Source organism: Rhizobium sp. 01N424 (genome assembly GCF_056399485.1).
This window is the reverse complement of sequence record NZ_JBFTRK010000003.1, coordinates 283,247-338,445: the sequence shown is the minus strand read 5'-3', so window position 1 is coordinate 338,445 and position 55,199 is coordinate 283,247. Positions and strand designations below refer to the sequence as shown.

Genomic DNA, 55,199 nt, shown 5'->3' with positions numbered 1-55,199 from the left:
TGAAGTCCTGCGCCAGCATGATCGCCGCAAGGCCGAATCCGAGATAGAATCCGCCGACCGACCGCTGTTCCGCGTAGCCGTCCCGCCGCTCGCCGCGCGGCGCAAGCCCGAAAAGCTTCATCGCATAACCGGGCGCGAACATCATGACGAAACCGGCAGCCGCCGTGAATGCCGCGCAGCAGAATGCCAGCTGCTCGCCAAAGGTTTCCGGAAAATAGAACTCCATGAATCAACCCCAAATCATGCCGCGTTTGGCAGTCCTTATGGCATGATTGCAGGCGGTGGAAAACGGCCAGCAGACGCTGTTTTTAAAGGAAGCTCTGCGGATCGATGTCGAGCTGGACCTGAATGGAGCCACGCTCTTTCGGCGCCTGCGACAGCATGGTCTTCAGAAACGCCTGCATATCGGAATTACGGCGCCCGTGGACGAGCAGCCGGAAACGATGGCGGCCGCGGACGATGGCAAGCGGCGCCTCGGCCGGCCCCAGCACGGAAATGCCCGAGACCTGCGGCGCGGAACCGCGGATACCGCGCGCATGAGCTTCCGCATCCTGGCGTGTCTCAGCCGAAACGATGATCGAGGCGAGACGGCCGAACGGCGGCAGAATCGCGCGCTCGCGCTCGGTGATTTCGCGCTCGTAGAAGGCACCCGCATCGCCCGAGACGATAGCCTGCATGACGGGATGCTGGGGTTGATAGGTCTGCAGCAGACCGTGGCTCTTCAAGCCCGTTCGCCCGGCGCGGCCGGTGACCTGCGACAGCAGCTGGAAGGTTCGCTCCGCCGCGCGCGGATCGCCATTCGCCAACCCGAGATCGGCATCGACAATGCCAACCAGCGTCATAAGCGGAAAGTTATGACCCTTGGCGACGAGCTGCGTGCCGATGACGATATCGGCCTCACCCTTGGCGATCGCATCGAGCTCCAGGCGCAGCCGCTTCACGCCGCCGGTGATATCGGACGACAGCACGATCGTGCGTGCCTCCGGGAAATGCCGCTCGACTTCCTCGGCGATCCGCTCCACGCCTGGGCCGCAGGCAACGAGATGATCGAGCGTGCCGCATTCCGGGCATGCCTCAGGCGTGCGCTCGGTATGGCCGCATTGATGGCATTGCAGCTGGCTGCGGAACCGGTGCTCGACGAGCCAGCTCGAACATTGCGGGCATTGGAAGCGGTGACCACAGACACGGCAGAGCGTCAGCGGCGCATAGCCACGGCGGTTGAGAAAGAGCAGCGCCTGCTCCTTCTTCTCCACCGTCTTGCGGATCGCCCGGATCAGCACCGGTGACAGGAAACCGCCGCGCTCCGGCGCATGACGCCGCATATCAACGAGATGCAGATCCGGCATCGCCGCATCGCCGAAGCGCGTCGGCAGATGGATCGTCGTGTAGCGGCCGCTCTGGCCGTTCACCTGGCTTTCCACCGATGGCGTAGCCGAAACCAGCACGACCGGAAAATCGCCGATACGGCCGCGCACCACGGCCATGTCGCGCGCATTGTAATAAACCCTGTCTTCCTGCTTGTAGGCCGGGTCATGCTCCTCATCGACGATGATGAGACCGAGATCCTCGAAGGGCAGGAACAGCGCCGAGCGCGCACCGGCAACAACGCGCACCTCGCCGGTCACCGCCTGCCGCCAGACCTTTTCGCGCATGCGCGGCGCGAGGTCCGAATGCCATTCGGCGGGCTTGGCCCCAAAGCGATCCTGAAAACGTTCAAGGAAGCTCGCCGTCAGCGCGATCTCCGGCAGCAGGATCAGAACCTGCTTGCCACGCCTGAGCGTCTCGGCGATCGCCTCGAAATAGACTTCGGTCTTGCCGGACCCCGTTACACCGTCGATCAGCGACACCGCGAATGCGCCGTTGCGCACCTCGGCCAGAATGTCGTCGGCCGCTTCCTTCTGCGGACCGGCGAGCCGCGAGGCGGCAAAGTCAGGATCCGGCTTTGCGACGACCGGCGGCGGCGGCAGGAAGATGGTTTCGAAAATACCCTGTCTGATCAGGCCATCCACGACACTGGTAGAAACACCCGCGGCATGGGCGAGCCCTGTCCGCGTCCAAGAAACGCCGTCAGAAGCGGTATCGAGCACGCGGGCACGCGCCGGCGTCATCCGCTCCGGTTCGCCGCCGACGAAGCGCAAGCCTTCCACCATCGGCTCCGGTTCGAAAGCATTGGGCGCACGCAATGCCATGCGCGCCACGAGACCGGGAGGCGAGAGCGTATAGGCGGCGACCCAATCGATGAAATCGCGCATCTCCTTGGTCAGCGGCGGGCAATCGAAGACATGGGTGATCGGCCGCAGCTTCTTCGGATCGACCCCGTCCTCGCCGCCATCCCAGACGACGCCGATCACCTGACGCGGCCCGAGCGGCACCTGGACGACAGAACCGGGCTCGACCGCCATACCCTCAGGCACGGCGTAGGAGTAAGGCCGTGGTGCAGGCAACGGAACGAGCACCGGAACCGTGCGGGTTGCCGGTGGTGTCTCGAACAATGCGCCAAAGAGATCGGACGAATCTGTGCTCATCGCGGCAGACCATGCCCGCAACGCAACAGAAAGGAAACCCGCTGAAAACGGCTAGTCGTCTTCGTCATCGTCACCAGCAATCGTGCCCGTCAGCCGCATGCCTTCGATCCAGGTGGCGCCGTTCTCACGGATCACCTTGCGCGGACGAACGCCGCATCGCTCACGCACCGCTTCCGCCAGCTTTTCGGAATGCGTCACAATCCAGACCTGACTGCTCTTCGAAGCCTCGGCAATCATGTCGGCAAGCGGCAATAGCATATCGGGATGCAGGCTCGCCTCGGGTTCGTTGAGCGCGATCAATGGCGGCAGGCGATAGGAAAGAAGTGCAGCCGCAAGACCGAGAAAACGAATTTGTCCATCCGACAGCTCGCGGGGCTGAAACACCCGATGCGGAAAATCGGGCAGAATAAGCCCGAACTCTGCCGTCTCTCCCGGATTGGGAACAACGAGCTTCGCCCCACCGAGCGCAGATGCCAGAATACGGTCGAGTTCCACCGTATCCTGCCTTGTATGGACAAGCGTTGCGAACACAGCGGCCAGATTGGCACCGTCCTCATCCAGCATCGGACCGGTGACGGCGAGGCAGGGATGACGCAGAGGCGACGCCCGATCGGTGCGGAAGCCATGGAAAAAGCGCCAGTTGCTAACAATCCGCCGGAAGGCCGCGACCTCCGGAAAATGCCCGGCGTCACCGAGCAGCGCGATCGCCGTTTCCGAGGTCAGCGCTTCATCCGGATAGTTCTCCATCCGGCCGTCGCCGCCGCGCACCGAAATCGCCGGACCATCACGTTTCATCATCACCACCGCCCGGCGCCCGGTCTCGACCGAAAGCTCCTCGGCCTTCACCTGTGGCTCAAGCGCAAATCCCGCGGCAGCGCTCGGAGGCCGGAGCCCGGCTTCGACATGGTAGCGGAACGTGATCGCCCGCTCCTCATCGACGATCTCGACTTCGAGCCGGATGCGCGCCGGCCCCTCGGATTTGCGCCGCGTCCCCGACCAGAGTACTGAGAGCATGCCCCCTTCCGCCGCAAGCTCGTGTGCCAATCGTCCCCGCACCGCCGCCTGTACCAGCTGCAGCGCACGGTAGAGATTGGATTTACCCGCACCGTTTTCGCCAAGGAACAGCGTCGTATCCGCCAGATCCATGCGGATCGAACGCAGCGAACGGTAATTCTGGGCAAACATCGAGCGAAGGCGCATGACACCGCTTTAGCGCAAAGCAGCACCAAAAAGAATGGGTGGGACGCGGCTCCAGCCTGGCTTGGCCGATCTTAGCAATTCCATAATGTCCCTCGGTCAAGATCGGCAGCGAACACCAAAATCAAGGCCGCCGCCGTGAACGAACTTCTGATTATTGCCGATCCGCGGCTGATGGCCGAACGCAGCGCCTGGCTTATGAGCCTCGCGGGCGAACGCCGCCTTTCGGCTCATACGCTCGACGCATACGAACGCGACAGCCGCCAGTTTCTGACCTTCCTCACCGGCCATCTCGGTGGCCCCACGACGCTGAAGGATATCGAGGCGTTGCGCCCTGCCGATTTCCGCGCCTTCCTGGCCGCCCGCCGCAAGGTAGGATCGGGCGCCCGCTCGCTCGGCCGCAATCTCGCCGGCCTGCGCTCGCTGCTTCGCTATCTCGAAAAGAAGGGCCTGGTGAACGCTGCCGGTGCCAGCGCGGTGCGCTCACCCAAACAGCCGAAATCGCTGCCGAAACCGCTTTCCGACCGTCAGGCCGTCACCGTCGTCAGCAACGAGGCGCAGATGCATGACGAGCCCTGGATTGCCGCCCGCGACGCCGCGGTCATGACACTGCTTTACGGCTGCGGCCTGCGCATCTCCGAAGCGCTCGATCTGACACCTGGAGATTTCCACGCCGGCGCAACGTCACTGCGCATCACCGGTAAAGGCAACAAGACACGCCTGGTCCCCCTGCTTGCCATCGTCGGGGAGGCGATCGGTAGATACCGCGCGCTTTGCCCGTTTCATCTTGAGGCAACCGAACCTCTCTTCCGCGGCGCCCGCGGCGGCAAGCTGCAGCCGGCGATCATCCAGCGCACGATGCAGACGATGCGCAGCGCCTTCGGCCTGCCGGAGACGGCAACGCCGCATGCGCTGCGTCACTCCTTCGCGACACATCTCTTGGCAGGCGGCGGCGATCTGCGCACCATCCAGGAGCTTCTCGGCCACGCCAGCCTTTCCACCACCCAGGTCTATACCGGCGTCGATTCGGCCCGGTTGCTCGAAGTTTATGATCGCGCCCATCCAAGGGCGTAATCATTCGTTAACGCATTCCCTTAAAGGAATATGCGCGAAGGCGGCGTAGAGCATGAGACTGATCAAGCACCGCGAGCGGAACCACCAATCATGACGATTTCCATCGGCCACCGCAGACTTCAGATCGCGCAGCCGGGCAATATCCTGCTCTGGCTGATTGCGGCCTTCCACATGCTGCTGGCCGCAGCGCTGCTCGCCGTTCTCTTCTCTGTTTCGCCCGCCGCCGCCGATGACAGCTGCTCCGGCAAGGACCTGATGGCCGAGCTGAAGCAAAGTGACCCCGCCCGCTACGCCGAAGTCGTGAAGGAAGCCGACGCCGTTCCGAACGGCAAGGGCATCTTCTGGAAGATCGAGAAGCCGGGCCTGAAGCCCTCCTGGCTGCTCGGCAGCATGCACGTCACCGATCCCCGCGTGCTGAGCCTTCCTGCCTACGCCCAGGCAGCGCATGACAGCGCCGATACGATCGTCATCGAATCCGACGAAATCCTCGACGAGAAGAAGGCCGCCGCCGCCCTCCTCGCTCGCCCTGATCTCACCATGTTCACCGATGGCACCACGATCGACAAGCTTCTGTCGCCCGAAGACTATGCCCGCCTCGACGCCGGCCTGAAGCAGCGCGGCATTCCGCTTTCAGCCGTCTCGCGCATGCGCCCGTGGATGATCGCCAGCGCTGTGGCGCTCCCCGCCTGCGAAATTGCCCGCAAGGCCAAGGGCGTGCAGTTTCTCGACCAGAAGATTGCCGCCGACGCCATCAAGCAGGGCAAGCAGGTCAAGGGCCTCGAAACCCTTGCCGAACAGCTGCAGGCGATGGCCGAGCTGCCGATGGAATTCCACCTGAAATCGCTGATCGAAACGCTGGAACTCGGCCCGAAGATGAACGACGTCGTCGAAACCATGACCGACCTCTATCTCTCGGGCGACGTCGGCATGACCATTCCGATGCTGAAGACCGTCTCCCCCGAAGAGGGTGGCGACGGCGACTACGCCGCCTTCGAACAGCGCATCATCCTCGACCGCAACAAGGTGATGGCCGACCGCGCCGCACCAATCCTCGCCAACGGCAACGTCTTCATGGCCGTCGGCGCCCTGCACCTGCCGGGCGATCAGGGCGTGATTGAGCTGCTGCGTAAGCAGGGCTTTACGGTTACTGCGGTGAATTGAAGACCTAGGTCTTCGCGCGACCCACAAACTCCCTCATCCCTGTGCTTGTCACAGGGATCCAGGCGGCCCAAGTCCTTGGGCCGAAGAGAGTCCTTTCACCGCGCAGACGCGCGGTGGCTAGATTCCTGTGACAAGCACAGGGATGAGGGAGTTTATGGGTCGCGCGAACAAAAAAGCCGCGGCCCTTTCAGACCGCGGCTTCGTGCTAACCAGTCACCAATCTTACATATGGATCGGCTTGAAGAACGCCGCCAGAGCCGCTTCCTTCACAGCTTCCGACATGGTTGGATGCGCATGGCAGGTGCGGCCGAGGTCTTCGGCAGAGCCGCCGAATTCCATCAGAACGGCGATCTCGTGGATCATTTCGCCGGCGCCGAAGCCGACGATATGGCCGCCGAGGACGCGGTCGGTTTCCTTGTCGGACAGGATCTTCACGAAGCCGTCGGTCGCCAGCATCGCGCGGGCGCGGCCGTTGGCGGTGAACGGGAACTTGCCGGTCTTGTAGGCGATGCCTGCGGCCTTCAGCTCTTCCTCGGTCTTGCCGACGGAAGCCACTTCCGGCTGGGTGTAGACGACGCTCGGAATAACATCGTAGTTCACATGGCCGTGCTGGCCAGCGAGGATTTCGGCGAGTGCAACGCCCTCGTCTTCAGCTTTGTGCGCCAGCATCGGACCCTTCACCACGTCGCCGATCGCGTAGATGCCGTCGACATTGGTCTTGAAGTGGCCGTCGATTTCGACGCGGCCGCGGTTGTCGAGCTTGACGCCGGCTTCTTCGAGGCCGAGTCCGGCCGTGTAGGGAATGCGGCCGGTCGAGATCAGCACCACGTCGGCTTCAACGGTCTGCGCATCGCCACCCTTGACCGGCTCGAACGTGACCTTCGCGCCCTTGCCACCCTTCTCGACGCCGGTAACCTTGGCGCTGAGATTGATCTCGATGCCCTGCTTGCCGAGCATGCGCTGGAACTGCTTGGAAACGTCGCCGTCCATCGCGCCCAGGATCTTGTCGAGATATTCAATGACGGTGACCTTTGCGCCGAGACGCGACCAGACCGAGCCGAGCTCGAGGCCGATGACACCGCCGCCGACGACGATCATGGTCTCCGGAACCTTCTCAAGCGCGATCGCACCCGTCGAGGAGACGATGATCTTCTCGTCGATATCGACCTTCACGCCCGGAATGCCGGCGACGTCGGAGCCGGTGGCGATGACGATGTTCTTGCCTTCGAGTTCCTGCACCTTGCCGTCTTCGGCGGTGACGGAAACCTTGCCGGCCGACACAATCTTGCCGGTGCCCTGGAAGGCATCGATCTTGTTCTTCTTGAACAGGAAGGCGACGCCATCGACATTCGACTTCACCGTCGCATCCTTGTGCGCCAGCATCTTCTCAAGATTGAGCTTCGGCGCGGCAACCTCGATGCCGAGCGCGTCCATGCCGTGGGCGGCCTGATGGAACATCTCGGAGGCGTGCAGCAGCGCCTTGGAGGGGATGCAGCCGACATTCAGGCAAGTGCCGCCATAGGTCGCGCGCTTTTCGACGACCGCAACCTTCAGGCCGAGCTGAGCCGCCTTGATTGCCGCGACATAACCGCCAGGGCCGGTTCCGATAACGATCACATCGTAAGCCATTGTTCTTTTCCTTTTATTCGTTCGTTGGTCAGGAAATGGAAGCCTATCGCCCGCCGCTCACATTCATGATGGCGCCGGTCACATAGGATGAATTCGAAGACAGGAGATAAAGCACGGCATCCGCGACTTCCGCGGCCGTTCCCGGACGCTGCATCGGGATGGAAGAGGCCATGTCCCGGGCGCGGTCGGGCAGACCGCCGGATGCATGGATATCGGTATCGATGATACCGGGCCTGATGGCGTTGACCCGGACGCCCTCGGTCGCAACTTCGCGCGCTAGGCCGATGGTGAACGTATCGATCGCTGCCTTCGACGCGGCGTAGTCGACATATTGCGACGGCGAGCCAATGATCACCGCCATCGACGAAATATTGACGATCGAGCCACCCTTGCCGCCATGGCGGGTCGACATCCGGCGCACCGCTTCCGCAGCGCACAGGATGGAACCGGTGATGTTGATACGCATCATGCGTTCGATGCGCTCGACGCTCATCTCATCGACGCGCTGCGGCTGATCGACGATGCCGGCATTGTTGACCATGCCATCGAGACGGCCGAAATGCCGGTCAACGGCCTGAAACATCGCGGCGATATCGGCTGCATTGCCAACGTCACCCTGGATGGCGATGGCATCGCCGCCCTTGCTTTTGATCTCGCCGACAACGCTTTCGGCAGCTGCCGCATTGGAAGCGTAGTTGACGGCAACGCGCCATCCCTGGCTCGCCGCGAGCCTGCAGACCGCAGCGCCGATGCCGCGGCTTCCGCCGGTGACGAGAAGAACGGGAGCATCGCTCACTTCACGCACTCCTTGAACGAAAACACGTCCCAGGGCGCGACGGCCTGCTTGCCCTCGCCGAGGATCGATGAGTCGCGCAGCGCCGGACCAATCGCAGGCAGCACGATGCTGGCAACGGCATTCGACTTTTCGCCGGGAAGGTTGTCAATTGCACCCTTGTCGTCGACGCCATAGACCGGACCCTGCCAGATGGTGCAGGCGTCGAGATCGGCCCCTGTCGCATCGCCTTCAGGGCAATTGAACATCACCATGCCGATCGTCCGGGCCGGGTCTTCGGAAGGCATGACATAGCCGTCAAGCACTGCCTTGCTGTCCTTCACCGTCATCTTGAATTGATTGCTGGCAGCAGCCGCATCGGAATTCAGCGGCGAGAATTTCAGCTGATAGGTGCCGTCACGATCCGCATAGACGGCGTTCGACAGCGGGCAATCTGCCGCCGCAGCAAAGCCGGGCAGGATCAGGACAGACGCTGCAACGAGTGCTGCAAGGCTCGATCTCTTGCTCATTGCGCCACCGGCTCCTTCCGCCCATCGGAATTTTCGATCACATAGAAGTCCGTCAACATCACCAGCGGATGACCGTCTTCGGCGAGACCCCAGAAGACCGGATAAAAACCATCACCCCAGCCGCTCCAGAAGATCGCCACATTGCCGGGCTTGCCTGCGACAGGCGAATGAAGCGCAAAGCGGCCGCCATTGGCATTCAGCTCAGGGGCGATGACGTCGTAGTAATTCACATCTTCGTCCGGCTTTGCCGCCTGTTCCGCTTCCGCCCGCTCCTCAAGAAGCTTCAGCGTATCGGCATCCATGTAGGAACCAAGACCCGCATCGACAGGATAGCCGAGGATCTCGTCGTCCTTCAGCGCCGCCGGATCCTGGCCGGGGATCGCCGCCATCTCCCAGCGCGCAGGCTTGCCTTCGCCGAAGCGCATGCTGGCCGCAGCGACGCGGCCGAAGGCTTGGTAGAGGGTTACGGGGTAGTTGCCGGGAGGGACTGTCCGGATGAAGGCCGGGCGGTCGGGCTGCGCCAGAGGATCGGCGGCAATGATGTGGCCCGACGTCAGCTGCACGTCGCCCATCTTGACGACGGCGATCTTGCGTTCGGCAAGTGCGGCGTCATCCAGCGAAACCAGATCGAAATTGCTGCTCGCCTTGGCGATATCCCAGGCGGCAGCGAAAGCCGGAACCGGAAGATGCACTGCGGCTGCGCCCAAGAGCGCGAATGCCGCCTGCCTGATCCGGTTCCGCATCGGATTTGCTCCGCTTAGAGATCGAGAACCAGACGTTCCGGATCTTCCAGGCTTTCCTTGACGCGAACGAGGAAGGTGACTGCTTCCTTGCCGTCAACGATACGGTGATCGTAGGAGAGCGCGAGATACATCATCGGACGGATGACGATCTGGCCGCCGACGACCACGGGACGGTCCTGGATCTTGTGCATGCCGAGGATACCCGACTGCGGCGCATTCAGGATCGGCGAAGACATCAGCGAACCGTAGACGCCACCGTTGGTGATCGTGAATGTGCCACCCTGCATGTCAGCCATCGACAGCGAACCATCGCGGGCAGCCTTGGCAAGACGGCCGAGGTCCTTTTCGATTTCGGCAATCGACATCTGGTCAGCGTCACGGATGACCGGAACGACAAGACCCTTGTCCGTGCCGACAGCCATGCCGACGTGGCAGAAGTTCTTGTAGATGATGTCGGTGCCGTCGATCTCGGCGTTGACGGCCGGGAGTTCCTTCAGCGCGTGGGTCACGGCCTTGGTGAAGAAGCCCATGAAGCCGAGCTTCACGCCATGCTTCTTTTCGAAGACGTCCTTGTACTTGGCGCGCAGGTCCATGACGGCCTTCATGTCCACCTCGTTATAGGTGGTCAGCATCGCAGCCGTGTTCTGGGCATCCTTGAGGCGTTTGGCAATCGTCTGGCGCAGACGCGTCATCTTCACGCGCTCTTCGCGGCCGGCATCCTGAACGGTCGACGGAGCACGTGCAGCCACCGGAGCGGCGGCCGGTGCAGCAGCAGCCGGAGCGGAAATGCCCTTGGCGACGGCAGCGATCACATCGCCCTTCAGAACCTGGCCGCGCTTGCCGGAACCATCGACCTGCTCGGCAGCGATGTTGTTTTCAGCAAGCATCTTGGCAGCAGCCGGTGCCGGCGGCATGGAGGATGGTGCGGCAGCGGCAGCCGGGGCTGCGGCAGCAACCGGCTCGGCAACCTTAGCCGGTGCGGCGGCGGCGGGAGCAGCAGCCGGGGCAGCGGCAGCTGCACCTGCGGCGATCTGGCCGAGCAGCGCGCCGAGGCCGACGGTCTCGCCGGCCTGGGCAACGATTTCGGACAGCGTGCCGGAGGCAGGCGCCGGGACTTCTATGGTCACCTTGTCGGTTTCAAGCTCGAGGATCGGCTCGTCCGCCTTGATGGCGTCGCCGACCTTCTTGAACCAGGTGCCGACTGTCGCCTCGCTGACGGATTCACCGAGAGTTGGAACGCGGATTTCTGTGGCCATGATTTTGGTTTCCGTTGATCAGTTTGTTTCGATCGTTGTTCGTTCGTTGGATCAGCCGCCCAACGCATCCTCAAGGAATGCGGCGAGCTGCGACAGGTGCTTGGACATCAGGCCCGTTGCCGGCGAAGCGGCGGCCGGGCGGCCCGTGTAGCGGACGCGCTGATACTTCGCATCGATATGGGCGAGAACCCATTCCAGATACGGGTCGATGAACGACCATGCACCCATGTTCTTCGGCTCTTCCTGGCACCAGACCATCTCGGCGTTCCGGAAGCGGCTAAGCTCGTTGATGAGCGCCTTGGCCGGGAACGGATAGAGCTGTTCGACGCGCAGCAGGTAGACATCGTCGATGCCACGCTTTTCGCGCTCTTCGAGCAGGTCGTAATAGACCTTGCCGGTGCAGAGCACGACGCGGCGGATCTTGGCATCCTTCTGCAGCTTGATCGGGCCGTCCTTGATGACTTCGGCATCGTCCCAGAGGAGACGGTGGAAGGAGGATTCACCCGCCATTTCGGCCAGCGTCGAAACCGCGCGCTTGTGGCGCAGCAGCGACTTCGGCGTCATCAGCACGAGCGGTTTGCGGAAGTCGCGCTTCAGCTGACGGCGAAGGATGTGGAAGTAGTTGGACGGCGTCGTGACGTTGGCGACCTGCATATTGTCTTCGGCGCAAAGCTGAAGGAAGCGCTCCAGGCGAGCCGAGGAGTGCTCCGGACCCTGACCTTCATAGCCATGCGGCAGAAGGCAGACGAGACCGGACATGCGCAGCCACTTGCGTTCGCCAGACGAGATGAACTGGTCGAAGACGACCTGCGCACCGTTGGCGAAGTCGCCGAACTGGGCTTCCCAGAGGGTCAGCGCATTCGGACGGGCCAGCGAATAACCATATTCGAAGCCGAGGACCGCCTCTTCCGAAAGCATCGAGTTGATGACTTCGTAACGTGCCTGGGTCGGCGACAGGTTGGCGAGCGGGATATAGCGCTCTTCCGTTTCCTGATCGTAGAGAACCGAGTGGCGCTGCGAGAACGTACCGCGTTCGCAATCCTGACCGGAGAGGCGGATCTTGTGACCTTCCGTCACCAGCGAACCGAAAGCCAGCGCTTCGGCCATCGCCCAGTCGATGTTTTCACCCGACTGGACCATGTTGGCGCGGTTTTCCATGAAGCGCTGGATCGTCCGGTGCGCATGGAAGCCCTCAGGAATTTCAGCCAGCTTGCGGCCGATTTCCTTCAGCTGCTTCATCGGAACGGCGGTCTTGCCGCGGCGCTGCTCGTCGGCATTGTCAGCCGTGCGCAGGCCCGACCACTCACCGTCAAGCCAGTCGGCCTTGTTCGGCTTGTAGCTCTGGCCGGCCTCGAACTCCTGCTCGAGATGGGCGCGCCAGTCGGCCTTCATCTTCTCGACTTCGCCTTCGGTCAGAAGGCCTTCGCCGACGAGACGCTCGGCATAGATCTGCAGCACGGTCTTGTGACCGCGGATGACCTTGTACATCTTCGGCTGCGTGAAGGACGGCTCGTCACCTTCGTTGTGGCCGTAGCGGCGGTAGCAGAACATGTCGAGGACGACAGGCTTGTGGAACTTCATGCGAAATTCCATGGCGATCTTGGCTGCGTAGACAACCGCTTCCGGATCGTCGCCGTTGACGTGCAGGATCGGCGCTTCGATCATCTTGGCGACGTCGGACGGATAGGGCGATGAACGCGAGAAGGCCGGGTTCGTGGTGAAGCCGATCTGGTTGTTGATGATGACGTGCATCGTACCGGCAACGCGGTGACCGCGCAGGCCGGACAGGCCGAGGATTTCGGCAATGACGCCCTGGCCGGCGAAGGCCGCGTCACCATGGATCAGCAGCGGCAGAACCTTGGCACGCTCGGTCAACGGAATGGTGTCGCCGTCCCAGACGGTGGCGCCCATATCCTGCTTGGCGCGGGCCTTGCCCATGACGACGGGGTCGACGATTTCGAGATGCGACGGGTTTGCCGTCAGCGAAACGTGGACCTTGTTGCCGTCGAATTCGCGGTCGGAGGAAGCACCGAGATGGTACTTCACGTCGCCCGAACCTTCGACTTCGTCAGGTGCGTAAGAACCGCCCTTGAACTCGTGGAAGATGGCGCGGTGCGGCTTGCCCATGACCTGGGAGAGCACGTTCAGGCGGCCGCGGTGGGCCATGCCGAACACGGCTTCCTTGAGGCCGAGATTACCGCCGCGCTTCAGGATCTGCTCGAGTGCCGGGATCAGTGATTCACCGCCGTCGAGACCGAAACGCTTGGTGCCCTTGAACTTGACGTCGAGGAACTGCTCGTAGCCTTCGGCTTCGATGACCTTTTGCAGGATCGCCTTCTTGCCCTCGGGGGTGAAAGCCACACCCTTGTCCGGACCTTCGATGCGCTCCTGGATCCAGGACTTTTCTTCCGGGTTCGAGATATGCATGAACTCGACGCCGAGCGTCGAGCAATAGGTGCGCTCGAGGATCTCGATCATCTCGCGCAAAGTCGCGTATTCGAGGCCGAGAACATTGTCGATGAAGATCTTGCGGTCGTAGTCAGCGGCGGTGAAGCCGTAATTCTCGGGCGAAAGCTCGTGATAGTCTTCGACCGGTGCAGCAATGCCGAGCGGATCGAGCTTGGCGTGCAGATGGCCGCGCATGCGGTAGGCACGGATCATCATGATGGCGCGGACGGAGTCGCGCGTCGCCTGGATGATATCAGCGCCGTCGCTCGGCTTGCCGGATGCTTCGGCCTTCGCCTTGACCTTGGTCTCGATGACCTTCTCGACGATGCCCCAGTCACCGTCGAGCGCCGAGACGAGATCGCCGCCGGCCGGGATCGGCCAGTGCTTCTTGCGCCAGGATGCACCCTTGGCTGCCTTCTTCACGTCGCTCGGATCATCGTCCAGCGCCTTGAAAAAGGCCTGCCACTGTTCGTCGACCGACGACGGATCTTCTTCATAACGGGCGTAGAGCTGCTCGATATAGGCAGCGTTGGCGCCATCCAGAAACGAAGTGATCTGAAACTGCTCGTTGGCTTCTTGCCGTGCCATGGTGTTACGCGGGCGCTTCTGCCCGCCTCCTGACTAAGATGAATTTGCCGGCCATCTCGCCGGCTGCCGCATTTCCAATTTACCGCCTGTCCGCGGCACATCTGCATTCGAAAGTCAGCCGGGCGGCGGCGGCAGATGCGATCCGCCGCCCGGGTCTATATGTCGGTTCAGCCCTTGAGGACTTCAACCAGCGTTTTGCCGAGGCGAGCCGGGGAAGGCGACACCTTGATGCCGGCTGCTTCCATCGCAGCGATCTTCGATTCCGCATCGCCCTTGCCGCCGGAAACGACTGCGCCGGCGTGGCCCATGGTGCGGCCCTTCGGAGCGGTACGGCCGGCGATAAAGCCTGCCATCGGCTTCTTGCGGCCCTTCTTGGCTTCGTCGATCAGGAACTGCGCTGCATCTTCTTCAGCAGCGCCGCCGATTTCGCCGATCATGATGATCGAGGTCGTCGCCGGATCGGCCAGGAACATCTCGAGCACGTCGATGAACTCGGTGCCCTTGACCGGGTCGCCGCCGATGCCGACAGCCGTGGTCTGGCCGAGGCCTTCGTTCGACGTCTGGAAGACGGCTTCATAGGTGAGCGTGCCGGAACGCGAGACGATACCGACCGAACCCTTGCGGAAGATCGAGCCCGGCATGATGCCGATCTTGCATTCTTCCGGCGTCAGGATGCCCGGGCAGTTCGGGCCGAGCAGGCGCGACTTGGACTTGTCGAGGCGAGCCTTGACACGGACCATGTCCATGACCGGGATGCCTTCGGTGATGCAGGTGATGAACGGGATCTCGGCGTCGATCGCCTCGATGATCGCGTCTGCTGCGCCTGCCGGCGGAACGTAGATGACCGATGCGTCAGCGCCGGTGCGTTCCTTGGCTTCGGCAACCGAAGCAAAGATCGGCAGGCTTTCGCCCTTCGAGCCGGTCCAGGTTTCGCCACCCTTTTTCGGGTGGATACCGCCGACCATCTGCGTGCCGTAGTAGGCAAGCGCCTGTTCGGTGTGGAAGGTGCCGGTCTTGCCGGTCAGGCCCTGAACGAGAACCTTGGTATTCTTGTTGACGAGAATAGACATGTATAGGTCCTCAAATTAGGCGTTGATCGCCGCGACGATCTTCTTGGCCGCATCGTCAAGATCGTCAGCAGCCGTGATCGCGAGACCGGATTCGTTGAGGATCTTCTTGCCGAGCTCGACATTGGTGCCTTCGAGGCGAACGACGAGCGGAACCTTCAGGCCGACTTCCTGCACGGCAGCGACGACGCCTTCAGCGATGACATCGCACTTCATGATGCCGCCGAAGATGTTGACGAGAATGCCTTCGACCTTGGGGTCGGCAGTGATGATCTTGAACGCAGCCGCGACCTTCTCCTTGCCGGCGCCACCGCCGACGTCGCAGAAGTTTGCCGGCTCTTTGCCGTAAAGCTTGATGATGTCCATCGTCGCCATGGCGAGACCGGCACCATTGACCATGCAGCCGATATTGCCGTCGAGGGCAACATAGGCGAGGTCCCACTTGGAGGCTTCGATTTCCTTGGCGTCTTCTTCCGTCTCGTCGCGCAGCGCCTTGACGTCGTCATGGCGGAACAGCGCGTTGCCGTCGAAGGACATCTTGGCGTCGAGAACGCGCAGGTGGCCGTCCTTCATGACGATCAGCGGGTTGACCTCGAGGAGCGCCATGTCCTTTTCGTTGAACGCCTTGTAGAGCGCGGGGAACAACGACTTGGCATCTTCGGCCGCAGCGCCGTCGAGCTCCAGAGCCGTGGCGATCGCGGCAACATCGGCAGCCGTTACACCGGCTTCCGGGTTGATGGCGATCGTGTGGATCTTCTCAGGCGTGTCGTGGGCAACGGCTTCGATGTCCATGCCGCCTTCGGTCGAAACGACGAAGGCAACCTGACCGACGGAGCGGTCAACGAGCAGCGAGCAATAGAGTTCGCGGGCAATGTCTGCGCCGTCTTCGATGTAGAGACGGTTGACCTGCTTGCCGGCTTCGCCCGTCTGCGCCGTTACCAGTGTGTTGCCGAGCATTTCCTTGGCGTGAGCGACGACCTCTTCGATCGACTTGGCGAGACGAACGCCGCCCTTGGCATCGGGGCCGAGTTCCTTGAACTTGCCCTTGCCGCGGCCGCCAGCATGGATCTGGCTCTTGACGACGTAGAGCGGGCCCGGAAGCGACTTGGCAGCCGCCTCGGCTTCCTCGACCTTGAGGATCGGCACGCCACTTGCGACCGGCGCGCCATAGCCCTTCAAGAGAGCCTTGGCCTGGTATTCATGAATATTCATGGATCTGTTCCTGTTTGAATTGCGTGGGGGTGCGCGGGAATTACTTCAGCGCAGGCGCAATGTTGATGCAGGCTTCGCAAAGACCGGCGACAGCGGCGACCGACTTGTCGAAGGCTTCCTTTTCGGCCTTGTTCAGGTCGATCTCGATGACGCGCTCGACGCCACCGGCACCGATGACCGTGGGAACGCCGACATACATGTCCTTGACACCGTACTGGCCGGTCAGCTGTGCTGCGCAAGGCAGAACGCGCTTCTTGTCCTTGAGGTAGGATTCAGCCATCTCGATCGCCGAAGCGGCCGGAGCGTAATAGGCGGAACCGGTCTTCAGCAGGCCGACGATTTCTGCGCCGCCATCACGGGTGCGCTGGATGATTTCTTCGAGGCGTTCCTTCGTGACCCAACCCATGGTGACGAGGTCGGTGAGCGGAATGCCGCCGACGGTCGAGTAGCGGGCAAGCGGTACCATCGTGTCGCCATGGCCGCCGAGAACGAAGGCGGTGACGTCCTGAACGGAAACGTTGAATTCCTTCGAGAGGAACAGACGGAAGCGCGAGCTGTCCAGAACGCCGGCCATGCCGACGACCTTATTGGCCGGGAGGCCGGAGAACTTCTGCAGGGCCCAGACCAYCGCGTCGAGCGGGTTGGTGATGCAGATGACGAAAGCGTTCGGGGCATACTTCTTGATGCCGGCGCCGACCTGCTCCATGACCTTGAGGTTGATACCGAGAAGATCGTCGCGGCTCATGCCCGGCTTGCGGGCAACGCCTGCGGTGACGATGCAGACATCAGCACCTTCGATCGCGGAGTAATCGCTGGCACCGGTCAGGTTGACGTCGAAGCCTTCGACCGGGGACGACTGGGAAATATCGAGGCCCTTGCCCTGCGGGATACCGTCGGCAATGTCGAACAGAACGATATCGCCGAGTTCCTTGAGACCGGCGAGATGCGCCAGCGTGCCACCAATCATGCCAGAACCAATGAGTGCGATCTTATTACGCGCCATTTCGCTTTTCCTTTGCGAATATAATCGGTCGGGCGGCGCGCCGCGGCGTCGTCCAATGCCGCAATCGCATAGACCCAAAGCCAAAAAATGGCAATCTGTTATTTTTGGTGTAGCATTTTCAATCGTTTAGATGCCAAAATTCTTACGTAAACGTAAATAAATTTGTCACCAAATTGTTACTCGGCGGCGGTCTTTTGATGATGCAGCGCAAGATACTCGGCGCTGCGCATCTCGAAGAGACGCGACGCGGTACGATCGAACTCGAAGCCCTCGGTGCCGCGCCGCTCGGCGAGCAACTGTTCCGGCATGGCCGCCGCCGAGGCATGCAGGCGCACGCCATGGTCATATAGGGTATCGACGAGAATGATGAAGCGTTTGGCCTGATTTCGCTTGTCCGCCGTCAGGATCGGAATGCGATCGACGAAAATGGTATCGAAGCGGCCTGCGATCGCCAGGAAATCGGCAGCGCCGAGCGGTTTGTCGCAGAGATCTGCAAAGCTAAAGCGCGCCATCCGGTCGACGGCGAGCGGCACATGGATCGAGCGCCCCTTCATCGGGATCTCCACCGGCTGCGCCTTGCGCCCATGCAGCATCTGCGTCCACGACGCATCCATGGCCATATCGGTGCGCGCATCGATCGGCGTCAGATAGACCGGCTGGCTGTTCAGCTTCTCCATCCGGTAGTCGGTCGGCGAATCCAGCGTGACGACATCGACATTCTTCTTCAGAAGCTCAACGAAGGGCAGGAAAAGCCCGCGATTGAGACCATCCCTGTAAAGATTGTCGGGCTCGACATTCGAGGTTGCGATCAGCACGCATCCCTTGGCGAACAGCTCCGAGAAGAGCCGCGACAAGATCATCGCATCGGCGATATCGGTGACGGTGAACTCGTCGAAGCAGAGAAGCTCCGCTTCCTCATAGAGCGAGGCAGCGACCGGCGGCATCGGATCGGCCTGCTTGGTCTCGCCGTCCTTGAGCTTCTGGCGATGCGCGGCGATGCGGTTGTGCACATCAGCCATGAATTCGTGAAAATGCGCCCGCCGCTTCTTCTTGCAGGGCGCCATGCCGAAGAACATGTCCATCAGCATCGTCTTGCCGCGGCCGACGCTGCCGTGGATGTAAAGACCCTTGATCCCGGGCTCGGATTTCTTCTTGGAAGCGAACAGCCAGCCGAGCGCACTCGATTTGGCGGCAGGACGGCGTTGCTTCAGCTGCGACAGAACCCTGTCGAGGCTTTTGGCAACATCCATCTGCGCTGTATCGATCTGAAGAGAACCCGAGGCCGTCAGCGACTTCAATTGTTCGCTGACGCTCAGGGCGTAGTCTGGCATTGGCTGCATGAGGGCTGGTCCGCCTATGCGTGACCGGCGGACGCGCCGCCGGCGCGATTACCGGCTGAGAGTGATCGGCTGGCCGCCATTGGTCTGGCCGGAGAAGCTGTTGTCAGCCGTCTTGTAGACACTGCCGATCTGGTTGCCGCTGCGGTCCTTGAGCAGAACCTGCTTGCCGGAAACTTCCCAGGAGCCCATCGCCGTCAGCTCGCCCGTGCAACCGCGCGTGCCGCCACGCGAACCGCTGCCGAGATTGGTCAGCGTCAGGAACATGTCGCAGCCGCCGTTAACGCGCCAGCTGCCAACCATCGATTCCTTGGTAACATCGAGAGCGTTTGCAGCCATGGCGCCCGGTGCTGCCGGAGCTGCCGGGGCCGCGGTCGGTGCCGCGGGGAACTGCAAAGCGCCTCCCGGAGGAGGCAGCTGCCCGCCCTGCACCGACGGTACAGGCTGCGCGGTCAGCGGCGCCGGCTGGCTGCTGTAGCTCGCATTGTCATAGGCCGTACGCTGGCAGCCAGCGAGTGACAGAACAACCGCCACACCTGTCATCGCATATCGCAACTGCATCTTGAGGCTCCCGAATATCCGCCTTGCCGCATCAAAAGTAGTCATCAGACTAATTTTCGAATTAACGTATTTCACTTTGGTTAATCAAGTGAGCACACCCGTAAATTGCCCGTGACAGCATCTGTGCCGGAACGAAGGCAATTCAAGCCGTGCGGCCGCACTTCTGAAGGGAGAATTTGTCAGCACGGTGATCAGGGCAAATTCTCAAGCACTTTCCAGCCTTGCCCGGAGAGTGAAACGGCGCCCGAAGGCGCCGTTCGAAAAGCGATGCCGATCAGACCCGGCGCTCGACCATCATCTTCTTGATCTCGGCAATTGCCTTGGCAGGGTTCAGACCCTTCGGGCACGTCTGCGCGCAGTTCATGATCGTGTGGCAGCGGTAGAGGCGGAAGGGGTCCTCGAGGTTGTCGAGGCGCTCGCCCGTCGCTTCGTCTCTGGAATCGATCAGCCAGCGATAGGCCTGCAGCAGAACAGCCGGACCGAGATAACGGTCGCCGTTCCACCAGTAGCTCGGACAGGAGGTCGAGCAGCAGGCGCAGAGAATGCACTCGTAGAGGCCATCGAGTTTCTGGCGGTCCTCGTGGCTCTGCTTCCATTCCTTTGCCGGCGTCGGTGACACCGTCTTCAGCCAGGGCTCGATCGAGCGGTGCTGGGCATAGAAGTTGGAAAGGTCGGGAACCAGGTCCTTGACGACAGGCATGTGCGGCAGCGGATAGATCTTCACCGTGCCCTTGATATCGTCGAGACCCTTGGTGCAGGCCAGCGTATTCGTGCCGTCGATATTCATCGCGCAGGAACCGCAGATGCCTTCGCGGCAGGAGCGGCGCAGCGTCAGCGTCGGGTCGATCTTGTTCTTGATGTAGAGCAGACCGTCGAGAACCATCGGACCGCAATCGTCGATATCGATATAGAATGTATCGATCGAAGGCGTCTGGCCATCATCCGGGCTCCAGCGATAGACGCGGAATTCGCGGGTATTCTTGGCACCGGCAGGCTTCGGCCACACCTTGCCTTCGCGCATCTGAGAGTTCTTGGGGAGAGCGAGTTCTACCATATCCGGTTCCTCTTAGTACACACGAGCCTTGGGCGCGATCTTCTTGGGATCGATGCCCTCTGCGATCAGCTCGGTGTGAACCGGGCGGTAGTCGAGCTTGACGTCGCCTGCGTCGTTGACCCAGGCAAGCGTGTGCTTGCGCCAGTTGACATCGTCGCGGCCGGCGAATGCGCCTTCGGTGTAATCTTCGCGCGCATGCGAGCCGCGGCTCTCCTTGCGGGCTTCGGCGCCGTAGATCGTCGTGATGGCGTTGGCCATCAGGTTCTGCAGCTCCAGGGTCTCGACGAGGTCAGAGTTCCAGATCATCGAGCGGTCGGTGACCTTGATATCCTTCATCTCGCCCCAGATCGCTGAAATGCGCTGGCAGCCGGATTCCAGCGATTCCTGCGTACGGAACACGGCCGCATCTTCCTGCATAGCACGCTGCATCTTTTCGCGCAGAACGGCCGTCGGCGTGCCGCCGCTGGCGTTCCGCAGCGTGTCGAAGCGATCCATGATCTTGTCGCAGGCAGCAACGTTCAGATGCGGAACCGGCGATGCGCGGTCGATGACCTCGCCTGCGCGGATCGCCGCGGCACGGCCGAAGACCACGAGGTCGATCAGCGAGTTGGAACCGAGACGGTTGGCGCCGTGCACCGAGGCGCAGCCGGCTTCACCGACGGCCATCAGGCCGGGGATGACGCGCTCCGGATTGCTCGAGTCGGCGTTCAGCACTTCGCCCCAATAATTGGTCGGAATGCCGCCCATATTGTAGTGAACAGTCGGCAGAACCGGGATCGGCTCGCGCGTCACATCGACACCGGCGAAGATCTTGGCGCTCTCGGAAATGCCCGGCAGACGCTCGTGAAGAACCGCCGGATCGAGATGGTCGAGATGCAGGAAGATATGGTCCTTGGCCTTGCCGACGCCGCGGCCTTCGCGAATTTCCAGCGTCATGCAGCGCGAGACGACGTCGCGCGAGGCAAGATCCTTCGCCGAAGGAGCGTAGCGTTCCATGAAGCGTTCGCCCTCGGAATTCACGAGGTAACCGCCTTCGCCGCGTGCGCCTTCGGTGATCAGACAGCCCGAACCGTAGATGCCGGTCGGGTGGAACTGCACGAATTCCATGTCCTGCATCGGCAGGCCGGCGCGGATCGCCATGCCGCCACCGTCGCCGGTGCAGGTATGGGCGGACGTTGCCGAGAAGTATGCGCGGCCATAACCGCCGGTCGCCAGAACCACCATCTTGGCGGCAAAACGATGGATCGTGCCGTCATCGAGGTTCCAGGCGACAACGCCGGTGCAGCGGCTGCCATCCTCGGACATGATCAGGTCGAGCGCGAAATACTCGATGAAGAATTCAGCATTGTTGCGCAGCGACTGGCCATAGAGCGTGTGCAGGATGGCGTGGCCGGTACGGTCGGCAACGGCGCAGGTGCGCTGCACCGGCGGGCCCTCACCGAAATTCTGCATGTGGCCGCCGAACGGGCGCTGGTAGATCTTGCCTTCCTCGTTGCGCGAGAACGGCACGCCGTAATGCTCGAGCTCATAGACCGCCTTCGGCGCTTCCATGGTCAGATACTGCATGGCGTCGACGTCGCCGAGCCAGTCGGAGCCCTTGACGGTGTCGTAGAGGTGCCACTGCCAGCTATCAGGCGTCATGTTCTGCAGCGAGGCGGCGATGCCACCCTGCGCCGCGACCGTGTGCGAGCGGGTCGGGAATACTTTGGTGATGCAGGCGGTGCGGAAACCTTGTTCGGCCATGCCGAGCGTGGCGCGAAGACCGGCGCCGCCGGCACCGACGACGATCACATCATAAGAGTGATCGACGTACTTGTAGGCCTTCCCATTCTGAGCGGGTGAAGAGGGTGCCATGATACGGTTATCCTACGAATGCAATTTTCAGAATGGCGAAAAGACAGAGGCCGGCGATGAGGATCGAGAAGAAGGTGTTCAGCATCAGGCTGACGATCTTCAGCCATTCGGTGTGAACATAATCCTCGATGATGACCTGCATGCCGAGCTTCATGTGAATGACGCCCGAGATGATCATCAGACCCATGATGACGGCAACGAACGGGTTCGACAGCGCGTGAACCACGTCCGCATAGGGCTGGCCGGCATGAACCAGCATGAAGATGATGAAGAACAGAAACAGCGGCACGTTGGCGACCGCGGTGAGGCGCTGGCGCCAGAAATGATCGGTGCCTTCCTTGGCGGAGCCGAGGCCACGGACCTTACCGAGCGGGGTACGCATATCCATGAGAGCGACCTTTAACGAATGACGAAGCCGATCACCCAGACCAGCACGGTCAGACAGAGCGATCCGATCAGATTGGCGATGGCGAGCTTGGTCGAGAATTCTTTCCCGAAACCATGGCCGAGATCCCACATGAAGTGGCGGAAACCGCCGAGCATGTGATGGATCAGCGCCCAGGTGTAACCGAGCAGCACGAGCTTGCCGATGATGCTGCCGAGCACCCAGTTGGCCCAGTCGTAATTCGACTGTCCCGTCGCAGCCGCGATCAGCCACCAGGCGATCAGCAGCGTGCCGACATAGAGAGCGCCACCGGTAATGCGGTGGACGATCGACATGATCATGGTGGGGATTGGTTTGTAAATTTGCAAATGCGGCGACAAGGGCCGGTTATTTGTCACATTCGCCATCAGAACCTCGCGGCGTCTTCTCTGCGCTTCCGGAATACGGAGCATATCGAGGCAATCACAGGAATGACAAAATTGTCTGTGTGCGTTGCATCAATGGCGACGTTTAATCACCGAAGCCCCGGACGACAAGCACAATCGCCGTCCGCTTTTAATTTAATCGATTCGCGTTACCGGGAAGTTGCTGCAAAGCAAAACTGGCTTCCGGTACTCAGATTTTATCCTGATTTTTCATCGCTCAAGTGGACATACGGGAAGTTTTGAAGCAAGCTGCCGTTAACGATTTGTTAACGATCGCATTTTGCGAGGAAGACGGCCGATGGTCACGCGTTTTTCGAAAGTCATTCCGCTCATGCTCGGCGCCCTGATGGCGCTGCCTGCCGCCGCCGGCGAACGCTATCCGCACCACGGTCGCGGCATGATCCATTTTGCGGGCGGACAGCAATGGTTCGGCGATCGCGACCGCCGTCACGGCCACAACCGCTTTGTCAGATTGCGACAGTTCTCGCCTGTCTACAACGGCTACACCGTTCAGGGCAGCAACGCCGCCGCACCGGTGAACAACGGTCCGGCCCACAACGGCACCTATGCTGGTTCTTATGCCTATGACGTCGATGGCGGCACCTATATCGGCGCCAGTGGCTACGCGATCTATGCGGCACCCAGAACCGCCACCCTCGCGCCGAAGGCCAAAGTGATCGATGTCGCGATCCAGGATGACCCTTGCGAATACGAGGCGAATGTCTGCGTGATCAGGCCCTGAAGCGCCAGACCGTCGTCTTCTTGATTTCGCTATCCTCGAGCGCCCGGGTGACCGGAACTTCGTAGACGGCGCAGAATTCCAGCCGGTCTTTCGGCAGATAGGCGCGGCCGGGATCGCCGACCAGCACCGTCTTGCCCTCTGTCGCCAGCCGCCCAAACCACGGCAGCAACGCATCGGCAAATCCGCGATCGTAAAACACGTCGCCTGCGAGCACGATATCCGCAGCAACGTCAGAGCCAACAAGGTCCGAGCCTTCGAAGCCGATCGCGACCTGGTTTGCCGCCGCATTAAGTCGCACGGCAGTCCGAGCCCAGGGATCGATATCGGCGGCGGTGACGCCAGCCGCTCCCGCCATCTTCGCGGCGATCGCGACGAGGCCCGAGCCGGTTGCGAAATCAAGCACCTGCGCGCCGCTGACCGTATCAGGATGGTCGAGAATATAGCGCGCCAGCCCCTGCCCGCCGGCCCAGGCGAACGCCCAGAACGGCGGCGGCAGACCGATCTCCGCAAGCTCCTCTTCTGTCTTCAACCATAGCTCATGAGCCTCGCTCGCCAGATGCAGCCGGATCTCCGGCACATGCGGCGGCGCCATGAGGCTGGTATTGGCGCGGATGAAGATTTCCGGATCGGTCTTCAAGAGCGGTCAACGCGGCGGGTTGTCGAGACCGCCCATGCGGCAGACTTCGAGCCATTCTTCGTCGGTCACCGGCTGCACGGACAGGCGCATGGACGTCACCAGCGACATCTTCGACAGCTTCTCGCTCGCCTTCACATCCTTCAGCGTCACCGGCTTCGGCACATCCATGACTGCGCGGATATCGACGCAATCCCATTTGGGATCGCCCTTGGCCGAGGAATCCGGATGCGAGAGAGCGCAGACCTCGACGATTCCGACAATCTCCAGCCCGTCATTGGAATGGTAGAAGAAGCCCTTGTCGCCGATCTGCATGGCGCGCATGTTGTTGCGGGCGAGGTAGTTGCGGACACCCGTCCACTCCGTCCCCTTCTCCCCGGCAGCCTTTTGCTGCTCCCAGGACCAGGCGGCCGGCTCGGACTTGTAAAGCCAGTGCGCCATCTCAAGCCTCCGGATTGTTGAAGACCCAGTTATAGGGCTTCACCTCGACACTCTCGAACAGACCAGCCTTGGCGTAGGGGTCTGCTTCGCCAAGCGCCTTGGCGGCTTCCAGGCTGTCGGCCTTGACGATGACCAGGCTGCCATTCGGCTTGCCATCAGCATCGAGAAACGGACCGGCAATCGCCAGCTTGCCTTCGGCATTCAGCTTGTTCAGATACTCGACATGAACAGGACGCGTTTCCATGCGCACGTTCAGATGGCCTGGCTTGTCCTTGCAAAGAAGGGCGAAAAGCATGTCAGTCTCCTATTCGGTGGTGATCGGACGTGTCATCAATTGTTCGATGGCCTCGGCAATCCCGAGCTTGCCCTCGATGATCGCCGAGACGGCGTCGGTGATCGGCATGTCAACGCCAAGCTCGCCGGCCAGCCGCGCGGCAACGGCAGCGGCGAAAGCGCCCTCGACCAGCTGTCCATACGCTGGATCGGCCTGTTCGCCGCGCCCGAGCGCGATGCCGAAGCGCAGATTGCGCGATTGATGGCTGGTGGCCGTCAAAACCAGATCGCCGAGCCCCGAGAGGCCGCGAACCGTGCCCGCCTGTCCGCCCTTGGCCGCAACCAGCCGCGACATTTCCGCAAGACCGCGGGCAATCAGCGCCGCGCGGGCGGAATCGCCGATACCGCGGCCCTCGACGATGCCGCAGGCAATGGCGAGAACATTCTTCAGCGCCCCCCCGAGCTGGACGCCGGTGCGGTCGTCGGATGCATAAAGTCGGAAGGTGCGGCCTGAGATCGCCTGCGCCAGCCGCTCGGCAACGTCCATATCCGCAGCCGCGATCGCCATCGCCGTCGGCAGGCCCTTGGCGATGTCGGCCGCAAAACCGGGACCAGAGAGCACGGCGACACGATGAGCCGGAAGCTCCCGTTCCAGCATGTCGGTCAGCAACGCACCGGTCGCGCGTTCGATGCCCTTGGCGCAGGTGACGACGACAGCATCCTTAGCCAGATAAGGACCATACTGGCGCGCTGCATCGGCCTGCGCTTGCGAGGGCATGGCGAAGAGGACGATCGACGCATCGCGGATGGCATCAGCTTCTGCGGAAAATTCCAGTGCTTCCGGCAGCGCAATTCCCGGCAGTGCCGCATCGTGCAGCCGCTCGGCCGCCAGATCGGCCATCAGTGCCGGATCCCGGCCGACAAGCGTCACGGCGCTGCGGCCAGTGAGCGCGATGACCGCGGCAAGCGCGGTTCCGAACGCACCGGCACCGATGACAGCAATCCGCTCGCTCATGCCTTGGCTCCGCGTTTTCCGTAATTGACCAATGCCTCGGCATTGGAATCGAGCGGCCAGCGCGACCGCGGCTGGACGTCGAGATCATCAGGCGCCACGCCGATCGCCATGCGCTCCAGTCCGGCCCAGGCGATCATCACGGCATTATCGGTGCAAAGCCGGAGCGGCGGCGCGATGAAGCGGAAGCCATGCGTGCCGCAGAGCGCCTGGAGCGTGCCGCGAACGTCCTGATTGGCCGCGACACCACCGGCAACCACCAGCGCTGGCTGTCCGTCGATATCGGGAAACTCGGTCTTGAAGCGCTGGAGGCCACGCCCGATCCTGTCCTTCAGCGTGCGCGAAATCGCTTTCTGGAAGGAAGCGCAGATATCGGCAATATCCTGCGTCGAGACAGGTGCAATCTCGGTTGCCGCCTGGCGAACCGCGGTCTTCAGGCCGGAAAAGGAAAAGTCGAGGCGGGCCTCGCCGACCAGCGGGCGTGGGAAGGAAAAGCGATCGGGATTGCCCGATTTCGCCGCCTTCTCCACTTCGGGACCGCCAGGATAGGGCAACCCCAAGAGCTTCGCCGTCTTGTCGAAGGCTTCGCCGAGCGCGTCGTCGATCGTCGTGCCCCAGCGCTCGTATTGGCCGATGCCGCGCACCAGGATGAGCTGCGTGTGGCCGCCGGAAACGAGCAGCATCAGATAGGGGAAGGAAAGCCCATCGGTCAGCCGCGCCGTCAGCGCATGCCCCTCGAGATGGTTGACGGCATAGAGCGGCTTTCCCGCCGCCCGTGCGATTGCCTTGCCGGTCATCAGCCCAACCAGAAGCCCGCCGATAAGCCCCGGACCCGACGTCGCAGCAATGGCATCGACATCCGCCAGCGACACATTGGCACGCTGCAGCGCCTCTTCGATCAGCGTGTCCAGCGCTTCGACATGAGCGCGCGCCGCGATCTCGGGAACCACGCCACCATAGGCGCTATGCTCGTCAAGCTGACTGAGCACAACGTCGGAAAGCACATTCGAGCGGCCTTCCGCATCGCGTTCGACCACCGCAGCCGCGGTCTCGTCGCAGCTTGTTTCGATGCCGAGGATGCGTAGAAAGGGAGCCATGAAACCTGATCGTTGATTGCGATGGGGCGGAAACCCGGATACGAGACTTCCGGTAACAACGGATCAAAGCGGATGCAAACAAAACCTTTCCGGATCGGTACGCGGGGCAGCCCGCTGGCGCTCGCCCAGGCCCACGAAGCCCGGGACAGGCTGATGGCCGCGCATGGCCTGCCGGAGGAAATGTTTGAGATCGTGGTGCTGACCACGACCGGCGACCGCATCACCGACCGTTCTCTTTCCGAGATCGGCGGCAAGGGCCTTTTCACCCAGGAACTCGAAGAAAAGCTGGCGATCGGCGAGCTCGATTTCGCCGTGCATTCGGCGAAGGACATGGCAACCACGCTGCCGGAGGGGCTCTATCTCTCCGCCTTCATGCCGCGCGAAGACATCCGCGACGCAGTGATCGGCCGCACGGCTGCAAAGCTGATCGATCTGCCGCACGGCGCGACCGTCGGTTCCTCGTCGCTGCGCCGCCAGGCGCTGATCCGCCGCATGCGCCCGGATATCAATGTCATCACCTTCCGTGGCCTCGTCGATACCCGCCTGCGCAAGCTGGCCGAAGGTCAGGCCGACGCGACGCTGCTTGCTCTCGCTGGTCTGAAGCGCCTCGGCAAGGTCGACGTGCTGACGGATATCCTCGACCCCGATACGTTCCCGCCCGCCCCGGCACAGGGCGCGATCGCCATCGAAAGCCGCATCGGCGACGAGCGCATGGACAACCTCCTCGCCGCCATCAACGATCCCGCCACCTTCGACGCCGTTTCCTGCGAGCGCGCCTTTCTCGGCGCCCTTGACGGCTCCTGTCGCACGCCGATCGGCGGCTACGCGATCTGCGAAGGCGACCAGATCAAGTTCTCCGGCCTGATCATCACCCCGGACGGACGCCACCAGCACGCGATCACCATTGACGGCAACCGCCGTGATGCCGCGGCGCTCGGAACCCGGGCCGGGCAGGATGTCCGCGACCGTGCGGGAACCACGTTCTTCGACGACTGGAACTAGCCTCCATGCGCGTGCTCGTCACCCGCCCGCAACGTCAGGGGGAACGAACGGCACAGCGATTGCGGGGCATGGGCCATGAGCCCTTGCTTCTGCCTCTGTCAGAACCGCGTCACGACACTGACGCCGCGATCAAGGCATTGAATGTCCATCACGGCCCGATCGCGATCACCAGCGCAGAGGCCGTTCGGTCCCTGACCGCAAGATCCGGCGAACTGGCGCGCCACCTCACCCGGCCGGTATTCTGCGTTGGCGCGGCGAGCGCCGAGGCGGCAGACGCGGCAGGCTTCACCTCGGTCTCCGCAAGCACCGGCGATGGCAGTGACCTGGCGGCGCTGATTGCTGGTCAGGCAAACGGCGTCATCACCTATCTGGCTGGCGTCCCGCGCGCCGAAAAATTCGAAAAGCGGGCGACCGAACTCGAACTACAGATCGATGTTGCCGTCTGCTATCGCATGCAGCCGGTCACCATCGATCCCGCTCAGATCGAACAGCTGGCTAGGGCGCCGGCGGAAGCCGCCCTCTTCTATTCCCGCGAGGCGGCGCTGGCGTTCTTCGAGCTCTTCACAGCCGAATCCACACCTGTCTGGCTCACAGTTGCCAAGCTGTTTTGCCTTAGCGAAGCCGTGGCAACTGCCGTCCCCGGCGGCCTCAGGAAAAATATCCGGACAGCAGCGATGCCGGATGAGCAAAGCCTTTTGTCACTCCTTTGAAGGCATGCTCCGCCCAAATTTGATCTAACCTCTTTCCTTAACTGGCATCACTGACTAGTTTCGTTGCAATGCAGGAAAAAAGAGGACCTCATGGTTTCGGGAAACCCGCCACGCCATTCGAAGAGAACCGAACAGCCGGTCACCATCGATCTGGAGGCGCAGGAATTTGCCAAGCAGGAGGATGCAGCAGAGAAGCCTGCGCAGGCGGCTGAGAGCCCTGACGACCAGGCAACCAGCGATCTGAACGCCTCGCTCCAGGCGGCAAAGGAGCAAGCCTCCGAAGACCTGAATGCAAAGACTGAAATCCCCGTCACGGAAGAGCCCGCGGCCGCGGAAACACAGCCCGATGAAGCGCCATATCGCGCCGAGGAACCGGTCTTTGCCGCACCGCCGCCGCAGCGCGGCGGCTCGACCTCTGGCCTGATCGCCGCAGGCATTTTCGGTGGTCTTGTGGCGCTCGTAGGTGCCGGTGCCATCCAATATGCCGGATATCTCCCCGGCTCTGCGCCGCAGCAGGCCCAGTCCGATCAGAGCGCAGAATTTTCTGCCGAACTCGATGGCCTGAAGCAGGCGATCGCCAATCTGGCGGCCGCGCCGAACCCTGATGACGACGCCCTCGACAAGCGGATTGCCGCCCTGGAGACAGCGGCAAAAGCACCGTCGCAAACCGTAGCGGGCGACCCGGCAGCAGTCGAAGCCCTAAACCAGAAGGTCACCGATCTCACCGCCCAGCTGGAACAGATCCGCTCGTCGATGACGCAGACATCCGAGCAGCAGGCCTCCAGCGGCGCCGATCTGACCAAGCGTCTCGACGAAGCCGAGAAAAAGCTCAACGAGCCGCGCCAGGACGTGGCCGTCGCCAAGGCGATCGCCGCCGCTGCGCTGAAGGCAGCGATCGACCGCGGTGGCCCGTTTACGGCCGAACTCGATACATTCGCAGGCGTTTCACCTGACGATCCGGCGGCCAAAGATCTCAGAAGCTTTGCCCAAACCGGCGTGCCCTCGCGTGCCGAACTGATCAATCAGGTTTCCGATGTGGCAAGCGCCGCCGTCGAATCCGCGAACCAGCCGAGCCCTGATCAGAGCTGGTCGGACCGGTTGATGAACAGCGCCAAGTCGCTGGTCAGCGTCCGTCCGGTCGGCAACATCGAGGGTGAAAGCGTAGAGGCGATCGCTGCCCGCATGGAAAACAAGGTTCGAAACGGCGACCTTCCGGGCGCCGCCAACGAATGGAACGATCTGCCCCCGGCAGCCAAGCAGGCGTCGGCAGCCTTCAAGCAATCTCTTGAGGCCCGTATCCGGGTCGAGGATCTTGTCAGCGGAGCGCTGTCCAAAGCCGTCTCCGGCACCGGCAAGGAGGGCTGAACCGATGGTCAAGCTCGTCATTTTTGCGCTGGCGGTTCTCGTTCTCGGCTACGGTTTCTCCTGGCTCGCCGACCGGCCCGGTGACCTGTCGCTCATCTGGGAGGGCCAGCTCTATCAGACCAAGCTGATCGTCGCCGCCAGCGGCCTGATCGCCTTGATCACCCTCGTCATGATCGCCTGGTGGCTGGTCCGGATGATCTGGACCTCGCCGCATTCCGTCACCCGTTATTTCCGCGCCCGCAAGCGCGATCGTGGTTATCAGGCGCTCTCGACCGGCCTGATCGCCGCCGGCGCCGGGAACGCGCTTCTCGCCCGCAAGATGGCTGCCCGGTCGCGCGGCCTGATCCGCGCCGACCAGGAACCGCTGATCAACCTTCTGGAAGCGCAGGCCGCGCTGATCGAAGGCCGCCACGATGAGGCACGCGCCAAGTTCGAGGCCATGGCCAACGATCCGGAGACCCGCGAACTCGGTCTGCGGGGGCTGTATCTCGAAGCCAAGCGCCTCGGCGCCAACGAGGCAGCCCGCCAATATGCCGAGAAGGCTGCCGATAACGCACCCTATCTCCCCTGGGCCGCACAGGCGACCCTGGAATATCGTAGCCAGGCTGGACGCTGGGACGACGCCATCCGCCTGCTCGATCAGCAGAAGGCAGCCCGTGTCGTCGACAAGCAAGACGGCGAGCGTCTGCGTGGCGTGCTGCTGACGGCGCGCGCCGACGACAAGCTGGAGAAAGACCCTGCAGGTGCCCGCGACGACGCCCTCCAGGCGCTGAAGCTGATCCCCGATTTCGAGCCTGCCGCAACCATCGCAGCAAAGGCGCTGTTTCGCGAAGACAAGCTGCGCAAGGCTGCCGCCATTCTCGAACAGGCGTGGAAGGCCAAGCCACATCCGGATGTCGGCCGCATCTATGTGCAAGCACGCAGCGGCGATTCCGTCACCGACAGATTGAAGCGCGCCGAAAAGCTGGAGGCTCTTCGCCCCAACAACGTCGAGTCGCTTCTCGTCGTCGCCCAGGCCGCCCTCGCCGCCCAGGATTTCGTCAAGGCCAGAGCGAAAGCGGAAGCCGCCGCCCGCATGCAGCCACGCGAGGCGGCATTCCTGCTGCTTGCCGACATCGAAGAGGCCGAGACCGGCGATCAGGGCCGTGTCCGCCACTGGCTCGCCCAGGCGCTGAAGGCGCCGCGCGATCCGGCATGGGTCGCAGACGGCTTCGTCTCCGACAGATGGCTGCCGGTCTCGCCCGTCACCGGCCGTCTCGATGCTTTCGAATGGAAGGCGCCTTTCGGTCAGCTCGAAGGCCCGGTCGAGGAAGGCACCGTGACGTCGATCGATGCCGCCCTGAAGACATTGCCGCCGGTGCGCCAACAGCGTGCCGAAGCACCTGCCAACGACCACCGCATCATCGAACTGGAACGCGCCGCAACCATCGCCGAAGCCGTGCGCCCGGCTCCGGCTCCGGCTTTTGCACCAACGCCCGCCTCGGCTCCAAAGCCGGCGGAAACGATTGCCCCTGTCAGACAGCTTGAACCCAAACCATATTATGGAATGCCTGACGACCCAGGCGTTCGCGACAACAAGGCGGCCCCGGAACCCAAGACGCGGCTCCGCCTTTTCTGAGATGGAACGACAACCGCATGTTCGAACGCTTTCAGGCATTCTTCCACAATCTCACCGCAGACGATGGTAGGAAGGGTTTCAGCCCCGATGACCCGCGCATCGCCGTGGCCGCTCTCTGCATGCAGGTCATGGAGGCCGACGGCCAGATCAAGGACAGCGAGAAGAAGAGGCTGCGCAAGCTGCTGAAGGAGCAGTATGGCCTCGACGGCAAACAGCTGGATGCGGTCATCGCCGCCGGTCTCGAAGCCGAAAGCAACGCCGTCGACTACTACCGCTTCACGTCGGATCTCAAGCGCCACCTGAATACCGAGCAGCGGCTGGAGCTGATCGGTATTCTCTGGGACATCGTCTATGCCGACGGCGAGCGCAGCGAGATGGAAGACCACGTCATCTGGCGCATCGCCGATCTGCTTGGCGTCTCCTCGCGCGAGCGTATCCAAAAGCGCCAGGAAGCGGCTGCGCGCGTGACGGATGCRGTCGTGGTGCAAGACGATGCAGATTGAGCGGCCGGTCAATCGCGACAAGCGCCCGATCCTGATCGTTCTCCATCAGGAGCAGTCGAGCCCCGGCCGGGTCGGCCAGCTTCTCGTCGAGAAGGGCTACAGGCTCGACATGCGCCGCCCGGTTCTCGGCGACACGCTACCTGGAACACTCGACGGTCACGCCGGCGTTGTCGTCTTCGGCGGCCCCATGAGCGCCAACGATCCCGACGATTTCGTGAAATCCGAAATCAACTGGCTAGACATCCCACTCAAAGAGAACCGGCCATTCCTCGGCATCTGCCTCGGCGCGCAGATGCTGGTCCGCCATCTCGGCGGCAAGGTGCAGGCGAATGCCGACGGCTCGACGGAAATAGGCTGGTACCCGCTGCATCCGACCGAAAAGGGCCGGCTGCTGATGCACTGGCCGAAGATGGTCTACCATTTCCATCGCGAGGGCTTCGATCTTCCCCGCGGCGCCGAGCTTCTGGCTGAGGGTGACGCCTATCCGAACCAGGCCTTCCGCTACAACAAGAATGCCTGGGCGCTGCAGTTCCATGCAGAGCTGACGCGGGTGATGATGCACCGCTGGGTCGTTCATGGCGCCCATCGCTTTATTCTTCCTAATGCGCAGCAGGGCCGCGAGCATCTGGAAGGGCGCATGCTATTTGACGCGCCGCTAAAAGCCTGGCTGAACGAATTCCTCGATATCGTCTTCGAGGGAAAGGCGGCAAAGAGCGCGCCTGTCTCTATGCCGGCGTCGCTGAGCGCATAGGCGCATCCAGCGTATCGATCTGCCGCAGCTGCCGGAAGCTCATGGCCCATATCACCGAGACCGCAAGCGTACCGATCCCGCCGATAACCACGGCTGGAACCGCACCGAACGCATGCGCCATGGTTCCAGCCCGGAACTCGCCGAGCTCGTTCGACGCGCCGACAAAGACCATGTTGACGGCGTTCACACGGCCGCGCAGCTCATCCGGCGTCCAGAGCGCGATCAGGCTTTCGCGCACATAGACCGAGATCATGTCGGCAGCGCCCATGATCGCCAGCGCGGCGATCGAGGTCCAAGTATGAGTCGAGACGCCGAAGACGATAGTGGCGATGCCGAACAGACCGACGCCCATGAACATGTAGAAGCCGGCGCGATGCTTCATCGGACGGGCGGCGAGGAACAGCGCCATCACGATCGCGCCGACGCCTGGCGCCGAACGCAACAAACCGAGCCCCCAGGGGCCGAGCGTCAGGATATCGCGGGCATAGATCGGCATCAGCGCCGTGGCACCGCCGAGCAGCACCGCGAAGAGATCGAGCGAGATCGCCCCGAGCACCACCTTGTCCGCCTTGATGAAACGGAAACCGCCGAGGATCATGTCCCAGCTCTTTGCCTCGCCGGAACTGCGCTGCGCAGGCTTCGGGATCATGAAGAGCAGGATGGCGCCCAGTATCGCGAACACCACCGAGACTGTGTAGGCCGTTGTCGCACTAACGCCATAGAGCAAGCCGCCGAGTACGGGACCGGTAATCGCCGCCAGCTGCCAGGACGACGAATTCCAGGCGATCGCGTTCGAAAGATCCTTCTCCGGCACGAGGTTCGGCGCGAGCGACTGTATGGCAGGCGCAGCGAAGGCGCGCTCGATGCCGAAAATCAGCAGCACGATGAAGACAGGGATCGGCGAGAACGTGCCGGTCACAGTCATGATCAGTAGCGCCAACGTGCAGAGCGCGCTGACGAGCGAGCAGATCGAGGCGACGGCGCGGCGGTTGTAGCGGTCGGCGACCGAGCCGCTGACCAGCATCAGCACCAGCGACGGCAGGAACTGCACCAGGCCGATCAGGCCAAGATAGATTGCGCTCCGCGTCTGGTCGTACATCTGCCACCCCACAGCAACGCTGAGAATCTGCTGCGAGAAGGACAGCAGGAACTTCGCGAAGAAGAACCGGGTGTAGGAAGAATGCCGGAACGCCGCAAAACGGTCTCCGGTGGACGAGAAAGACATGGGGGCAACCAATGAAACCGGGCTGCGCGGGACAGTTCAAACGCGCCCATTAAACATGATTCACCGCGCGTTAAGACACGGCACTTGCCCGTTTAGTCGCCAATAGCTACATGTCTGTCAACAACGAACTGGAGACGACGATGATTGCCCTCTTTCAAACCATTGATTTGGCTTTGAATCTTTACACCTGGGTGCTGATTGGGAGTGCCATTTTCTCGTGGCTCTATGCCTTCAACGTCATCAATTCCAGCAACCAGTTCGTCAATTCGGTGGGGATGTTCCTCTATAACGTCACCGAACCGGTGCTGCGGCCGATCCGCCGCGTTCTGCCGAATCTGGGCGGTATCGACATCTCTCCGATCATCCTGCTGCTGATCATCTTCTTCCTACGCTCCTTCATGTGGAACACGATCTTCCCACTGGTGGCGTGAATTCTGCCTGGACGATCTTCGACGGCTATCTTCGCCTGACGGTGCGTTTGACGCCGAACGGCGGACGTGACGCCATTGACGGCCTGGAAACAGATGCCGAAGGCGACGCGCACCTGAGGGCCCGCGTCAGCGCCGTGCCGGAAAACGGCAAGGCGAACAAGGCGCTCGTCGCCCTTCTCGCAAAATCGCTTCGCGTTCCGAAGTCTGCGATAGCTCTCGTCTCCGGCGAAACGTCGCGCAAAAAAATCCTCCGCATCGAGGGCGATACGGAGGATCTGGTCGAAAGGCTGAAAGCTTTCGTTCGGGCCTGAGCTTACTTCGCCTTCTTGGCGCGCTCGACGGCTTCGAGGATCAGTTCACCGGCTTCCTTGGAGCCCTTCCAGCCAAAGATCTTCACCCACTTGCCGGGCTCCAGATCCTTGTAATGCTCGAAGAAGTGCTCGATCTGCTTGACGGTGATATCGGGAAGGTCGGTATATTCCTTGACCTTCTCGTAGCGCAGCGTCAGCTTCGGCGACGGAACGGCGATGATCTTCTCGTCCTTGCCGGAATTGTCTTCCATCATCAGCACGCCGATCGGGCGCACATTGATGACACAGCCCGGAACCAGCGGACGGGTGCTGGCGATCAGCACGTCGATCGGGTCGCCGTCTTCCGAAAGCGTATGCGGCACGAAACCGTAATTGCCCGGATAGGTCATCGGCGTGTAGAGGAAGCGGTCAACGACCAGCGTGCCGGCTTCCTTGTCCATTTCGTACTTGATGGGATGGCCGCCAACCGGCACTTCAACGATGACGTTGATATCTTCCGGTGGATTGTTGCCGATGGAAATGGCGTCGATGCGCATCAGTGTCCCCTAATATAGGATGGTATCCGGCTGCCAGATAATCAGAATCTCTTCGCAACGCAACATGTCAGGCGCATCTTCCGTCGTTTTGGCTAATAGAGTTTGGCCTTGAAGCAAAAGTTCGGGGATCGGCGCAATAATGGGAAACGGCGCCACAAACAGGTCGCAATATCCAAGTTGGCTGTGCTTTTCAGATTCCCCATTGCAATAGACGGTCATGCATCTTTACGAACAGAAAGACTTTTTCGAACTCCTGTGCGGCAGCTATCGCCGCATTGTCGGCAAGGATCTCGTGCCCCGGGTGCTGACGCAGAGAGAAGCCGTTCGATGGCTTTACGAGGACGCGCCGTTTGGCCTCCTGGCACACGACACGGCCACAGATCCCGTCTTCGTCTATGGAAACAAGAGCGCTCAGCGTCGCTTCGAATACAGCTGGGAGGAACTCACGGCACTGCCTTCGAGGCTGTCTGCCGAAGCGCCGGAACGCCAGGCGCGCGAGAATTTCCTGCAGCGGGTCGCCGAGCGCGGTTATGTCGACGACTACGAGGGCATAAGGATCAGCAAATCGGGAAAGCGCTTTCCGATTGCGGATGTCACGGTCTGGCAATTGATCGATGTGGATGGGACGATCCGCGGCCAAGCCGCCAGGCTGCCATAAAAGGCAGCCGTCAGTTCCAGATGAAGCCGATCTTCTTCAGCTGCTTGTGGTCGAAATTTTCCATGCCTTCGCAGAAATCGACGCCGCCATGGCCGCGATAGAAGCGGCTGGCATTATCGTTGTCCTCAAGGCACCAGACGACGAGACCATTGCAGCCAAGCGATTTCAGCAGGCGGCGGGCTTCGCCGAAGAGCATACGGCCGAGGCCGATACCCTGATATTCCGGGCGAAGATAGAGTTCGTAGATTTCGCCTTCCTGCGGCAGGGCGCGGGCGCGGTTGAGACCGAGTGTGGCATAGCCGGCGACCGTTCCGGCCACATCGAGAACCAGGAGTGTTGCCGGACCGCGGGTGGCCTTGCGCCACCAGCCTTCGCCGCGCCGTTCGATCATCTGCGTCAGTGCGCGATGGGGGATGATGCCGGCATAGGTGTGCTGCCACGCAAGGCGATGCGCCTCCGATATGGCGCGGGCATCTTGCGGCTCGGCCCGCCGAACATCGATCGACAACGTCTTCATAACGCTACTCTGGTCCTTCAGCGGACAATTAACCATGCGCGATCATGCGCCGTCGCCAATTGCCCACAGACTTAACATGTGGACGATGGGCAAAATTTAACGCTTTTTTAACTATTGCGACAAGAAGGATTCGACACGGCGCACAAATAAAAACCCCGGCTGGAAGGCCGGGGTTTCAACTATCCAGGAATGGCAGCCGCTATCAGGCCGACTTCGCCTTGGCGAAACGCTTGCGGTCGTTCGCGTCGAGATACATCTTGCGCAGACGGATCGACTTCGGCGTTACTTCCATCAGCTCGTCGTCCTGGATCCAGGAGAGAGCTCGGTCGAGCGTCATACGGATCGGCGGCGTCAGCTTGACGGCTTCGTCCTTGCCGGCAGCGCGGATGTTGGTCAGCTGCTTGCCCTTGAGAACGTTGACTTCAAGGTCGTTATCGCGGCTGTGAATGCCGATGATCATGCCCATATAGACCTTTTCGCCCGGCTCGATCATCATCGGGCCGCGGTCTTCCAGGTTGAACATGGCGTAGGCGACGGCTTCGCCGGCTGCGTTTGCCAGCAGAACACCGTTGGTACGGCCGCCGATTTCGCCCTTGTAAGGCTGATAGTCCTTGAACAGGCGGTTCATCACAGCCGTGCCGCGCGTGTCGGTCAAGAGTTCCGACTGGTAGCCGATCAGGCCGCGGGTCGGCGCGTTGAACACCAGGCGAACGCGATTGCCGCCCGAAGGACGCAGCTCGGTCATTTCGGCCTTGCGCTCGGACATCTTCTGCACGACGACACCGGAATGCTCTTCATCGACGTCGATGACGACTTCTTCGATCGGCTCCATCAGCTGATCGTTCTCGTCGCGGTGCATGACAACGCGCGGACGCGACACGGCCAGCTCGAAGCCTTCGCGGCGCATGGTTTCGATCAGAACGGCAAGCTGCAATTCGCCACGGCCAGACACGAAGAACGAATCCTTGCCTTCGGCTTCTTCGATCTTCAGCGCGACGTTGCCTTCGGCTTCCTTGTAGAGACGGTCGCGAATGACGCGCGAGGTGACCTTGTCGCCTTCGGTGCCAGCCAGCGGGCTATCGTTGACGATGAAGGACATGGTGACTGTCGGCGGATCGATCGGCTGCGCGGTCAATGCCTCGGTGACGGCTGGATCGCAGAACGTGTCGGCAACCGTACCCTTGGAAAGGCCGGCGATCGCGACGATGTCACCTGCGTGAGCCTCTTCAATCGACGTGCGCTCGATACCGCGGAACGCGAGGATCTTCGAGATACGGCCATTTTCGATCAGTTTGCCGTCCTGGCTCAGAACCTTGACGGCCTGGTTCGGCTTGATCGAACCGGAATTGATGCGACCGGTAATGATACGGCCGAGGAAGGGGTTGGCTTCAAGGATCGTCCCGATCATCGTGAACGGGCCTTCGTGCACCGTCGGCTCCGGAACATGCTTGAGCACGAGGTCGAGCAGCGGTGCAAGACCCTGGTCCTTCGGGCCTTCAGGATTGACGTTCATCCAGCCATCGCGGCCCGAACCGTAGAGGATCGGGAAGTCGAGCTGCTCGTCGGTAGCGTCGAGGTTGGCAAAGAGATCGAAGACTTCGTTGATGACTTCTTCGTGGCGGCCATCCGGGCGGTCGATCTTGTTGATCGCGACGATCGGGCGAAGGCCGACCTTCAGCGCCTTGGAGACGACGAACTTCGTCTGCGGCATCGGGCCTTCCGACGAGTCGACCAGAACGATCGCGCCGTCCACCATCGACAGGATACGCTCGACTTCGCCGCCGAAGTCGGCGTGGCCGGGGGTGTCGACGATGTTGATGCGAACGCCCTTCCACTCGACCGAAGTCGCCTTGGCAAGAATCGTGATGCCGCGCTCTTTTTCCAGATCGTTGCTATCCATGACGCGTTCCGCAACGCGCTGGTTCTCGCGGAACGAGCCGGACTGTTTCAGGAGCTCGTCCACCAGGGTCGTTTTGCCATGGTCAACGTGCGCGATGATCGCGATGTTGCGAAGTGCCATTATATCAAATCTCTGAGGCTGGGGCGCTACGTCGGGAGGAGGCGCCTATTACGTTTGGCGCGCTCATACAGTGTTTTTTGCGATTGCGAAAGGGGGGAGAGGCGAGAGCGGCCATAGACAGGGTTAACTCGTACGTTGCGGGTCGATGACGGTTCGCCACAACTCGTTGTCATCGCGATCCATCAGGCGCACGGTCATCTGCTCCGTTGCGCCATCGATATCGACCAAGCCGAAGAACTGCATTCCGGCACTTGGCGGCAGATTGGATTCGATTCCTCCCGGTGCCGCCTTGATGAAGCGCACCTCGGGGCCGAACGTGCCGTCCAGCTCCTGCGGTCCATAAGTGCCCGAATGAAGCGGGCCGGAAACGAACTCCCAGAAGGGCAGGAAATCCTGAAACTTGGCCTTTCCGGGATCATAATAATGAGCCGCCGTATAGTGCACGTCGGCCGTCAGCCAGACGATATTACCGATCGCCGCGTCACGGATGAAGCGCAGCAGATCGGCGAACTCAAGCTCCCGGCCGAGCGGCGCGCCGTTGTCGCCGTTGGAGACGGATTCGCTGCCGCTGCGCTTTCCATAATCGTCCCAGATCACCAGCCCGACCGGCAGATCGCAGGCGATCACCTTCCAGGTTGCCGTGGAACGGATAAGTTCGCGCTTCAGCCACGCCACCTGCGCCTCACCGAAAAGCCGCGATTGCGGCGTGAGATCGCCGTCGAGACCATTCGTGTTGGGACCGCGGTAGGAGCGAAGGTCGACGAAGAAGATATCGAGCAGCGGGCCGTAGGAAACCTTGCGATAGATCCGCCCCGGTTCCTCCGCCACATAGCGGATCGGCGTCATCTCGTGAAAAGCCCGGCTGGCGCGTGCAGCGAGCGTCGAGACGGACTTTTCCTTGTAGCGATCGTCGACACTCAGATCGGTGGAAGGAGACCAGTTGTTCAGCACCTCGTGATCGTCCCATTGGTAGAAAACCGGACAGACGGCGTTGAAATCCGTCACATGCTCGTCGAGCAGATTGTATTTCCACTGGCCGCGAAATTCGGACAGCGTCTGCGCGATCGTCCGTTTCTCGTCGGTGACCACGCGGTTTTTCCAGATCCCGCCGTCTCGCAGACGGATCTCGTCGGGGATCGGATTGTCGGCGTAAATCGTGTCGCCGGAATGGATCATGAAATCCGGACGATGATAGGCGATCGTCCGATAGGTCCGCATGCCCTCGTCATCGATCCCCCATCCCTGTCCTGCGGTATCGCCGGACCAGACGAAGCGGATATCCCGTTTTAGCGACGGCGCCGTGCGGAACTGACCGCGAATGGGCTCGGAGCGGCTGTTGATATCCTGCTGGTCTGCGGCCACGAAACGGTAGAATATCTCTTGATCCGGCGGCAATCCATCGAGCAGCACTTTGCCGGCAAGATCGGTCTCGGGCGTGACATCGAAGGATGCAAGCCGAACCGCGTTCGCAAATTTATCGGTCGTGGAATATTCGACGAACAAACGCGAGGGACGATCGACCCGCGCCCAGATCACGCCGGAATCCACATCGACATCGCCGGATTGCACGCCGGAGGTAAAGACCGGCCGGCTTGACGAGCCACGCGCATAGAACGGCATCGCAAGGCCCGCCGCCGCAAACCCACCGACCGCGCCGACCGAGGATAAAAACCGGCGGCGCGTCGTTTCTTTCAAGATCATGCCAAAGCCCCGGCTGCTTCAGGAGCGGGAACGAAGTGTCCCGCCCCAGCCTTGGGCAACCGTCATGTCAGTCTCTTGAAGACCACATGACGGTTTGCCGAAACTTCGGCGACAGTTTTGTTATGGCAAGCGCTCAGGCATCGCTGCCCGAGAGCTCCTTGAAGGTTGCCAGACCCTTTTTGACCAGCATCGCGTTCGGGCTCGGCAGCTTGCCGCGGAAGCCCTTGTAGGCATCTTCGGGGTCGAGCGAGCCGCCGGTCGAATAGATGTTGTCCTTCAGCTTCGCCGCCATTTCGCGGTTGAAGGCATCGCCGGTTTCCTCGAAAGCCGCAAACGCATCGGCATCAAGCACTTCCGACCACATGTAGGAATAGTAGCCGGCCGAATAGCCGCCGGAGAAGATATGCTGGAAGTGCGGCGAAGCATGACGCATGACCAGCGACTTCGGCATGCCGAGCTCGGCCAGAACCTCCGCCTGAACCGCCATCGGATCATCGACGGCATCGCGCGTATGGAATTCCATGTCGACGATCGCCGAGGAAGTGAATTCCACCGTATTGAAGCCCGCATTGAAGGTCCGCGCCGCGAGAACCTTGTCGAGCAGCGCCTGCGGCATCGGCTCGCCTGTCTCGAAATGCACCGCATATTGCTTGAGGATCGCGGGCACGGTCAGCCAGTGCTCGTAAAGCTGCGACGGCAATTCGACGAAATCGCGCGAGACACCGGTGCCGGAAACCGACGGATAGGTGACGTTCGACAGCATCCCATGCAGCGCGTGACCGAATTCGTGGAACAGCGTTCGGGCGTCGTCGAGCGACAGCAGCGCAGGCTTGCCTTCCGCAGGCTTGGCGAAATTGCAGACGTTATAGATGATCGGCAGCTCGCCGGTGTTGCCGTTCTTCAGCTTCAGCTTGTGCTGCGACTGGAAGGAGCTCATCCAGGCACCCGAGCGCTTGGAGCTGCGGGCAAAATAATCGCCGAGGAAGAGCGCCACGAGCTTGTCGCTGGCGTCGCGGATTTCGAAAACACGCACGTCGGAATGGTAGGCGGCAATGCCCTTCTTCTCGACAGCCCGGATGCCGAAGAGACGGTTGGCAACGTCGAAGCAGGCTTCGATGATCTTTTCGAGCTGCAGATAGGGCTTCAGCTCGGTTTCCGAGAAATTGAACTTCTGCGCCCTGATCTTCTCCGCATAGAAGCGCCAATCCCAGGGCATGACCTCGTGGTTCTTGCCGTGCTCGGCGATCAGCCTGGCAATATCCGCCTCTTCCTCGCGGGCCCGGGAAACAGCCTTCGCCCAGACTGCACGCAGCAACTCGTCGACAGCTGCTGGCTTCTTCGCCATCGTGTTGTCGAGCTTCAGCTCGGCGAAATTGCCATAACCGAGAAGACCGGCCATTTCCTTGCGCAGCGCCAGCGTTTCCTTGATGATGCCGCGGTTATCGGTTGCGCCCGCATTCGCGCCACGGGCAGTCCAGGCCTTGAAGGCCTGTTCGCGCAGATCGCGGCGTTCGGAAAATGTCAGGAACGGCTCGATGATCGAGCGCGACAGGGTGACCGCAAACTTGCCGTCTTCCCCGCGTTCGCGGGCCGCCGCTACCATCGCATCCTTCAGGAAATCCGGAAGTCCTTCGAGCTCAGGCCCTTCGGACAAGAGCAGCGACCAGCTCTTTTCGTCGGCGAGAACGTTCTGTCCGAAATTGGTCCCGAGACCGGCCAGCTTCTCGTTGATGCCGGCGAGCTTTTCTTGCTCCGGCTTCGGCAGCTTGGCGCCGGATTTCACGAAGCCCTTCCAGTGGCGTTCCAGCACCCGCGTCTGCTCCAGGGTCAGCCCCAGTTCCGCGCGCTTTTCCCACAGCGTATCGATGCGCGCGAAGAGACCGGCATTCATGCCGATCTTCGAATAGTGCCGCGACATCTTCGGCGAGATCTCGCGCTCGAGCGCCTGGATGACATCGTTGGTATGCGCACCTGCCCGGTTCCAGAACAGCGCGGAGACACGCGACAGCTCATCGCCGGCAATCTCCAACGCGACGATGGTATTTTCGAAGGTCGGCGCCTCGGCATTGGCGGCGATCGCATCGATCTCCGTTTCGTGAGACGCGAGCGCCGCATCGAAGGCGGCTGCGAAGTCGCCATCATTGAGCGCTTCGAAGCGCGGCAGGCCGTGATGCCCGTTCCAGTTGACGAGCGCCGGATTGAATTCTGGTGTGGAAGGCATGCTGACATCCTTTTACGCAAGCAAGTGAAACGGCAATATAGGTGACGCTTCGCGGCAATGGTATGTTGCTGATCAAATTCGTCTTTTGCCGATAGATGGAAGATTTGATCCATGAAAACTGATAGACGAAAATTAACTATTTGTTAACGATTGACGCCCGGCGGTCCTAGACGCTAGTTTTCGCTTACTCTTTTCGTAAGGGGACATGCGCCATGGAAATTTTTTCTGTGCGGTCTTCTCAAAGTTTGCTTTTTAAAAACAGTCACAATAACGCAAAATCTTCGAAGACCTCCGATATTGAAATTGATACTGGACCGGCAGTCCAACCCGGCTTCAGGGTAGACGACGTAACAGCTTCCGGCGGCCCGGATTTCACCGCAGTCAGCCCGGGCGAATTGCGAAGCTATGCCCGGCAGAGCTTCGATGCCGGAGAGCTCGACCAGGACACGTTTGCGGCGATCTCAGAGCCGTTGCCGATGCATGCGATCGATGCGCAGGGCAATCTGCTGGACCTGCGCGGCGTTACCGACGGCACAGCGTTCAATTTCCGTGATTACTACGAAAACCAGCTGCAGATCGCCAAGTCCCTCGGCGACACCGATGGCGAGAAGACACTGAAATCGATCGTCGATTTCATCAGCACCTGACGTTCAGGCCTTGCGCCAGCCAAGCAGCCCGGGCGTCGCATGCCATAGGGCCTGAACGGCAAAGCCCATGAACAGCACGCCGGAGCAGCGCACGATCAGCCGCTCGTTGGCGCGATAGAAGCGGCGCACGGCGCCCGCACCGATGATGGTGACGAGGATGATATCGGCAGTCACGAAGCCGACGAACGAGACGCTGAGCATCAGGGGCAAAGCTGCGAAATCCAGCGCGCTTGCCGAACCGGCGACAAGCGCCGTGAACGTTGCAAGCGCCACCGGATATCCCTTGGGATTGGTAACGCCGAAGATCAGGCCACGGCGGAAAGGGCGTTCGACGACAACGAGTGCCTGACCATCGGCCTTCGGTCTGGCGCTCACGGCGTTCCAGCCGATCCATGCAAGGTAGAAGCCGCAAAGCAGGCCGAGCAGGTCGAACACGAAGGTGCCGATGATCTTCGCACCGACGATCGCGATCAAGGCCAGCGCCGACCAGATGATGTCGCCGACCAGATGCCCCATCAGGAAAAACGCTCCCGCCTTGCGGCCCTGCCCGGCGCCGATGCCAAGCAGCTGCAGGAAAGCGGGACCGGGAATGAGCACATAAAAAAGGGCTGCCAGAAAGGCGCCCAGAAGGAGAGACTGCGTCATGAAATGCTCCGCGAGTGATCTGCGCAGACTATGCCAAAGCACAATGCCGTCAAGGTGCTGGAGCGCAAACGAAAAAGGCCCGCGCGTGGCGGGCCTTTCGAAAAGCAATCGAGCGATGATCAGCCCTTCAGATTGCGCTTGCCGAGCGTGCGCAGGCGCAGCGCGTTGAGCTTGATGAAGCCGGCCGCGTCCTTCTGATCGTACGCGCCCTGATCGTCTTCGAAGGTGACCAGCTTGTCGGAATAGAGCGACTTGGGGCTCTCGCGGCCGGTGACCATGACATTGCCCTTGTAGAGCTTCAGCGTCACTTCGCCCTCGACATGCTCCTGGCTCTTGTCGATGAGAGCCTGCAGCATTTCGCGCTCCGGAGAGAACCAGAACCCGTAGTAGATGAGCTCGGCATACTTCGGCATCAGCTCATCCTTGAGGTGAGCTGCACCACGATCGAGCGTGATCGACTCGATGGCGCGGTGCGCCGCGAGCAGGATCGTGCCGCCGGGCGTTTCGTAGACGCCGCGCGACTTCATACCGACATAGCGGTTCTCGACGAGGTCGAGACGGCCGATGCCGTTGTCACGGCCGTAATTGTTGAGCGCTGCGAGCAGGGTCGCCGGGCTCATGCGGACGCCGTTGATCGAGACGGCATCGCCCTTTTCGAAGCCGACCTTGATGACGGTGGCTTTGTCGGGAGCGGCTTCCGGCGAGATCGTGCGCATATGCACATATTCGGGCGCTTCCTGAGCCGGATCTTCCAGAACCTTGCCCTCGGACGAGGAGTGCAGAAGATTGGCGTCGACGGAGAACGGCGCCTCGCCCTTCTTGTCCTTGGCAACTGGGATCTGATGCTGTTCGGCAAAGGCCAGCAGATCGGTACGGCTCTTGAAGTCCCAGTCGCGCCACGGCGCGATGATCTTGATATCCGGGTTCAGTGCATAGGCAGACAACTCGAAGCGAACCTGGTCGTTGCCCTTGCCGGTCGCGCCATGCGCGATCGCATCGGCGCCGGTCTTGCGGGCGATGTCGATCAGGTGCTTGGAGATCAGCGGACGGGCAATCGAGGTGCCGAGCAGATAGACGCCTTCATAGACGGCATTGGCACGGAACATCGGGAAGACGAAGTCGCGCACGAATTCTTCGCGCACGTCCTCGATGTAGATTTCCTTGATGCCGAGCATCTCGGCCTTCTTGCGCGCCGGCTCGAGCTCTTCGCCCTGGCCAAGGTCGGCCGTGAAGGTCACGACTTCGGCGCCGAGTTCGGTCTGCAGCCACTTCAGGATGATCGAGGTGTCGAGGCCGCCCGAATAGGCAAGCACGACTTTCTTCACGTCTTTTTTAGGTGCCATGATGATGAGGTCCGTTGCAAAGGGGCAGCGGCAAACCGCAAAGCCCGGTGTCGCGGGCACTTTTAGCGAGATTGTCACACGACGCAAGGGCGGGAAGCGCCGCTTTTCGGTCGCGGATAGTGTTTGACAGCGTCAAATGCCAACCCATATCTGGCTTCGTCCGCACAACGCTTCGAGGAGAGCCGGTCCCGTGACGAATATTCAAGAGATTTTCAAACCATCCAACGTTGCCGTCATTACCGGCGGAGCCTCCGGTATCGGCCTTGCGGCGGCAAAGCATTTTACCAAGGCGGGCATGAGCGTCGTCATCGCCGATCTCGGCCAGGAGAAGCTCGCCAAGGCACGTGCCGAGCTCGAGGCCATCGTTGGCGCAGAACACGTTCTTGCAGCCGAAACCGATGTCTCCGATAAGGCGGCGCTCGAGGCATTGGAGCGGGCGGTCATCCAGCGCTTCGGCCGTGTTCACGTGCTGATGAACAATGCCGGCATCGGGCCGGAAACCTCGATATTCAGCCCGCAGGCCGATTGGGACAACATTCTCGGCGTCAATCTGCTGGGCGTCATCAACGGCACTCGTGCCTTTGGCGCCGCGATGACCAAGCATGGCGAGCCCGGCCTGATCATCAACACCGGCTCCAAGCAAGGCATCACCACCCCGCCCGGCAACCCCGCCTACAACGTTTCGAAAGCCGGCGTGAAGGTCTTCACGGAGGCGCTTGAACACGAGCTGCGCAACACCGAAGGCTCGAAGATTTCCGCTCATCTGCTGATCCCCGGCTTCGTCTTCACCGGGCTGACCAAGGGCGATCGCGCCGAAAAGCCAGCTGCAGCCTGGACGCCGGAGCAGACGGTCGATTTCATGGTCGAGAGCTTGGCAAAGGGCGATTTCTACATCCTCTGCCCCGACAACGACGTCGCACGTCCTGTCGATGAACGCCGCATGGCCTGGGCGGCCGGCGACGTCATCGAAAACCGCCCGCCGCTGTCGCGCTGGCACAAGGACTATGCCGACAAGTTCAAGGCGTTCCTGGAAGCCAAGTGACGACCGGAAGCGATCGGCCACATCAGAAGGTTTGATTGGTAATTTTTCGAAAGCCGGATATGAGAAACAATATCTCTTTCCGGCTTTCAGAGTGCACCATGGACTTTCTTCCGACCCTGCCGACGCTCCTCGCCTTTGCCGCTGCAAGCCTGCTGCTCGCAGCAACGCCAGGGCCGGACATGACGCTCTCGATCAGCCGCGCCCTGTCGCAGGGCAAGAAGCCGGCGCTCTATGTCGTGCTCGGCACCAGCCTCGGCATCGTCGTCCACACCATGCTGGTTGCCTTCGGCATTTCGGCGCTGATCACCGCTTCGCCGACCGCCTTCCTGATCCTGAAGACCGGCGGCGCCGCCTATCTGCTGTGGCTTGCAGTCCAGGCGATCCGTTTCGGCTCGAAACTCTCGGTCGAAAAGGTCGATGAGGTCAAGGGCACGCCGCTCTCCAACATCTCCAGCGGCTTCTGGGTCAATCTGCTCAACCCCAAGGTCATCATCTTCTTCATGACCTTCCTGCCGCAGTTCGTCACCGCCGGCGATCCTGCCGTCACGCACAAGCTGCTGTTCCTCGGCTTCTTCTTCATTCTCATCGGCATGCCGGTGAATGCGGCCGTGGTCTTCGCCTCCGACTGGCTGGCCGGCTGGCTGCAGAAGAACAGAAAGGTGCTGCGCGGCATGGATTACACTTTCGCAGGCGTCTTCTCGATCTTCGCGGCGAAGATTTTCTTCACGCAGGCCCGTTAAGCTTAGCTGTCCCGAAGCGCCTCGAGCCGCTGCGCTAGAAACAGCTTCTCAGCTTCGGACATCGAGAGCTCGATCGCCCTGGCATAGGCGAGCCTCGCCTGATCAACATGGCCGTCGCGCGCCAGAAGATCGGCCTGCACCGCATAGAAGGGCTGATACTGCGTGAGCGCCATGGCGATCGGCTTGAGCCGGGCAAGTGCTCCGGCCGCACCCTCGATGTAGGACAGCGCGACGATCCGGTTCAGTTCATAGACCGGGTTGTCCGCTGTGCGGGCGAGCTCTCCGTAGAGCAGCGCAATCTGCCGCCAATCCGTATCGGCAAAATCCCGCGCCTCCGCATGCACGGCAATGATGGCCGCCTGCAGCTGATACGCGCCTGGGCAGCCACGCTTCAGCGCGCGTTCAATCAGGGCCACGCCCTCGGCTATCCCCGTGCGATCCCAGAGGCTGCGATCCTGCATTTCGAGAGTGCGGATCGCGCCGCCCTCGCCGATCCGCGCGGCTCGGCGGGCATGATGCAGAAGCATCAGCGATAGCAGCCCCTCGATCTCAGGCTCATCAGGACGCAGCGCCATCAGCACCCGCCCGAGCCGGATCGCCTCTTCGCAAAGATCGACACGGATATGGCTGCCGCTTCCAGAAGCATAGCCTTCGTTGAAGATCAGATAGACGACGGCAAGCACGCTTTCGAGCCGTGCCGTCCATCCCTCCGGCCCCGGCACCTCATAAGCGATCCCTGCCTTGGCAATCTTGTCGCGGGCGCGCACAAGCCGCTGCGCCATCGCATCATGCCGGTCGAGAAAGGCGTCGGCGATCTCTTCGGTTCTCAGCCCGCACACAGAGCGCAAGGTCAGCGCAACGCAGGTCTTCCGGTCGATCGCCGGGTGGCAGCAGGCAAAGATCAGCTTCAGCCGCTCATCGCCGATCGGATCAGGCTCGCCAGCTATGGGCGATGCGCGCTCCAGCTCGACAAGATGGGTGATCTCTGCAGACTTCGCCCGGAAATTGGCCGAGCGCCGCAGCCGGTCGATCGCCTTGCGGCGGGCGACCTGCATCAGCCAGGCGTTTGGCGAAGCCGGGAGACCATTGCGGCCCCAATGGACCAGCGCCGATTCCAGTGCGTCCTACAGGCTGTCCTCGGCCAGCTGGAAATCCCGCAGCGCGCCCACCAGGCTGGAAAGGAGACGGCCACCGTCCTGCCGGGCGATCTTGTCGATCGCGTCGGCAACTGGACCGGCGGCCGGAACCTCGCTCATCAACGGTCGAAGACCATGATCGGCCGCACTTCAACGCAGCCCATAGCCGCATGCGGGATCATCGCTGCGTATTTGATCGCATCGTCGAGATTGTCGCAATCGAGGATGTAGAAGCCGCCAAGCTGCTCCTTGGTGTCGGCAAAGGGACCATCCATGGTCTCGGTCCGGCCGTTGCGCACCCTGACGGTGGTCGCGGTCGTTACCGGCTGCAACGCATCGCCGGCAACCCAGATCCCATCCTTCTTGTAGGTCTCGGTCGCGGTGGCATAGCCGCTCATCATTTTTCCGAATTCGGGGGAATCCGATGGCGTGCGCGTGTTCGGGTCCATGTAGATCAGCGCTATATATTTCATCATCCGTCTCCTTAGCTCACCACCGCTCCATGCGATGGTGACGGATAACGAATGCGATGCAAGCGGATCGACATCGCCTCGAAAATATTTCGATCAGCCGATCAGCAATGCATCGTCGTCGAGCGTCTGGCCGCGCATCTTGCGGAACATCGCGATCAGGTCCTCGACCTGCAGATCCTTGCGGTTGTCGCCGCTGACATCGAGCACGATCTCGCCGCCATGCAACATGATCGTCCGATGGCCGTAGTCGAGCGCCTGGCGCATCGAATGGGTGACCATCAGCGTCGTCAGCTTGCGCTCAGAAACGATCTTGTCAGTCAGCCCCATGACGAACTCGGCCATCCCAGGGTCGAGCGCTGCCGTATGCTCGTCGAGCAGCAGCACCTCCGAACCGGCCAGCGTTGCCATGACCAGCGAAACCGCCTGCCGCTGACCGCCGGAGAGCAGATCCATACGGTCGGCCATGCGGTTTTCGAGACCGAGATTGAGTTCGCCGATGCGTTCGCGGAAATGCTCGCGGCGCTTTGGCCCGAGCGCCGACACCAGGCCGCGCCGCTCGCCGCGGCGGGCGGCCAGCGCCAGATTTTCCTCGATCGACAGGGCACCACAGCTTCCGGTCAACGGATCCTGGAACACGCGGGCCACAAGCCCGGCCCGCGCCGCCGTCTGCTTGCGCGTGACGTCGGTCGTGCCGATCGTCACCTTGCCTTCGCTGGCCAGCACATCGCCGGCGAGCACGCCGAGCAGGGTCGATTTACCGGCACCATTCGAGCCGATGACGGTGACGAAGGAACCCTGCTCGATCGTCAGGCTGATGCCGTTCAACGCCTTCTTTTCAAGCGGCGTGCCCTTGCCGAAGACAACCTTGATATCCTGAACGCTGATCACGATGCGGCTCCTCCGCGGCGAAGACGGGGAAGGATCAGCGCGATCGTGACGAGTACCGCCGTGACGAAATTGAGGTCCGAAGCCTGCAGGCCGATGAAATCGGTCGACAGCGCAAGCTGGATGGCGATGCGATAGATGATCGAGCCGAGCACGCAGCCGATCAACGCGATCAGCAGACCGCGCCGCCCAAGCAACGTTTCACCGACGATGACGGCCGCGAGACCGACGACGATCGTGCCCACACCCGATGTGACGTCGGCAAAGCCATTGGTCTGCGCAAACAGCGAGCCGCCGAGCGCCACCAGCGCATTCGAGATCGCCATGCCGAGATAGATCTGCCGGTTGGTATCGACGCCCTGGGCGCGGGCCATGCGGGCGTTGGCGCCAGTCGCGCGCATCGCAAGTCCCGCATCGCTCTCAAGGAAACGCCAGACGACGATAACGGCGATGACGACGAGCACGCCGACGAAAAGCGGACGGACGTAGAAATCTCGCAGGCCATGACCGAAGAACGGGCTTATCATCGTGTCGGCATTGATCAGCGCCACGTTCGGCTTGCCCATCACGCGCAGGTTCACCGAGAACAGCGCGATCATCGTCAGGATCGAGGCGAGCAGATTGAGAATCTTGAACCGCACGTTCAGCATCGCCGTGACGATGCCGGCAGCAGAGCCCGCAATCATCGCCACCAGCGCGGCAAGCCATGGATTGGCGCCCGCGATGATCAACACCGCAGTGACGGCGGCCCCAAGCGGAAACGACCCGTCGACCGTCAGATCCGGAAAATCGAGCACGCGGAAGGCGAGATAGACGCCGAGCGCAACGAAGGCATAGACCAGCCCCAGTTCCACGGCTCCCCAAAATGCAATCTGGCTCAAGGCCTCCCGCCTTTCTGTTCTTCTGTGCCCGTGCTTTCGCGGGTCTTAAAATACCAAACCGCCCCCGTTTAGAAACAGGGGCGGCTAAACGCAATATCGAAAGCGACGGTTTCGGTTTACTCGACGACGCGGTTGGCGCGCTTCAGCACGCTTTCCGGCAGCGTCACGCCCATCTTTTCGGCGGCCTTCTTGTTGACGACGAGGTCGCTACCGGCAGCAACCTTGACGGCAATGTCGCCCGGGTTCTCACCCTTGAGAATGCGCACGACGATATCGCCGGTCTGCTTGCCGACATCGTAGTAGTTGAAGCCGAGGGCGGCGATCGAGCCGCGCGAGACGGAATCGGTGTCGGCGGTGAAGAGCGGCAGCTTCGCTTCCTCGGCAACGGCAACCGCGCCTTCGAGAGCCGAGATGATCGTGTTGTCGGTCGGCACGTAGATGACGTCAGCACGGCCGACAAGCGCGCGGGCGGCGCCCTGAACTTCCGCCGACTTGGTGGCGGCGGATTCAACGACCTTGAGGCCGGCCTTCTCGGCTTCCGTCTTCAGCATGGCCAACAGCGATACGGAGTTGGCTTCGCCCGAATTGTAGAGATAGCCGATCGACTTCACGTTCGGCAGGATTTCCTTGATCAGCGCGATATGCTCGGCAACCGGCGACATGTCGGACAGACCGGTAACGTTGCCGCCCGGCTTGTCCATGTCCTTCACCAGCTGTGCGCCGAGCGGATCGGAAACCGCGGTGAAGACGACAGGAATATCGCGCGTCGAGGAAACGACGGCCTGCGCCGACGGCGTGGAGATCGGTACGATGACGTTCGGATCTTCGCCGGCGAACTGGCGGGCGATCTGCGCTGCCGTTGCCGGGTTGCCCTGTGCGGATTCGAACAGGAACTTGAGGTTCTCGCCTTCCTTGTAGCCGGCAGCCGCCAGCGTGTCCTGCACGCCCTTGCGAACGGCATCGAGTGCCGGATGCTCGACGATCGCCGTCACGGCAACCGTGACGTCTTCAGCCTTTGCAGGCAGGGTAAGGGCAAGGGTCGCCGCAACGGCGAGCAAGATCGAACGCATAGAGTCCTCCATAGATTATCAGGCGCTTCTAGAAAAAGACGAAGGCCCGATCAATCGCAAAGAACTGTTAGAAGGATCAAACTTGCTGATCAGTCGTCCGCGCCGTGATTGGCAATCATCATCGCTTCGAAGGCGAGACGCTCGGTCTTGCGCATGCGCTCGGACTCCGACTTCAGCTGCCCGCAGGCTGCAAGAATATCGCGGCCGCGCGGCGTGCGGATCGGCGAGGCGTAGCCGGCCGAATTGATGAAATCGGCAAACTTCTCGATCTGCGCCCAATCCGAACACTGATAGTTGGTGCCCGGCCACGGGTTGAACGGGATCAGGTTGATCTTCGCCGGAACACCCTTCAGTAGCTGGATCAACCCCTTCGCGTCTTCCAGACTGTCATTGACGTCCTTCAGCATCACATATTCGAAGGTGATGCGGCGGGCGTTGGAAAGACCCGGATACTTCCGGCAGGCGTCGATCAGTTCCTTCAGCGGATACTTCTTGTTGATCGGCACCAGGATGTCGCGCAGGTCGTCGCGAACGGCGTGCAGCGAGATCGCCAGCATGACGCCGATCTCGTCGCCGGTGCGGAAGATCTCAGGCACGACGCCGGATGTGGACAGCGTGACGCGGCGCTTCGAGAGCGACAGTCCATCGCCATCCGTCGCGATCAGCAGCGCCTGCTTGACGGCATCGAAATTGTAGAGCGGCTCGCCCATGCCCATCATCACGATATTGCTGACCTTGCGGCCCTCGGCCGGCATGATCGTGCCCTGCGGTGCCTCGCGATCCGGGAAGTCGCCCAGCCGGTCGCGGGCAAGCAGCAGCTGCGAGAGAATTTCCTCCGCTGTCAGGTTGCGCACCAGGCGCTGCGTGCCGGTGTGACAGAAGGAACAGGTGAGCGTGCAGCCAACCTGACTGGAAATGCAGAGCGTGCCGCGGCCTTCTTCGGGAATATAGACGGCTTCGATCTCGACGGGACGCCCGGCGCCGCGCGGCGGAAAGCGCAGCAGCCATTTGCGGGTACCGTCGTTGGAAACCTGCTCCTCGACGATTTCAGGACGGGCGATCGTGAAATGCTGCTTCAGCGTTTCGCGCATATCCTTGGAGATATTCGCCATATGATCGAAATCGGAGACGCCGCGCACATAGATCCAGTTCCAGAGCTGGCTGACGCGCATCTTGATCTGCTTTTCCGGCACGCCCTTTTCGCGCAGCGCATCGGCCATCTGCTCGCGCGACAAACCGATCAGCGAGGGCTTCTCGTCGCTGATCTGGGGGCGCGGCGCCTGCGGCTTGGTAACGGCCATAGCATCCATGACGGACATAGTTTCTCGATCCCGAAATCAAAACTGGACGCATCCCGGTAAGCCGGAAGACTTGGCGGGTGACATCGGCAGTTCGCAGAAAATTGAATGCGGAGCTACGGGCAAAGCCGCAATCGTTCCGCTGTTGCGCGGGGCTTTATCATCATTTTCCCCACACGTCACTATAGATGGAAACGGCAAAGGCCGGCGCAAGGCCGGCCTTCGAATTCTTCGATCGAGCGCAAGAGCTTACTTGCAGCTTTCGATCTGCTTCAGCGCCGCCGATATGCCGGACAGCGAATAGGCGTAGGACGTACCGGTGCCCTTGCGCGAGACGGCTGTGACCGTCATCGAATGACCGCCCTTCATCGCCGCCACGAGAGCGGGCTCCTGAGCGGCATTCTCGACCCAGCCTGCCTTGTCCTTGGTGAACATGACGAAGGTCTTGTTGTCGATGACGACGTTGATCTTGGAATTTTCCTTGACCGTGTAGCCCATCATCGCCTGCGGCTCGTAGGAAATGTTCTGACCCGGGCGCTGCGATACGATGAAGAAGTTATCACCGTGATCGACGCTTGCCGGCTGCTTCGTTGTCGGAACGGACAGTACGTAGCAGACGGTGCTGTTGCCCTGCTTGTAGGAATAGGCGCCCCAAGCCTGGAACTGCTGGATGCGGGTCGGCGCCGAGGCTCCGCCCTGCTGCGCTCCTGCGACTCCGGCCGTGATGAGAACGAGAGCGAGAGCGGGTGCGATACTTTTTACAAACATTGATTTCCTGCCGGTTCTTGCGATTCAGCGCCCGATCAGAGCGGGCAGCGCTTTCGTCACGATCTGCTTTATTTTGACTTAATTCAGGTTACCAAAGCGTCAACGGAGACCGTGATTTGTCTCCACCTGTGTCATTTAGGCCTGTGTGTCAACGTTCGGCTTGGTGCGGCTGCCTGCGGTGATGTTATGCGTCGATGACGTCGCGTCATCCCTTCGAGAGCAATTTAAGACATAAAGATTCAGGCAAGAGTTTGACCTTTCGAAAATCCGTTGTACCTCATTAAGGTATTGGAAATTCGTCCAAGAATTGCCTGAGCCAGGGGGAACGTGACCGGACATGGATGCTGAGGAAAAACAGCGTTTCGCTGCCCTCGCAAAAGCTGTCGCCGATCTGCGGGACCAGCAGGCTTTCTCCGTCCTGTTCGATTATTTCGCGCCGAGGCTGAAATCCTGGCTGCTTCGCCAACGCATGCCCGCAACCGAGGCAGAAGAGTTGGTCCAGGAAGTGATGATCGTGCTCTGGCACAAGGCCGGTCTCTACGATCCGGCGCGCTCTTCGCTATCCACCTGGCTGTTCCGCATCGCTCGCAACCGCCGCATCGACCTGCAGCGGCGCGCCAGGGCTCGCGTCCTTGATGAAGACGACCCGACACTGCAACCGGCTGCCGAAATCGGTGCCGACGAGGCGGTGGCCAATGATGACCGCGATGCCCATGTGCGCGCCGCGGTCAGCCAGCTGCCGGAAGAGCAGCGCGAGATGCTGCGCGCCGCCTTCTTCCTTGGACAATCGCATTCGGAAATCGCCGAAGCCACGGGGCTGCCGCTCGGCACGGTGAAATCGAGGATCAGGCTCGCTTTCGGCAAGCTCAAGAAGGTTCTGGACGCGGAAACCGCCTAGACGGTCTTCATGCCCTCGGGCTGATCGGCAAGGGCGCGATCGGCAGCCTCATAGTGCCTGGGCTTCATATGGCCGCTGACAAGCGCAAAGGCGGCCGACAGCACGGCAATATCGTCGGAGAAGCCGACAACCGCGAAAATATCCGGGATCATGTCGAACGGCAGAACGAAATAGGCGAGTGCTGCCAGCAGGATGCCGCGGACGCGCGCAGGCGTCGCCGGGTCGGTGGCGCAATAGAAAGCAGCAACGACATCGCGCGAGAACGGGATCTGCCGGACGGCGCGCTTGAAGGTCGGCCAGAATTTCTTGCGCACCGCCTTTTCCCGGCGGCTCTGGGTTTCCTCATCGCCGGGCAGCAGGATCTCACCGTATTTGACGTCGTCCATTCCGATCTCCTCAAAATGCATGGCCTGATATGGTGACTGCCGGACGCGATTCAATTGTTTGTGTTCAGACCGGCCGCCTTGTCCATTGCCTTGGCCAGTTTGAAATCAAGCTCGGTCAGCCCGCCGGCATCATGCGTGTTAAGCGTCACGTCGACCCGCGAATAGACATTGAACCATTCCGGATGGTGATTGAGCTTCTCGGCCGACAGCGCCGACTGCGCCATGAAGCCGAACGCTTCGACGAAACTGCCGAACTTGAAGGTTTTGGAGATCGACTTGCCGTCCTCGGCAAGGCCCATCCTGCGACTGCTGCCAGATGCTCGTCGATTGCGCGGCGTTCCAGTTTTTCCATCTTCATGTCATTGTCCTCCGATCACCTTTCATAAGTCTCTTCATGA

Annotated in this window: 56 protein-coding genes and 2 pseudogenes (2 of these 58 running past the window's edge); 17 read left to right on the top strand and 41 right to left on the bottom strand. The window is 61.4% G+C overall.

Annotation, left to right across the window (positions count from 1 at the left end):
* From AC1DNK_RS12110 to AC1DNK_RS12100, 3 genes are all read right to left on the bottom strand, one after another.
* Positions 1–226, bottom strand: partial view of an AGROH133_08824 family phage infection protein gene (locus AC1DNK_RS12110; protein ID WP_112385765.1) — the 5' portion only. Its footprint begins 164 nt before the window's first position; the window shows 226 of its 390 coding nt (coding positions 1–226); it begins with the start codon at positions 224–226; its stop codon lies beyond the left edge, outside the window.
* An 82-nt stretch (positions 227–308) separates the two neighbouring features.
* Positions 309–2,525: a primosomal protein N' gene (locus AC1DNK_RS12105; protein ID WP_477941283.1), complete on the bottom strand. Its 2,217-nt coding sequence runs from the start codon at positions 2,523–2,525 to the stop codon at positions 309–311.
* 51 nt (positions 2,526–2,576) lie between these two features.
* The gene (locus tag AC1DNK_RS12100) at positions 2,577–3,725 is read right to left on the bottom strand and encodes an AAA family ATPase (RefSeq protein ID WP_477941281.1); all 1,149 of its coding nucleotides are present in this window, start codon (positions 3,723–3,725) and stop codon (positions 2,577–2,579) included.
* 135 nt (positions 3,726–3,860) lie between these two features.
* Here AC1DNK_RS12100 and AC1DNK_RS12095 point away from each other — a divergent pair, with 135 nt between their 5' ends.
* Positions 3,861–4,796, top strand: a complete 936-nt coding sequence (locus tag AC1DNK_RS12095; RefSeq protein WP_477941279.1) for a tyrosine recombinase XerC — start codon at positions 3,861–3,863, stop codon at positions 4,794–4,796.
* Positions 4,797–4,886: 90 nt separating this feature from the next.
* Positions 4,887–5,957 (top strand): TraB/GumN family protein, encoded by a 1,071-nt coding sequence (locus AC1DNK_RS12090; protein WP_477941277.1) that lies wholly within the window; start codon positions 4,887–4,889, stop codon positions 5,955–5,957.
* A 222-nt stretch (positions 5,958–6,179) separates the two neighbouring features.
* Here AC1DNK_RS12090 and lpdA read toward each other — a convergent pair whose 3' ends face one another.
* The 15 genes from lpdA to sdhC form a co-directional block, all read right to left on the bottom strand.
* Positions 6,180–7,586 carry a dihydrolipoyl dehydrogenase gene (gene lpdA, locus AC1DNK_RS12085; protein ID WP_477941275.1) on the bottom strand — a complete coding sequence of 469 codons (1,407 nt, stop codon included), beginning with the start codon at positions 7,584–7,586 and terminating at the stop codon, positions 6,180–6,182.
* 43 nt (positions 7,587–7,629) lie between these two features.
* Entirely contained in the window at positions 7,630–8,382 is a 753-nt protein-coding gene (locus AC1DNK_RS12080) for an SDR family oxidoreductase (protein ID WP_477941272.1), read from the bottom strand.
* On the bottom strand, positions 8,379–8,888 hold the full coding sequence (locus AC1DNK_RS12075; RefSeq protein ID WP_112517743.1) for a hypothetical protein: 510 nt from the start codon (positions 8,886–8,888) through the stop codon (positions 8,379–8,381). Before AC1DNK_RS12075 ends, AC1DNK_RS12080 begins: the two co-directional genes overlap by 4 nt.
* Entirely contained in the window at positions 8,885–9,631 is a 747-nt protein-coding gene (locus AC1DNK_RS12070) for a DUF4241 domain-containing protein (RefSeq protein WP_477941269.1), read from the bottom strand. Before AC1DNK_RS12070 ends, AC1DNK_RS12075 begins: the two co-directional genes overlap by 4 nt.
* 14 nt (positions 9,632–9,645) lie before the next feature.
* A complete protein-coding gene (odhB, locus tag AC1DNK_RS12065) occupies positions 9,646–10,887 on the bottom strand; it encodes a 2-oxoglutarate dehydrogenase complex dihydrolipoyllysine-residue succinyltransferase (protein ID WP_112517745.1) in 1,242 nt (413 codons plus the stop codon).
* 51 nt (positions 10,888–10,938) lie between these two features.
* The gene (locus AC1DNK_RS12060; RefSeq protein ID WP_112444581.1) at positions 10,939–13,923 is read right to left on the bottom strand and encodes a 2-oxoglutarate dehydrogenase E1 component; all 2,985 of its coding nucleotides are present in this window, start codon (positions 13,921–13,923) and stop codon (positions 10,939–10,941) included.
* 167 nt (positions 13,924–14,090) lie between these two features.
* Positions 14,091–14,993: a succinate--CoA ligase subunit alpha gene (sucD, locus tag AC1DNK_RS12055; protein WP_112385776.1), complete on the bottom strand. Its 903-nt coding sequence runs from the start codon at positions 14,991–14,993 to the stop codon at positions 14,091–14,093.
* Positions 14,994–15,008: 15 nt separating this feature from the next.
* Positions 15,009–16,202 carry an ADP-forming succinate--CoA ligase subunit beta gene (gene sucC / locus AC1DNK_RS12050; RefSeq protein WP_477941266.1) on the bottom strand — a complete coding sequence of 398 codons (1,194 nt, stop codon included), beginning with the start codon at positions 16,200–16,202 and terminating at the stop codon, positions 15,009–15,011.
* 40 nt (positions 16,203–16,242) lie between these two features.
* Positions 16,243–17,205, bottom strand: a complete 963-nt coding sequence (gene mdh, locus AC1DNK_RS12045; protein WP_477941264.1) for a malate dehydrogenase — start codon at positions 17,203–17,205, stop codon at positions 16,243–16,245.
* A gap of 176 nt (positions 17,206–17,381) precedes the next feature.
* Positions 17,382–18,545 carry a cell division protein ZapE gene (gene zapE, locus AC1DNK_RS12040; RefSeq protein ID WP_477941262.1) on the bottom strand — a complete coding sequence of 388 codons (1,164 nt, stop codon included), beginning with the start codon at positions 18,543–18,545 and terminating at the stop codon, positions 17,382–17,384.
* 48 nt (positions 18,546–18,593) lie between these two features.
* A complete protein-coding gene (locus tag AC1DNK_RS12035; RefSeq protein ID WP_477941260.1) occupies positions 18,594–19,103 on the bottom strand; it encodes a protease inhibitor Inh/omp19 family protein in 510 nt (169 codons plus the stop codon).
* 274 nt (positions 19,104–19,377) lie between these two features.
* Entirely contained in the window at positions 19,378–20,157 is a 780-nt protein-coding gene (locus AC1DNK_RS12030; protein ID WP_112517747.1) for a succinate dehydrogenase iron-sulfur subunit, read from the bottom strand.
* A 12-nt stretch (positions 20,158–20,169) separates the two neighbouring features.
* Positions 20,170–22,011 carry a succinate dehydrogenase flavoprotein subunit gene (gene sdhA / locus AC1DNK_RS12025; RefSeq protein ID WP_477941258.1) on the bottom strand — a complete coding sequence of 614 codons (1,842 nt, stop codon included), beginning with the start codon at positions 22,009–22,011 and terminating at the stop codon, positions 20,170–20,172.
* 7 nt (positions 22,012–22,018) lie between these two features.
* Positions 22,019–22,399, bottom strand: a complete 381-nt coding sequence (gene sdhD / locus AC1DNK_RS12020) for a succinate dehydrogenase, hydrophobic membrane anchor protein (protein ID WP_310296297.1) — start codon at positions 22,397–22,399, stop codon at positions 22,019–22,021.
* Positions 22,400–22,410: 11 nt separating this feature from the next.
* Positions 22,411–22,803: a succinate dehydrogenase, cytochrome b556 subunit gene (gene sdhC / locus AC1DNK_RS12015; protein ID WP_112517952.1), complete on the bottom strand. Its 393-nt coding sequence runs from the start codon at positions 22,801–22,803 to the stop codon at positions 22,411–22,413.
* Positions 22,804–23,119: 316 nt separating this feature from the next.
* On the opposite strand from sdhC, the gene AC1DNK_RS12010 reads away from it, so the two are divergent.
* Complete coding sequence (locus tag AC1DNK_RS12010; protein WP_477941255.1) at positions 23,120–23,563, top strand: hypothetical protein; 444 nt, start codon at positions 23,120–23,122, stop codon at positions 23,561–23,563.
* Here AC1DNK_RS12010 and AC1DNK_RS12005 read toward each other — a convergent pair.
* The 5 genes from AC1DNK_RS12005 to tsaD are packed head-to-tail and all read right to left on the bottom strand — an operon-like array spanning position 23,553 to position 27,020.
* Positions 23,553–24,200 (bottom strand): class I SAM-dependent methyltransferase, encoded by a 648-nt coding sequence (locus AC1DNK_RS12005; protein ID WP_477941254.1) that lies wholly within the window; start codon positions 24,198–24,200, stop codon positions 23,553–23,555. The two genes, AC1DNK_RS12010 and AC1DNK_RS12005, sit on opposite strands and share 11 nt — an antisense overlap.
* A gap of 6 nt (positions 24,201–24,206) precedes the next feature.
* Entirely contained in the window at positions 24,207–24,638 is a 432-nt protein-coding gene (locus tag AC1DNK_RS12000; RefSeq protein ID WP_112385787.1) for an EVE domain-containing protein, read from the bottom strand.
* Position 24,639: 1 nt separating this feature from the next.
* The gene (locus tag AC1DNK_RS11995) at positions 24,640–24,933 is read right to left on the bottom strand and encodes a YciI-like protein (RefSeq protein WP_112517751.1); all 294 of its coding nucleotides are present in this window, start codon (positions 24,931–24,933) and stop codon (positions 24,640–24,642) included.
* Positions 24,934–24,942: 9 nt separating this feature from the next.
* A complete protein-coding gene (locus AC1DNK_RS11990; protein ID WP_477941252.1) occupies positions 24,943–25,926 on the bottom strand; it encodes an NAD(P)H-dependent glycerol-3-phosphate dehydrogenase in 984 nt (327 codons plus the stop codon).
* Positions 25,923–27,020 (bottom strand): tRNA (adenosine(37)-N6)-threonylcarbamoyltransferase complex transferase subunit TsaD, encoded by a 1,098-nt coding sequence (gene tsaD, locus AC1DNK_RS11985; protein ID WP_477941249.1) that lies wholly within the window; start codon positions 27,018–27,020, stop codon positions 25,923–25,925. The genes AC1DNK_RS11990 and tsaD overlap by 4 nt, the downstream gene beginning before the upstream one ends.
* A gap of 72 nt (positions 27,021–27,092) precedes the next feature.
* On the opposite strand from tsaD, the gene hemC reads away from it, so the two are divergent.
* The 6 genes from hemC (at position 27,093) to AC1DNK_RS11955 (ending at position 32,969) form a co-directional block, all read left to right on the top strand.
* On the top strand, positions 27,093–28,022 hold the full coding sequence (gene hemC / locus AC1DNK_RS11980) for a hydroxymethylbilane synthase (protein ID WP_477941248.1): 930 nt from the start codon (positions 27,093–27,095) through the stop codon (positions 28,020–28,022).
* Positions 28,023–28,027: 5 nt separating this feature from the next.
* Positions 28,028–28,732 (top strand): uroporphyrinogen-III synthase, encoded by a 705-nt coding sequence (locus AC1DNK_RS11975; protein ID WP_477941247.1) that lies wholly within the window; start codon positions 28,028–28,030, stop codon positions 28,730–28,732.
* Between the two features lie 90 nt (positions 28,733–28,822).
* The gene (locus tag AC1DNK_RS11970; protein WP_477941246.1) at positions 28,823–30,097 is read left to right on the top strand and encodes a COG4223 family protein; all 1,275 of its coding nucleotides are present in this window, start codon (positions 28,823–28,825) and stop codon (positions 30,095–30,097) included.
* 4 nt (positions 30,098–30,101) lie between these two features.
* On the top strand, positions 30,102–31,715 hold the full coding sequence (locus tag AC1DNK_RS11965; RefSeq protein ID WP_477941244.1) for a heme biosynthesis HemY N-terminal domain-containing protein: 1,614 nt from the start codon (positions 30,102–30,104) through the stop codon (positions 31,713–31,715).
* Positions 31,716–31,732: 17 nt separating this feature from the next.
* Entirely contained in the window at positions 31,733–32,218 is a 486-nt protein-coding gene (locus AC1DNK_RS11960; RefSeq protein WP_477941243.1) for a tellurite resistance TerB family protein, read from the top strand.
* Positions 32,208–32,969 carry a glutamine amidotransferase gene (locus tag AC1DNK_RS11955; protein ID WP_477941242.1) on the top strand — a complete coding sequence of 254 codons (762 nt, stop codon included), beginning with the start codon at positions 32,208–32,210 and terminating at the stop codon, positions 32,967–32,969. Before AC1DNK_RS11960 ends, AC1DNK_RS11955 begins: the two co-directional genes overlap by 11 nt.
* On the opposite strand, the gene AC1DNK_RS11950 is transcribed toward AC1DNK_RS11955, so the two are convergent.
* Positions 32,944–34,194 (bottom strand): MFS transporter, encoded by a 1,251-nt coding sequence (locus AC1DNK_RS11950; protein ID WP_477941240.1) that lies wholly within the window; start codon positions 34,192–34,194, stop codon positions 32,944–32,946. The genes AC1DNK_RS11955 and AC1DNK_RS11950 overlap by 26 nt on opposite strands.
* A gap of 140 nt (positions 34,195–34,334) precedes the next feature.
* Here AC1DNK_RS11950 and AC1DNK_RS11945 point away from each other — a divergent pair, with 140 nt between their 5' ends.
* Positions 34,335–34,625: a YggT family protein gene (locus AC1DNK_RS11945; RefSeq protein ID WP_112386055.1), complete on the top strand. Its 291-nt coding sequence runs from the start codon at positions 34,335–34,337 to the stop codon at positions 34,623–34,625.
* The gene (locus AC1DNK_RS11940; protein ID WP_477941238.1) at positions 34,622–34,936 is read left to right on the top strand and encodes a DUF167 domain-containing protein; all 315 of its coding nucleotides are present in this window, start codon (positions 34,622–34,624) and stop codon (positions 34,934–34,936) included. The genes AC1DNK_RS11945 and AC1DNK_RS11940 overlap by 4 nt, the downstream gene beginning before the upstream one ends.
* Positions 34,937–34,938: 2 nt before the next feature.
* On the opposite strand, the gene ppa is transcribed toward AC1DNK_RS11940, so the two are convergent.
* The gene (ppa, locus tag AC1DNK_RS11935; protein WP_112517760.1) at positions 34,939–35,472 is read right to left on the bottom strand and encodes an inorganic diphosphatase; all 534 of its coding nucleotides are present in this window, start codon (positions 35,470–35,472) and stop codon (positions 34,939–34,941) included.
* 217 nt (positions 35,473–35,689) lie between these two features.
* Between ppa and AC1DNK_RS11930 the strand changes: the two genes are divergently transcribed.
* Entirely contained in the window at positions 35,690–36,130 is a 441-nt protein-coding gene (locus AC1DNK_RS11930) for an MEKHLA domain-containing protein (RefSeq protein WP_477941237.1), read from the top strand.
* 10 nt (positions 36,131–36,140) lie between these two features.
* Here AC1DNK_RS11930 and AC1DNK_RS11925 read toward each other — a convergent pair whose 3' ends face one another.
* The 4 genes from AC1DNK_RS11925 to AC1DNK_RS11910 form a co-directional block, all read right to left on the bottom strand.
* Positions 36,141–36,647, bottom strand: coding sequence for a GNAT family N-acetyltransferase (locus tag AC1DNK_RS11925; RefSeq protein ID WP_112385801.1), 507 nt, complete (start codon positions 36,645–36,647; stop codon positions 36,141–36,143).
* 202 nt (positions 36,648–36,849) lie between these two features.
* Positions 36,850–38,667, bottom strand: coding sequence for a translational GTPase TypA (gene typA / locus AC1DNK_RS11920; protein ID WP_112385802.1), 1,818 nt, complete (start codon positions 38,665–38,667; stop codon positions 36,850–36,852).
* 123 nt (positions 38,668–38,790) lie between these two features.
* Positions 38,791–40,368: an alkaline phosphatase D family protein gene (locus tag AC1DNK_RS11915; RefSeq protein WP_477941235.1), complete on the bottom strand. Its 1,578-nt coding sequence runs from the start codon at positions 40,366–40,368 to the stop codon at positions 38,791–38,793.
* Between the two features lie 133 nt (positions 40,369–40,501).
* Positions 40,502–42,589, bottom strand: a complete 2,088-nt coding sequence (locus tag AC1DNK_RS11910) for a M3 family metallopeptidase (protein ID WP_477941234.1) — start codon at positions 42,587–42,589, stop codon at positions 40,502–40,504.
* 212 nt (positions 42,590–42,801) lie between these two features.
* On the opposite strand from AC1DNK_RS11910, the gene AC1DNK_RS11905 reads away from it, so the two are divergent.
* Entirely contained in the window at positions 42,802–43,236 is a 435-nt protein-coding gene (locus tag AC1DNK_RS11905) for a hypothetical protein (protein ID WP_477941232.1), read from the top strand.
* A gap of 3 nt (positions 43,237–43,239) precedes the next feature.
* Here AC1DNK_RS11905 and AC1DNK_RS11900 read toward each other — a convergent pair whose 3' ends face one another.
* Positions 43,240–43,881, bottom strand: coding sequence for a LysE family translocator (locus tag AC1DNK_RS11900; RefSeq protein ID WP_477941230.1), 642 nt, complete (start codon positions 43,879–43,881; stop codon positions 43,240–43,242).
* Between the two features lie 119 nt (positions 43,882–44,000).
* Entirely contained in the window at positions 44,001–45,224 is a 1,224-nt protein-coding gene (locus tag AC1DNK_RS11895) for an argininosuccinate synthase (RefSeq protein WP_112385807.1), read from the bottom strand.
* A 190-nt stretch (positions 45,225–45,414) separates the two neighbouring features.
* Between AC1DNK_RS11895 and AC1DNK_RS11890 the strand changes: the two genes are divergently transcribed.
* Together AC1DNK_RS11890 and AC1DNK_RS11885 are read left to right on the top strand one after the other, a co-directional pair.
* Positions 45,415–46,266 carry an SDR family NAD(P)-dependent oxidoreductase gene (locus AC1DNK_RS11890; protein ID WP_477941229.1) on the top strand — a complete coding sequence of 284 codons (852 nt, stop codon included), beginning with the start codon at positions 45,415–45,417 and terminating at the stop codon, positions 46,264–46,266.
* 98 nt (positions 46,267–46,364) lie between these two features.
* Entirely contained in the window at positions 46,365–47,006 is a 642-nt protein-coding gene (locus AC1DNK_RS11885; protein WP_112385809.1) for a LysE family translocator, read from the top strand.
* Positions 47,007–47,008: 2 nt separating this feature from the next.
* Here AC1DNK_RS11885 and AC1DNK_RS11880 read toward each other — a convergent pair whose 3' ends face one another.
* The 8 genes from AC1DNK_RS11880 to AC1DNK_RS11845 all read right to left on the bottom strand — a co-directional run bounded on the left by AC1DNK_RS11880 (position 47,009) and on the right by AC1DNK_RS11845 (position 53,517).
* The gene (locus AC1DNK_RS11880; protein WP_477941227.1) at positions 47,009–48,061 is read right to left on the bottom strand and encodes an RNA polymerase sigma factor; all 1,053 of its coding nucleotides are present in this window, start codon (positions 48,059–48,061) and stop codon (positions 47,009–47,011) included.
* Positions 48,062–48,130: 69 nt separating this feature from the next.
* The gene (locus AC1DNK_RS11875) at positions 48,131–48,262 is read right to left on the bottom strand and encodes a hypothetical protein (protein WP_477941226.1); all 132 of its coding nucleotides are present in this window, start codon (positions 48,260–48,262) and stop codon (positions 48,131–48,133) included.
* Positions 48,262–48,618, bottom strand: a complete 357-nt coding sequence (locus tag AC1DNK_RS11870; protein WP_477941225.1) for a YciI family protein — start codon at positions 48,616–48,618, stop codon at positions 48,262–48,264. Before AC1DNK_RS11870 ends, AC1DNK_RS11875 begins: the two co-directional genes overlap by 1 nt.
* Positions 48,619–48,708: 90 nt before the next feature.
* The gene (locus AC1DNK_RS11865) at positions 48,709–49,503 is read right to left on the bottom strand and encodes an ABC transporter ATP-binding protein (protein ID WP_112385812.1); all 795 of its coding nucleotides are present in this window, start codon (positions 49,501–49,503) and stop codon (positions 48,709–48,711) included.
* A complete protein-coding gene (locus tag AC1DNK_RS11860) occupies positions 49,500–50,381 on the bottom strand; it encodes an ABC transporter permease (protein WP_477941223.1) in 882 nt (293 codons plus the stop codon). Before AC1DNK_RS11860 ends, AC1DNK_RS11865 begins: the two co-directional genes overlap by 4 nt.
* A 116-nt stretch (positions 50,382–50,497) precedes the next feature.
* On the bottom strand, positions 50,498–51,451 hold the full coding sequence (locus tag AC1DNK_RS11855; RefSeq protein ID WP_477941222.1) for an ABC transporter substrate-binding protein: 954 nt from the start codon (positions 51,449–51,451) through the stop codon (positions 50,498–50,500).
* An 89-nt stretch (positions 51,452–51,540) separates the two neighbouring features.
* Positions 51,541–52,770 carry a dual-specificity RNA methyltransferase RlmN gene (gene rlmN, locus AC1DNK_RS11850; protein WP_112385815.1) on the bottom strand — a complete coding sequence of 410 codons (1,230 nt, stop codon included), beginning with the start codon at positions 52,768–52,770 and terminating at the stop codon, positions 51,541–51,543.
* Between the two features lie 228 nt (positions 52,771–52,998).
* A complete protein-coding gene (locus AC1DNK_RS11845) occupies positions 52,999–53,517 on the bottom strand; it encodes an invasion associated locus B family protein (RefSeq protein ID WP_112385816.1) in 519 nt (172 codons plus the stop codon).
* 337 nt (positions 53,518–53,854) lie between these two features.
* Between AC1DNK_RS11845 and AC1DNK_RS11840 the strand changes: the two genes are divergently transcribed.
* Positions 53,855–54,415: a sigma-70 family RNA polymerase sigma factor gene (locus AC1DNK_RS11840; protein ID WP_477941220.1), complete on the top strand. Its 561-nt coding sequence runs from the start codon at positions 53,855–53,857 to the stop codon at positions 54,413–54,415.
* Here AC1DNK_RS11840 and AC1DNK_RS11835 read toward each other — a convergent pair.
* The gene (locus tag AC1DNK_RS11835) at positions 54,412–54,801 is read right to left on the bottom strand and encodes a YkvA family protein (RefSeq protein ID WP_477941218.1); all 390 of its coding nucleotides are present in this window, start codon (positions 54,799–54,801) and stop codon (positions 54,412–54,414) included. The two genes, AC1DNK_RS11840 and AC1DNK_RS11835, sit on opposite strands and share 4 nt — an antisense overlap.
* A gap of 50 nt (positions 54,802–54,851) precedes the next feature.
* Positions 54,852–55,159, bottom strand: a pseudogene (locus tag AC1DNK_RS11830) (4a-hydroxytetrahydrobiopterin dehydratase).
* Positions 55,160–55,195: 36 nt separating this feature from the next.
* On the opposite strand from AC1DNK_RS11830, the pseudogene AC1DNK_RS11825 reads away from it, so the two are divergent.
* A pseudogene (locus tag AC1DNK_RS11825) lies at positions 55,196–55,199 on the top strand (low molecular weight protein-tyrosine-phosphatase) (it continues 498 nt past the right edge of the window).

What these genes read in the sequence shown, in the direction of transcription:
- AC1DNK_RS12060 (WP_112444581.1), bottom strand. Translation starts at nt 13,923, where the DNA reads ATGGCACGGCAAGAAGCCAACGAGCAGTTTCAGATCACTTCGTTTCTG.
- AC1DNK_RS11900 (WP_477941230.1), bottom strand. Translation starts at nt 43,881, where the DNA reads ATGACGCAGTCTCTCCTTCTGGGCGCCTTTCTGGCAGCCCTTTTTTAT.
- AC1DNK_RS11925 (WP_112385801.1), bottom strand. Translation starts at nt 36,647, where the DNA reads ATGAAGACGTTGTCGATCGATGTTCGGCGGGCCGAGCCGCAAGATGCC.
- AC1DNK_RS11880 (WP_477941227.1), bottom strand. Translation starts at nt 48,061, where the DNA reads ATGCAGGTCGCCCGCCGCAAGGCGATCGACCGGCTGCGGCGCTCGGCC.
- AC1DNK_RS11930 (WP_477941237.1), top strand. Translation starts at nt 35,690, where the DNA reads ATGCATCTTTACGAACAGAAAGACTTTTTCGAACTCCTGTGCGGCAGC.
- AC1DNK_RS12105 (WP_477941283.1), bottom strand. Translation starts at nt 2,525, where the DNA reads ATGAGCACAGATTCGTCCGATCTCTTTGGCGCATTGTTCGAGACACCA.
- sdhD (WP_310296297.1), bottom strand. Translation starts at nt 22,399, where the DNA reads ATGGATATGCGTACCCCGCTCGGTAAGGTCCGTGGCCTCGGCTCCGCC.
- sdhA (WP_477941258.1), bottom strand. Translation starts at nt 22,011, where the DNA reads ATGGCACCCTCTTCACCCGCTCAGAATGGGAAGGCCTACAAGTACGTC.
- AC1DNK_RS12030 (WP_112517747.1), bottom strand. Translation starts at nt 20,157, where the DNA reads ATGGTAGAACTCGCTCTCCCCAAGAACTCTCAGATGCGCGAAGGCAAG.
- AC1DNK_RS11895 (WP_112385807.1), bottom strand. Translation starts at nt 45,224, where the DNA reads ATGGCACCTAAAAAAGACGTGAAGAAAGTCGTGCTTGCCTATTCGGGC.
- AC1DNK_RS11910 (WP_477941234.1), bottom strand. Translation starts at nt 42,589, where the DNA reads ATGCCTTCCACACCAGAATTCAATCCGGCGCTCGTCAACTGGAACGGG.
- sucC (WP_477941266.1), bottom strand. Translation starts at nt 16,202, where the DNA reads ATGAATATTCATGAATACCAGGCCAAGGCTCTCTTGAAGGGCTATGGC.
- AC1DNK_RS11950 (WP_477941240.1), bottom strand. Translation starts at nt 34,194, where the DNA reads ATGTCTTTCTCGTCCACCGGAGACCGTTTTGCGGCGTTCCGGCATTCT.
- AC1DNK_RS11905 (WP_477941232.1), top strand. Translation starts at nt 42,802, where the DNA reads ATGGAAATTTTTTCTGTGCGGTCTTCTCAAAGTTTGCTTTTTAAAAAC.
- AC1DNK_RS11955 (WP_477941242.1), top strand. Translation starts at nt 32,208, where the DNA reads ATGCAGATTGAGCGGCCGGTCAATCGCGACAAGCGCCCGATCCTGATC.
- AC1DNK_RS11855 (WP_477941222.1), bottom strand. Translation starts at nt 51,451, where the DNA reads ATGCGTTCGATCTTGCTCGCCGTTGCGGCGACCCTTGCCCTTACCCTG.
- AC1DNK_RS11945 (WP_112386055.1), top strand. Translation starts at nt 34,335, where the DNA reads ATGATTGCCCTCTTTCAAACCATTGATTTGGCTTTGAATCTTTACACC.
- tsaD (WP_477941249.1), bottom strand. Translation starts at nt 27,020, where the DNA reads ATGGCTCCCTTTCTACGCATCCTCGGCATCGAAACAAGCTGCGACGAG.
- AC1DNK_RS12010 (WP_477941255.1), top strand. Translation starts at nt 23,120, where the DNA reads ATGGTCACGCGTTTTTCGAAAGTCATTCCGCTCATGCTCGGCGCCCTG.
- AC1DNK_RS11845 (WP_112385816.1), bottom strand. Translation starts at nt 53,517, where the DNA reads ATGTTTGTAAAAAGTATCGCACCCGCTCTCGCTCTCGTTCTCATCACG.
- AC1DNK_RS11975 (WP_477941247.1), top strand. Translation starts at nt 28,028, where the DNA reads ATGCGCGTGCTCGTCACCCGCCCGCAACGTCAGGGGGAACGAACGGCA.
- lpdA (WP_477941275.1), bottom strand. Translation starts at nt 7,586, where the DNA reads ATGGCTTACGATGTGATCGTTATCGGAACCGGCCCTGGCGGTTATGTC.
- sdhC (WP_112517952.1), bottom strand. Translation starts at nt 22,803, where the DNA reads ATGGCGAATGTGACAAATAACCGGCCCTTGTCGCCGCATTTGCAAATT.
- ppa (WP_112517760.1), bottom strand. Translation starts at nt 35,472, where the DNA reads ATGCGCATCGACGCCATTTCCATCGGCAACAATCCACCGGAAGATATC.
- AC1DNK_RS11885 (WP_112385809.1), top strand. Translation starts at nt 46,365, where the DNA reads ATGGACTTTCTTCCGACCCTGCCGACGCTCCTCGCCTTTGCCGCTGCA.
- zapE (WP_477941262.1), bottom strand. Translation starts at nt 18,545, where the DNA reads ATGCAGCCAATGCCAGACTACGCCCTGAGCGTCAGCGAACAATTGAAG.
- AC1DNK_RS11840 (WP_477941220.1), top strand. Translation starts at nt 53,855, where the DNA reads ATGGATGCTGAGGAAAAACAGCGTTTCGCTGCCCTCGCAAAAGCTGTC.
- AC1DNK_RS12000 (WP_112385787.1), bottom strand. Translation starts at nt 24,638, where the DNA reads ATGGCGCACTGGCTTTACAAGTCCGAGCCGGCCGCCTGGTCCTGGGAG.
- AC1DNK_RS11835 (WP_477941218.1), bottom strand. Translation starts at nt 54,801, where the DNA reads ATGGACGACGTCAAATACGGTGAGATCCTGCTGCCCGGCGATGAGGAA.
- AC1DNK_RS11870 (WP_477941225.1), bottom strand. Translation starts at nt 48,618, where the DNA reads ATGATGAAATATATAGCGCTGATCTACATGGACCCGAACACGCGCACG.
- AC1DNK_RS11875 (WP_477941226.1), bottom strand. Translation starts at nt 48,262, where the DNA reads ATGAGCGAGGTTCCGGCCGCCGGTCCAGTTGCCGACGCGATCGACAAG.
- odhB (WP_112517745.1), bottom strand. Translation starts at nt 10,887, where the DNA reads ATGGCCACAGAAATCCGCGTTCCAACTCTCGGTGAATCCGTCAGCGAG.
- AC1DNK_RS11990 (WP_477941252.1), bottom strand. Translation starts at nt 25,926, where the DNA reads ATGAGCGAGCGGATTGCTGTCATCGGTGCCGGTGCGTTCGGAACCGCG.
- AC1DNK_RS12070 (WP_477941269.1), bottom strand. Translation starts at nt 9,631, where the DNA reads ATGCGGAACCGGATCAGGCAGGCGGCATTCGCGCTCTTGGGCGCAGCC.
- sucD (WP_112385776.1), bottom strand. Translation starts at nt 14,993, where the DNA reads ATGTCTATTCTCGTCAACAAGAATACCAAGGTTCTCGTTCAGGGCCTG.
- hemC (WP_477941248.1), top strand. Translation starts at nt 27,093, where the DNA reads ATGCAAACAAAACCTTTCCGGATCGGTACGCGGGGCAGCCCGCTGGCG.
- AC1DNK_RS11965 (WP_477941244.1), top strand. Translation starts at nt 30,102, where the DNA reads ATGGTCAAGCTCGTCATTTTTGCGCTGGCGGTTCTCGTTCTCGGCTAC.
- rlmN (WP_112385815.1), bottom strand. Translation starts at nt 52,770, where the DNA reads ATGTCCGTCATGGATGCTATGGCCGTTACCAAGCCGCAGGCGCCGCGC.
- AC1DNK_RS11915 (WP_477941235.1), bottom strand. Translation starts at nt 40,368, where the DNA reads ATGATCTTGAAAGAAACGACGCGCCGCCGGTTTTTATCCTCGGTCGGC.
- AC1DNK_RS12100 (WP_477941281.1), bottom strand. Translation starts at nt 3,725, where the DNA reads ATGCGCCTTCGCTCGATGTTTGCCCAGAATTACCGTTCGCTGCGTTCG.
- AC1DNK_RS11970 (WP_477941246.1), top strand. Translation starts at nt 28,823, where the DNA reads ATGGTTTCGGGAAACCCGCCACGCCATTCGAAGAGAACCGAACAGCCG.
- AC1DNK_RS11995 (WP_112517751.1), bottom strand. Translation starts at nt 24,933, where the DNA reads ATGCTTTTCGCCCTTCTTTGCAAGGACAAGCCAGGCCATCTGAACGTG.
- typA (WP_112385802.1), bottom strand. Translation starts at nt 38,667, where the DNA reads ATGGCACTTCGCAACATCGCGATCATCGCGCACGTTGACCATGGCAAA.
- AC1DNK_RS12075 (WP_112517743.1), bottom strand. Translation starts at nt 8,888, where the DNA reads ATGAGCAAGAGATCGAGCCTTGCAGCACTCGTTGCAGCGTCTGTCCTG.
- AC1DNK_RS12035 (WP_477941260.1), bottom strand. Translation starts at nt 19,103, where the DNA reads ATGCAGTTGCGATATGCGATGACAGGTGTGGCGGTTGTTCTGTCACTC.
- AC1DNK_RS12090 (WP_477941277.1), top strand. Translation starts at nt 4,887, where the DNA reads ATGACGATTTCCATCGGCCACCGCAGACTTCAGATCGCGCAGCCGGGC.